Below are 53,798 nucleotides of genomic sequence, written 5' to 3' on the forward strand. Positions count from 1 at the left end.
ACATTTTCAGTGCACTTCTAGCCGCTGAATCCCGACTTCTGGTGGCCGCTACCGCTTACCGGCCTCGTCGCCCGCCTGCGACGCGGCCCTCAGCCGGGCGTACTCCTCGGCCATGGTCTGCACGGTCCAGTGGGCGTTGAGCCCGCTGGGGTTCGGCAGTGCCCACACTCGGGTCTCGCCGATCGTCCGCTCCTGCGGGCCGACAGACGCCTTCCGCTCACCGAAGGCCGTGCGGTACGCCGTGATGCCGACTACCGCGAGCCACTTCGGCCGGAGCAATTCGACCTTCTCCGTCAGGATCCGGCCGCCCTCGCGGAACTCCTCGTCGCTTATCTCGTCGGCCCGCGCGCTCGCCCTGGCCACCACATTGGTGATGCCGAGTCCATAGGAAAGGAGCTCGTCCTGCTCCGCCGGCTTCAACTGCCGGGGGGTGAAACCCGAGAGATGCAGTACCGGCCAGAAGCGGTTGCCGGGGCGGGCGAAGTGGTGGCCCGTAGCGGCTGACATCAACCCGGGGTTGATGCCGCAGAAGAGCACCCGCAGGCCGCCCGCGACCACGTCGGGGACGAGGCGGTCGCGCGCGGCCAGGAGTTCTTCGGGTGTCATGCCGTGCGGGTCAGAGGATCGATCCGGGGGCGTACGCCGCGGCGTCCGGATGCTGCTTGGCGATCTCCTCGATGCGGGAGACCACGGCGCCGACCTGCTGAGCCGCTGCCCCGGTGAAGGACAGCTTGTCGGCCATCAGCTCGTCCAGCTGGGCCCGGTCCAGCGGGATCCGCTCGTCGGCCGCGAGCTTGTCCAGCAGCTCGTTGCGCTCGGCGCCCTGTTCGCGCATCGCCAGGGCGGAGGCGACGGCGTTCTCCTTGATGGCCTCGTGCGCGACCTCGCGGCCGACCCCGGCCCGCACCGAAGCCATGAGCACCTTGGTCGTCGCGAGGAAGGGGAGGTAGCGGTCCAGCTCGCGGGCCACGACCGCCGGGAAGGCGCCGAACTCGTCGAGCACCGTGAGGAAGGTCTCCAGCAGGCCGTCGAAGGCGAAGAACGCGTCGGGCAGCGCGACCCGGCGTACCACCGAGCACGACACGTCGCCCTCGTTCCACTGGTCGCCCGCCAGCTCACCCGTCATCGAGGCGTAGCCGCGAAGGATCACCATGAGGCCGTTCACACGCTCGCAAGAGCGGGTGTTCATCTTGTGCGGCATCGCGGACGAGCCGACCTGGCCGGGCTTGAAGCCCTCGGTCACCAGCTCGTGCCCTGCCATCAGCCGGATGGTCTTTGCAACGGAGGAGGGAGCGCCCGCCAGCTGCACCAGCGCGGTGACGACCTCGTAGTCCAGCGAGCGCGGGTACACCTGGCCCACCGATGTGAAGGCCTGCGAGAAGCCGAGGTGTACGGCGATCCGCTGCTCCAGGTCCGCCAGCTTCTCGGCGTCCCCGCCCAGCAGGTCAAGCATGTCCTGCGCCGTACCGACCGGACCCTTGATCCCGCGCAGCGGGTAGCGGCCGAGCAGCTCCTCAAGGCGCCCGTACGCCACCAGCAGCTCGTCGGCCGCCGTCGCGAAGCGCTTGCCGAGCGTCGTGGCCTGGGCCGCGACGTTGTGCGAGCGGCCCGCCATGACGAGCTCCGCGTACTCACCGGACAGCTTGCCGAGGCGGGTCAGCACGGCGACCGTACGGTCGCGCATCAGCTCCAGCGAGAGCCGGATCTGAAGCTGCTCGACGTTCTCGGTCAGGTCGCGGGACGTCATGCCCTTGTGGACCTGCTCGTGGCCCGCGAGCGCGTTGAACTCCTCGATGCGCGCCTTCACGTCGTGGCGCGTGACCTTCTCGCGCTCGGCGATCGAGGCCAGGTCGACCTGGTCGAGCACGCGCTCGTAGTCGGAGAGGGCCTCGTCGGGCACCTCGATGCCGAGGTCCTTCTGAGCACGGAGCACGGCGAGCCACAGCTGGCGCTCCAGCTTCACCTTCTGCTCGGGGGACCACAGGACGGCGAGTTGCGCGGAGGCGTAGCGGCCGACCAGGACATTGGGGATGCGAGGCTTCGCAGGAGCAGCAGTCACGTGACCAGAGTTTACCCGGCGTCCATGTAGGTACTTACACGTCCACCGCACGCACGAAAGCGCAGGTCATTGACCATCCACCCGGCGTTGCGTGCACCCGCCTGCGATACGCGTGTGAGACGACCGTGGTAGCAACATACGAAGGCCACGCCGACCTCGGGGCTGGCCGTCTCTGTGCTCCGCCGCAGCCTTCCTCATTCGCCTTCGGTATCGGAAGCCGCCGTCACGATTCGCCTGACCTGCTGACGCGAATACCCGGTCGCCTCGCAGACGTCCTTCTGTAGCACGCCATCGGCGTCCGCCTGCCTGATCGCTGCGGCCAGCTCCTGTCGCAGGATCTCCATCCGGGATTCCGCCGCTCTGAACCTGCCGGCCAGCTGCTCCAGGGATCGCGTCGGACCACTCCAGCGACATGGAGACGCCGACGCACCCGGATGACATCTGGTGCCAGGCGGCGCCGCCCCGGCTCGCCCCGAGCTGTACATGGGGTTCGACATGGGTGACCAGTACGTGGAGCTGGACCCGGCGGGGGTCGACAGGCTCGCCGCGGCTCTCGTCGAGCACGCGGCGGTGCTCCGCTCGGCTGCCCGCCGTATGTCCGTGCTGAGGGGGCCGCCCAGTGAGCACCGCTCTGGTGCGCCGGCCGACCGAGGAGGCTGCGGTGAGCGCGGCTTCCTCGGTCGCCACGGCGGCTTCATCTGAGAGCTCGGTGGAAGTGTTCTGCCCGGTGGCGTTGGGCAGGTGCACCAGCATGGTGAAGCGGGTGGTCCGCTCGACCAGCGTGCCGATGGCGGAGCCGTGGTTGGCTCCGACGATGCATCGTCGGAGCCCTACCGGCGCTCCACAATCATCACGTGTGCCGGGCGCCGGTCCGAGCTCCGCGCCATTCGCTCAGCCCATCAGCCTGCCAAGTAGTTCTCCGACTGCGCCTTGGTCAGGATTCTCTGCGACCGGATTCTCGCTTTGGTCGGAAATGTCTCCGACTCGATTCACGCCTGTGTTGGGACTCTTCGCCTTTTGATAAGGCTGGTCATGCCCGGAAGCGGTTTGAATGATGGTGCCGCTCATCTCTTCGTCCTCGGCGGTGGCTGGGCCAATGCTGCCGAGGACTGCTGCGGCAGCCACGGCGGTTACGGCCAGGAGCTTGCGGATGCGCATGTGGGGCGTTCTCCGTTCGAGTGCGGAACATTGGACAGGTCTATATCATCCTCAATTATGAAATTGACGCCCAATTCGCCCATCTGTGGGCGAGGCGCCCCATAAAGCAAGTGGACCGCGGCGGGGCTCTTGGCGTTCAGCTGTCGCCGCGGCGCGCTCGGACCGCGTCCGTGTAATGCTCCGTCGTCAGGTCCGCCCCGGGGATGCCGAGCGCAGCGAGAACGGCCCGCACACTGTCGAGGGCTGTCTCAAGCTCGCTCTCCTCCTTCACCTGAGTCTCGAACTCGATGAACGTCCCGTCGACTTCCGGAACCTGGACGAGGGTGGCGAGCATGAGCCGCCGTGTGCCTCGAACTCGTAGTTCCTGCACCGCTTCTCGAACGCGATCGCCGGGTACGTACCGGAGGCCGCTCAGCATCGCGTGCACCGCCGGGCTCCATCGACGCGGGCCTCTTTGTACGTGAGGACTGAGCGGGTGTCGTCGGGGCCGTGCACGGTACGGACCCGCAGCTCCCGGTCCCCGGCTTCCAACTCGCCGTCCGGGGTGCCGAAGTAGGTGTCCTGGTACACCTCGGCGCGGCACGATCGCCTCGAACATGCGCCGGAACCCGCGGTACAGCGGGCCGTGCGGCGTCTCCGTCACCTTGTACGCCGCCGACTCGTGGCCTTCCCGTCCTGCGTCGAAGGCAGACACGAACATGTGGCGTCCAGGCAGCCGAGCCTCAGCCAGACGGACGCCGCCAGCGAGCGATTCGGCGGATTCCCCGATCTCTGCCGCCCTGGTCGTCAGGGCTGGCGCGTCCGGGTCGAGCAGCAGTACGCGGACGCGTGCCGGTGCCGCGTCGGGCGGGCGAGAGAGGCGCGCAGCGGCGAGTCATTCAGCCCGGTCAGGCCAAGCCCGCGCACGGCCGGCACATCCAACTCCATTGCTGTGCGGGCCCTCTGCTGGATTTCCTCAGCCGCGGACGCCTGCGAGGCGTACACGCGCACGACTTCAGGAAACCATCGAGTGCATACGCCCCGTCACAAGATCCTGAGCATGTGAGCAGCAGACCCGAACACCCCCTGTCCGGGTTTCCGTCCGCCGGTGGACTCCCGTACTGGCTCGTCCAGCCTGGCGCCGGAGCCGGATGGTCTCTGCCGCCCGTCTCCGGCATCCAAGTCCAGGGCGGCACCATGCATGTCGCCGGCCGGAGAAGTCGGCCGCGGGGTCCCTACGTCCGGCGAGCCACCCGAGGACGTCGCGCCAGGGCTTGAGAGCGCCCTCGCGGTTTTTGCCCATGAGGTCGAATACGGCTCGGGCGCGGGCGATGTGATCAGCGTGACGACAGAGGCGCTACGGCGAGGGAGCGTCGTACGGCAGGAGGCCGGGGCGCTTGGCCGGACGCCGGTCTCCGGAGGACCGCCCCGTGACGCGTCGCCCGATCCACGGCACCAAGTGTTCGCGCGCGAACCGCAGGTCACTCCCGCGCCGCGCCGCCCAGCCGGGCAGTACGCCCGGTGCCAGCGGCGCGCGCCAGTCGTCCTCGGCCGCGAGACCCAGCGCCTGCCACACCGCCTCGGCGACCCGCCGGTGCCCCTCCGGCGTCAGATGCAGCCGGTCCACATGCCACAGCCGGGGGTCGGCGAGCACGGGGGCGCCGTACAGATCGACCACCAGGGCGCCGTGCCGCGCCGCCAGCCCGTCGATGAACTCGAACAGCTCCTCCATACGCGGCCGGAAGCGCTCCATCACCGGACCGTTGCGGCCGGGGCTGCGCATCAGCACCAGCTGCTTGCAGGACGGCGCCAGCTTCCCGGCCGCCTCTTCAAGGAGCCCGCACACTCTGCCCATGTCGACCTTCGGCCGGAGCGTGTCGTTGAGCCCGCCCACCAGCGTCACGACGTCCGCCCGCATGGCGGCCGCGACGTCGACCTGCTCGGCGACGATCTGGCCGATCAGCTTTCCCCGTACGGCGAGATTCGCGTACTGGAAACCGGGCGTGCGCGCCGCGAGCCGCGCGGCGAGCAGATCCGCCCAGCCCCGGTACGTGCCGTCGGGCAGGAAGTCCGACATGCCTTCGGTGAACGAGTCGCCGACCGCGACAAGACTGGTGTATGTGGCATTCAGTTCCATGGCGGGAGCGATGCTATCCCGGCAATGGGGGGACGGTTCGTGCGCGGTCGGCCGACGCGCGAACGCGCGGACCCCCCGAAGGGACCGCGCACCTAGGACTGCCGCTGATCCGGCCGGCCCACCAGCTCCCGCAGCACGTCTTCCATCGTGACCAGCCCCGCCGGATTACCGTCGTCGCCCAGCACCGCCGCCAGGTGCGTCCGGCTGCGCCGCATCGCCGTCAGGACGTCGTCGAGCGGCGTGGCCGCCCGTACCCGGGCGATCGGCCGGAGCGCGGAGACCGGGAACGGCACGTTGCGCGGTGTGGCGTCCAGCGCGTCCTTCACATGCAGGTAACCCAGAATCCGCAGCCCCTCCAGCACCGGGAACCGGGAGAACCCCGACTCGGCCGACAGCCGCTCCAGGTCCTCCGGCGTCGTCCCCATCTGGGCGAACATCACGCGCTCCACCGGCATGACCACGTCCTGCACCGGGCGCCGGCCCAGCTCCAGGGCGTCGTGCAGCCGCTCGGCCGCGCGGTCGTCGAGCAGGCCGGCGTGGCCCGCGTCCGTGACCAGGCGCGCCAGTTCGTCGTCCGTGAACGTCGCGGACACCTCGCTCTTGGCCTCCACCCGCAGCAACTTGAGCAGCGCGTTGGCGAAGGCGTTGATCGCGAAGATCACCGGCCGCAGCGCACGCGCCAGCGCCACCAGCGGCGGCCCGAGCAGCAGCGCGGTCCTGACCGGCTCGGCCAGCGCGATGTTCTTCGGCACCATCTCGCCGAACAGCATGTGCAGGTACGTCGCCGCGGCGAGCGCGATGACGAACGAGATCGGGTGCGTCAGCCCGTCCGGCACACCGACGGCATGGAAGACCGGCTCCAGCAGATGCGCGATGGCCGGCTCGGCGACCACACCGAGCACCAGGGTGCACAGCGTGATGCCCAGCTGGGCAGCGGCGAGCAGCGCCGAGACGTGTTCGAGCCCCCAAAGGACGCTGTGCGCCCGCCGGTTCCCGCGTTCGGCGTCCGGTTCGATCTGGCTGCGGCGTACGGAGATCAGCGCGAACTCCGCGCCGACGAAGAAGGCGTTCACGACCAGCATGAGCAGGCCGATGAGCAGTTGGACCGCGGTCATCGCCCGGCCTCCTTTTCCCCGGAGCCGAAGGAGTCGGCGGAAGTGGCGCCGTCAGCGGACTCGCCCGGCAGGGGCGCGTGCAGCAGCACACGGGCCGCACGGCGGCCGGCTGCGTCGACCACGTCCAGCTGCCACCCGGCCAGTTCAATGCGGTCCCCCACGGCCGGGATGCGTCCCAGTTCGTTGGCGACCAGCCCGGCGAGCGTCTCGTACGGGCCTTCGTGCAGCCGCAGTCCGACCCGCTCCAGCTGGTCCGTCCTGGCCGCACCGTCCGCCGACCACAGCACCCGCCCGTCGGCGTCCTCGCCCGCCGGGGCGAGGTCCGGCGTCTCGTGCGGATCGTGCTCGTCGCGCACCTCGCCGACGACCTCCTCGACGATGTCCTCCAGCGTCACGACCCCGGCCGTGCCGCCGTACTCGTCGATGACGACGGCCATGGTGCGCTTGCCCGACAGCCGGTCGAGGAGCCGGTCCACGGTCAGCGACTCCGGTACGAGCAGGGGCTCACGCACCAGAGAGGAGACGGGGTACGACGGCCTGCGCTCGGCGGGCACGGTCAGTACGTCCTTGATGTGCGCGATGCCGACGACCGAGTCGAGGCTGCCCCGGTAGACGGGGAAGCGGGACAGGCCGGTCGCGCGGGTGGCGTTCGCGACGTCCTCCGCGGTGGCTTGCACGTCGAGTGCGGTGACCTGCACGCGCGGGGTCATCACGTTTTCCGCCGTCAGCTCAGCCAGATTGAGGGTACGTACGAAGAGCTCGGCGGTGTCGGCCTCCAGCGCGCCCTCCCGCGCGGAGTGCCGCGCCAGAGCGACGAGTTCCTGGGGGCTGCGGGCGGACGCCAGTTCCTCGGCCGGCTCCATGCCGAAGCGCCGCACGATGCGGTTCGCCGAGCCGTTGAGGTGGCTGATGAGCGGGCGGAAGGCCAGGCTGAACATCCGCTGCGGGGCCGCGACCACCTTGGCCACGCCCAGCGGCGACGAGATCGCCCAGTTCTTGGGCACCAGCTCGCCGACGACCATCAGGACGACGGTCGAAAGCGCCGTACCAATGACGAGAGCCACCGATGACGATGTCGAGCGGGAGAGGCCGACGTCTTCGAGCGGACCGCGAATCAGCTTGCCGACGGAAGGCTCGGCGAGCATGCCGACGAGGAGGTTGGTCACGGTGATGCCGAGCTGGGCGCCGGAGAGCTGGAACGTAAGGCTGCGTACGGCCTTGAGGGCGCTCGCCGCGCCCCGCTCGCCGCGCTCCACGGCGCGCTCGAGGTCTCCGCGCTCGATCGTGGTCAGCGAGAATTCCGCCGCGACAAAGGCTCCGCAGGCGAGGGAAAGCAGCACGGCCACGGCGAGCAGAAGCACTTCGGTCATCGGTTCACCTCCGTCCCATGATCGGGCAGGGCTGGGAGGAGTGCGCGATGTCGACTACTGGGAGGCTCGCCCATGGGCGGACGCTCACACCTTTCAAAAGGGGGTGAATGATCCGCCCATGGTAAAGGACGGGCAAATTGCGCGACACGCCGGTCGAGTCGCCCGAGTCGCCCGAGTCAGTCGCGTCGGTCGGATCAGTCGGCGAGTGGCTTGACCCACCGCCGCCACTGCGCCTGCGGGGCGTATCCCGCGGCACGCCAGGCGTGGTGCGCGCGCTCGTTCTCCGTCAGGACCATCGCGTCGCCGCGCCGCCCGCCCAGCTCCACGAAACGTTCCTCCGCCGCCGCGAGCAGAGCTGAGCCGATGCCGCGCCGCCGCCGGCCGGGGTGCACGGCCAGCCGGTACAGGTGACAGCGCCAGCCGTCGAAGCCCGCGATGACGGTGCCGACGAGCTCGCCGCCGAGCTCCGCGACGATCAGTGAATCGGGATCGCGGGTGACCAGCCGTTCGACGCCCGCGCGGTCGTCACTGATGCTCGTCCCCTCGGCGGCGTCCTTCCAGAAGGCCAGCACGGCGTCGAGGTCGCCCGGTGCCGCGGCTCGTATACGAAGATCATCCATGCTGGCATCCCACCATCCCGCCCGTCGCGGCGTCGACCATTTTTCTCACCCCCTGGCGCTGCCTCTTGCCGGTGCTAGCGCCGCCGCGCTAGCTTGGGGGTGTGGCAAAGACTCAGCTGAACGTACGGGTGGACGAGACCACCGCCGAGGCCGCGCGGCAGCGCGCCCTCCAGCGCGGGATGAGCGTGAACCGCTACATCGAGGAGCTGGTCCGACAGGACGCGGGCGAGGTGGGACGTACTTTCGTCGAGGCCGCGTCGGACTTTATGAAGCAGTACGAATCGGTCTTCGCGGAGGAATTCGGCTCGGAGCGCGAAGGCAAGCGTTGACTCTCAAGATCGACCTCGCCTGGCTCCTCATGATCGCCGAACACAAGACCCCGGGTGACCCTCAGGTGGTCGACTGGGGTGCGCTCGTCGCCGCCGTGGCCCGGCACGAGGCGGAGATATTCGGCATCCCCGTCTACAGCGATCCGGCCGCCCGCGCTGCCGCCCTGCTCCAGCTTCTGCTGCACGTGCCGGCGCTGGAGCGCTCGAACGCGATGTTCGCCTCGGCCGTCGCCTACGGCTATCTCGTCGCCTGCGGCCTGAAGGTCGTGACCTCGCCCGAGCAGGTGAGGGACTTGGCCAGGCTCGTAAAGGAGGGCAAGGCGGACGTGCGCGTGATCGCGGAAGAGCTGCGGCAGTGGAGCCTGTGAGGGTGCCGGCCTAAGCGACGCCTCCCGTGGGCTCGGTGGGTTCCGGCGGCCGGTGTGCCACCCCCAGCACGCAGGGCGACGACGGCAGCCTCGGGCCCTTCTCCGGTACGAACAGCCGCCGGTAGGTGCCGATCTCGAACCCCGCCGCCGCGATGCCCGCGAGCGGGTCGCGCGCGGTGTGGCACCCGCCGAAGAGCACCGGCCACACGGTGCGGTCCAGCACACGCTGCGCCGTCACCATGGCCCGTCCCTCGCCCCGGCCGTGCTCGAAGAAGCGAAGCTCCCCGCCGGGCCGCAGCACACGCTTGATCTCGGCGAGGGCGCGCGGTACGTCCCGTACGCTGCACAGCACCAGCGACACCACCGCCGCGTCGAACGCCTCGCTCTTGACCGGCAACGCCTCCGCCGCGCCCGGCACTACGTCCACCGGGACACCGGCGTCCAGGGCCGCTTTCACGGCCAACTGGCGCAGGCTGCGCTCCGGTTCGATCGCCACGACCTCGGAGACGGCCGACGGGTAGTGGGCGAAGTTCAGCCCGTTGCCGGCGCCGATCTCGATGACGCGGCCCGAGAGGCCGGACAGCAGCTCCGCGCGGTGCGCGGCCACCCCGCCTCTGAGGTCGGCCGCCGCGCTGAAGCGGGCGTAGAAGCGTGCGAAGAGCGGGTGGTGCACGGCGTTCCGGGGAACCTTGCTGCGGCGCTTCGGCATCGCGGACCTCCTCCGGCGGGCGTACGGTTACCGCGATTCTTACCCCGTCGTGCCGCTCACGCCGCTCACGAAGCAGAACTCGTTGCCTTCCGGATCCAGCAGCACCTGGAAGGCGCCTTGCTCGTCGGCGACGATGCCGCCGGTTCTGGTCGCCCCGAGGCGCTCCGCCTCCGCGCTCGCCGTGGCCAGGTCGCCCGCGTGCAGGTCGAGATGAAGGCGGTTCTTGACGGCCTTCCCCTCCGGTACGCGCTGGAACGCGACCCGGATCGAGTCCGGCGGGTCGACGTACGACCAGTCCGGACTCCGGTCGACCGGGTCGCCGCCCAGCAGGGCGGCCCAGAAGCGGACCAGTACGGCCGGCTCCGCGCAGTCGAAGACGATCTCGTCGATACGTGCTCGCATGGCGACGACCTTACGGGCGTTACGTGTGTACGGTCATGCGGGCGAGCGTTACGGGCGCCAGGTGCCGCCGAGCGGGGGCGCGAGCCAAGTCGTGGCGCGGGTACGGAATTCGGCGGGGGCCAGGGCTCCCGCGCCCTCGGGGACGGCGCCGAGCAGGGGGGCTCCTCCGGCTGCCTCGGGCAGGTCTGTGAGATTGCAGCGTTCGGCGAGGCCGGGGGCGCTGGGCCAGCTGCCGACGACGACTCCGAGCATCTCGATGCCGCGGGCGCGCAGGGCCTCGGCGGTCAGTGCCGTCGAATTCAGCGTGCCGAGGGCGGCCGGGGTGACGACGAGGACGGGGGCGCCGAGGAGGCGGGCGGCGTCGGCAAGGGTGGCGCCTTCGTCGTCGAAGCGGACGAGGAGGCCGCCGGCGCCTTCGACGAGTACGAGGTCGTACTCGGCGGCGAGCGTCGCTGCCGCCGTGGCGACGTCGTGCGGCCGTACGGGGGGCAGGCCGGCGCGGCGGGCGGCGGTCGCGGGCGCCAGTGGCTCGGGGAATCGGGCGAGTTCGACCGCCGCGACTCCGTCGCCCGCGAGACGCGCCACCTCATGGGCATCTCCCGGCTCTCCCGGGGCGAGTCCGGTCTGGGCGGGTTTGAGCACGGCGACGGTGCGGCCCTGGGTTCGGGCGACGGCTGCGAGTGCGGCCGTGACGACGGTCTTGCCGATCTCGGTTCCGGTGCCGCTGACGACGACGACAGCCATGCGGTGCGCTCCTGGTGGTTGTTTTTGTGGCTGGCGTGAGTGGGAGCTTTTCCCCCTACCCGCCCCTTCCCGGTTGTGACATTTGCGGCTCCGCCGCGTGGGGACTCCGCCCCAGACCCCGCTCCTCAAACGCCGGAGGGGCTGGAGGGGTGCGGGAGCGTATCCAGCCCGTCCGGCGTTTGAGGACAACGCCCACGGCCCGTCCCGGGACCGCTCACGCGCCCGCTGTTGCCGCCGCCGCCCGTACCGCCCCGCAGATGCGGGCCAGGTCCGTGTCGTTCGTGACGTACGGCGGCATCGTGTAGATCAGGTCACGGAACGGCCGTAGCCAGACGCCCTCCCGCACCACAGCTTCCGTCGCCGCCGACATGGCGGCTTCGTCAAGAGCACGGTCCAGTTGTACGACGCCGATCGCCCCCAGCACGCGTACGTCACGCACGCCCGGCAGTTCCGCCACCTCTGCCAGGCCGTCGCGCAGACCCGCTTCGATGCGCTTGACCTCGCCCTGCCAGTCCTGGCCGAGCAGCAGGTCGATCGAGGCGCAGGCCACCGCGGCCGCCAGCGGGTTGCCCATGAACGTCGGGCCGTGGGCCAGGACCGGAACCTCGCCGCGCGAGATCCCGTCGGCCACCTCGGACGTACACAGCGTCGCCGCCATCGTCAGATAACCACCGGTCAGCGCCTTGCCCAGACACAGCACATCGGGCGAGACCGACGCGTGCTCCGACGCGAAAAGCGTTCCCGTACGGCCGAACCCTGTCGCGATCTCGTCGAAGACCAGCAGCACGCCGTGCTCGTCGCACGCCTCCCGCAGCACCCGCAGGTACTCGGGGGAGTGGAAGCGCATCCCGCCCGCGCCCTGCACCACCGGCTCGACGATCACCGCGGCCAGTTCGTCCGCGTGGCGGGCGATCAGTGCGCGCAGGTGGTCGGCGTACGCCGTGTCGTACGTGTCGTACGACGCCGGCGGCGCGTCCGCGAAGAGCTGGCGCGGCAGCGCCCCCTGCCACAGCTCGTGCATCCCGCCCTTGGGGTCGCACACCGACATCGGCTGCCAGGTGTCCCCGTGGTATCCGCCGCGCCAGGTCAGCAACCGCTGCTTACCGGGGCGGCCGACCGAGCGCCAGTACTGGAGGCACATCTTGACCGCGACCTCGACCGACACCGACCCGGAGTCGGACAGGAACACGTGCCGCAGGGGCTCCGGCGTGATCTCCACCAGCTTCGCGGCCAGGCGAACGGCCGGCTCATGGGTGAGCCCGCCGAACATCACATGGCTCATCCGGTCGAGCTGACCGCGCGCCGCCTCGTTGAGGACGGGGTGGTTGTAGCCGTGGACGGCCGACCACCAGGACGACATGCCGTCGATCAACTCGTCCTGGCCGTGCGCGGGCTGAGCGAGTCGCAGCCGTACACCGGACGCGGACTCCACCAGCAGCGGCTCCGCCCGTCCCGGCATCGGACCGTACGGATGCCAGACGTGGTCGCGGTCCAGCTTGAGCAGCTCGGTGGGGGAGAGGGGGTCAGGCATTGGGCGCGAGGTCCGTTCCGGCACCGCGTCGGCGTACCGACACCAGGTCCGTACGGGCGGCCGGAATCTCCGGGGCCTCCGCTTCGGCCGCCGGCTCGCCGCATGCCGTCGGCTCACCGCACGCCGACGCGCAGCCGCCATCGCCCCGGTGCTCCGGCAACGTCGTCGTGTCCGTTCCCTCCACCTCGAAACCGGCGTCGGCGATCATCTCCAGGTCGGCCTGGCCGGCCTGGCCCTCACTCGTCAGGTAGTCGCCGAGGAAGATCGAGTTGACCAGGTGGAGGGCCAGCGGCTGCATCGTGCGCAGGTGCACCTCGCGCCCGCCCGCGAGCCGTACCTCCACGTCCGGGCAGACGAACCGCACCATCGCCAGAATCCGCAGCGCCCGCTGCGGCGTCAGGTTCCACTCCTTGGCGAGCGGCGTCCCCTCGAAGGGGATCAGGAAGTTCACCGGCACCGAGTCCGGGTCGAGCTCGCGCAGCGCGAAGACGACGTCCACCAGGTCGGCGTCCGTCTCACCCATGCCTGCGATCAGACCCGAGCACGCGGACATGCCCGCGGCCTGCGCCGCCTGGACGGTCTCGACGCGGTCGGCATAGGTGTGGGTGGTGGTGATGCCGCCGTACGTCGCCTCGGACGTGTTCAGGTTGTGGTTGTACGCGTCCGCACCCGCCGCCCGCAGCCGCTCCGCCTGCCCGTCAGACAACAGCCCGAGGCAGGCGCACACCTCGACGTCCTCGTTCTGGTCCTTGATCGCCTCAATCGTCTTAGAGACGCGGTCGACGTCCTTGTCCGTCGGCCCGCGCCCGCTCGCCACCAGGCACACCCGCTTCGCACCGCCCGCGACGCCCGCGGCCGCGGCCTTCGACGCCTCGTCGGGCTTCAGCCACGTGTACTTCAGGATCTCGGCCTTCGAGCCGAGCCGCTGCGAGCAGTAGGAACAGTCCTCAGGGCACAGGCCCGACTTGAGGTTGACGAGATAGTTCAGTTTCACCCGCCGTCCGAACCACTGGCGGCGTACCTTTCCGGCCGCGGCCACCACATCGAGCAGCTCGTCGTCGGAGGTCGCCAGCACGGCGAGCGCTTCTTCGCGGGTCGGCAGCTCGCGCCGCAGCCCCTTCTCCACCAGCGTGTTCAGCAGGTCCATGAAGCCGATCCTGGACTACGGCACCACCTGTGGCCAAGGAGGAACCGCACAAGAGCGGCCTCACGAGGTGTGGGTATTGCCACACCCTGACCTCGCGCGCGCCCGGCTAGTGTCTGTGGGCTGCCTACAAAAGAGCCTACAAAAGGGCCTACCAAGGGACTCCGCCATGCCCCAGGGACCGTTCGACCCGTTCGGCTGGATCGACGAGCAGGCGGCGCTGCGCGCCAGGGCCGGGCTCGTCAGGACCCTGCGCCCACGCCCCGCCGAGTCCCCCCTGCTCGACCTCGCGAGCAACGACTACCTCGGACTCACCCACCGCCCGGAGGTCACCTCCGCCGCCGCGGAGGCCGCCCGCCGCTGGGGCGGCGGCGCCACCGGCTCCCGGCTCGTCACCGGCAGCACCCAACTGCACGCCGAACTTGAGCGGGAATTGGCCGATTTCTGCGGGTTCGAGGCGGCCCTCGTCCTTTCCTCCGGTTACGCCGCCAACCTCGCCGCCCTCACCGCGCTCGGCGGTCACGGTTCGCTGATCGTCTCCGACGCCCTCAACCACGCCTCGATCGTCGACGGCTGCCGGCTCTCGCGCGCCACCACCTCGGTCGTGCCGCACGCCGACCCCGACGCCGTACGCAAGACGCTCGACGCGCACGACGGCCGCGCCCTCGCCGTCACCGACTCCGTCTTCTCGGTCGACGGCGACGCCGCGCCCCTGCCGGAACTGGCGGCCGCCTGCCGCGCGTACGGAGCCGCCCTCCTCGTCGATGACGCCCACGGCCTCGGGGTACTCGGCGACGGAGGCAGGGGCGCACTGAACGCGGCGGGCCTGGCGGGTACGGACGGCGTGGTCGCCACCCTCACGCTCTCCAAGTCTCTGGGCAGCCAGGGCGGAGCGGTCCTCGGCCCGGCCCGGGTCATCGACCACCTGGTCAACACGGCCCGTACGTTCATCTTCGACACCGGTCTTGCGCCGGCTGCCGCGGGTGCCGCGCTGGCGAGCGTACGGCTGCTGCGCCGGGAGCCGGAGCTGGCGGCGAGGGCCCGTGCCGTCGCGGTGTCGCTGCACCGGGGACTGACGGACGCGGGCCTGTCCGCCGTACGCCCGGACGCCGCCGTGGTGTCGGTTCTGGCGCCCTCGCCGGAGGCGGCGGTGCGGTGGGCCGCTGACTGCCGGGCGGCCGGTCTGGTGGTGGGCTGTTTCCGTCCGCCTTCGGTGCCGGACGGGATCTCCCGGCTCAGGCTGACCGCTCGGGCGGACCTGACCGACCAGCAGATCGAGGAAGCGGTGGCCACGGTCGTGCGGACCGCGCCCACCGCCGCCTTCTGACACTCACTGGGTCAACTTCCCGCGCCGAGCGCCTCGTCGCGCACCGCCGACAGGAAGCATGTCCACGTGTCCGCCGCGAAGAGCAGGGCGGGTCGTGTGACGTTCTTGGAATCGCGCACGGCCAGCAGGCCGTCGGCGAGGCGGGCCGCCTCGACGCAGTTGTTCATCCCGGTGCTGCGGCTGCTGCGCTGCCACTGGGGTCCGTGGGGGGAAGTGCTGGAAGGTACGTTCGCAAGGGGTGCGGACATGGTGCCTCCCTACCGGACATCGCCGATGCGGGCGATGAGAGCGGATGACTCCTGGGGTGAAAGGGCCTGTGCCTGAAGTGTGTTGAACGCGGCGTCGTACGCCTTGAGGTCTTCTTTCCGTTCGAGGTAGAGACTACTCGTCAAGTGGTCGATAACAACCACATTCAGATCAACTATGTTCGGAAAGGAGAAGATAATGAAAGGGCCCGTGAGTCCAATGTGCGCTCCGGACTCGAACGGCAGCACCTGTAAACGGACATGAGGCAATTCTGCCACCGCCAGTAACTTCCGTAACTGCTCTTTCATGATCTGCCGGCCGCCCACCGGCCGACGCAGAACCGCCTCGTCCAGCACCGCACTCAATTCCAGTGGCGCCGCCGCCCGCAGCACCTTCTGGCGGGCGATCCGCACCTCGACCAGCGAATCGACTTTCGTCGCCGGCAGGTGCGCCAGCGCGGCCCGTGTCACCGCCCGCGCGTAGTCCGGCGTCTGGAGCAGACCGGGCACCACCGTGGTCTCCAGCGTGCGCGCCGAACTCGCCTGCGACTCCAGGCTGATGAGGTCACGGTACTGGGGCGGCAGCAGGCCGCGGTACGCATGCCACCAGTGCCGGCCGCCCTCGTGGGCCGGCGGTCCGGTCAACGCGTCCACCAGTTCCATGAGTTGGGGATCCGTCACTCCGTACGCGTCGAGCAGCCGGGTCACGTCGGACGGCTTCACGGCGCTGCGCCCCGTCTCGATCCTGCTCACCTTGGACTGGTGCCACCCGACCAGGCGGGCGGCCTCGGGGCTGGTGAGCCCCGCCCTGTCGCGCAGTCTCCGCAGCTCCTCGCCGAGCTTGCGCCGACGTACCGCCGGACTGTGCCGCATTTCCGCCTCCCTCCAACGGGCGAGGATGCACGGGTACGAGCCCGAATACGGTCTCGCGTAGCAGAGTTCACCGCTTTGAGCGACAGATATATGCATATCTTGGGGGATCACCCCCTATCGCGGCACCATGAGTGGCACTCTGGCGCGAAGCACAATCCGAGGCCGTCCTCGAAGTTCATCCGCTACGAGTCGGAGTCCGGCCCCGGTGGGAAAGGGACAGCGTCGCCATGGCAGACCACCAGGAAGTATCCGTCACTCTGCCGAGCGAGCCAGCCTCGGTCTCCGCGGCGAGGAGATATGTCGCGGAGATTCTCGGCGAGTGGGGCATGCCCCCGGGATCCGACGCCGCCGATACGGTACGGCTGATCGTTTCGGAACTGGCCACCAATGCCGTTCAGCACACCTTCGGGCAGTCGCCCACTTTCACCGTGGACGTGCGGCTGGAGCGGGACGAGCAGCTTCGCATCGGCGTCACCGACAGCCACCCCCGCTGGCCGAAACGGCTTCCCGCGGCCGTCCAGCAGGACAACGGGCGCGGCATAGTGATCATCCGCTGGCTGACCGCCGAGTGTGGCGGGCGGGTCTCCGTCCGGCCCACCGAGGAGGGCGGCAAGACCGTGTGGATCGAGCTGCCGTGGACCGTCCCCGTCCAGCAGCCCGTCCAGCAGCCAGTGCAGCAGTAGGCCCTCCGTCCCGAGCAGCACGCCCCGGATCAGGCGGCGGAAGCCCGGCCGAAGGCGCCGCGCAACAGCGCGCGCAGCGTGTCCGCCGCCGGGCTCGCCTCGCCGGGCCGGTGCACCACCGAGATCGTGCGTCGCAGCCCGGCCGGCTCCAGTGCCCGTACGCCCAAGGGGGTCATCGCCATCGCGGCGACCATCTCGGGCACCACGGCCACCCCGAGCCCCGCGCTGACCAGCGCGCACACCAGGGCGTAACCCGGCGACTCGCACACCACCGCCGGGGTCGCCCCCGCCGCGGCCAGCGCCGCCTCCACGCCCTGCCGGGGCGGATGCGAGGGCGCACTGCTGATCAGCGGCTGCCCCGCGAGCTCGGCCACCGGCAGCCGCCCCGACCCGCCGGAGAGCGCGTGCCCGGGCGCCGTCACCAGTACGAGCTCCTCGTCCAGCAGTGGCTCCGCCGCCACTGTGGAGGGCAGCGGCACCGGGGGTGCGGGTTCGTACGCATGGGTCAGCGCCAGGTCGACCGCGCCCGAGGCCACCGCCGAGACACCGTGCGGCGGCTCGTAATCGGCGACGGCGAGCTCCACGTCGGGATGGGCGCGACGGAACGCACTGAGCACGGGCGGCAGCAGATGGATCCCGGCCGTGGTGAACGTACCGACGCGCAGGCGCCCACCGGACAGTCCCGCGAGCTGCGCGAGTTCGTGCCGCGCCTGGTCCATCTCGTCGAGTACGCGCCGGGCCCGCGCCGCCAGCAGTTCGCCCGCGGCCGTCAGACGGGCCCCGCGGTGGTGGCGTACCAGCAGGGCGGCGCCCGCCTCCCGCTCCAGCTTGGCGGGCTGCTGGGACAGGGCGGGCGCGGTGTAGCCGAGGCGCGCGGCGGCCCGGGTGATTGAACCGGCCTCGGCGACCGCCACCAGCGCGGCGAGCCGTGTCGGGTCGTACATCCGTCCGCTCCTTAAGCATCCCTTTAGGCAGACCCACAAGATTCCAAGTACATGCTAAAGGCTTGGACCGGCCAGGCTTGAGCGCATGGACGCACAACTCGTCGCCTTCACCGGCGTGGCCGCGGGCATGGTCGCCATGCCCGGCGCTGATTTCACCGTCGTCGTACGCAACGCACTGGCGTCACGCCGGGACGGGGTCGCGTGCGCGGTAGGGGTAGCGGGCGGGCTCGTGGTCCACACGGCGCTCGCCGTGGCCGGGCTCGCGGCCGTACTCGTCGCCGTACCGGCGCTCTTCCGCGCGATTCAGCTGCTCGGCGGCGCCTACATCCTCTACCTCGGCTACCGGGCCCTGCGGTCCGCGCTGCGTCGCCCGGCGCCGCAGCGGAACGGGACCGGGGCGGCCGCGGCCCGGGGCGTCGGCCGCAGTCTGCGCCAGGGCTTCCTCACCAACGCACTCAACCCCAAGGCGCCGGTGCTCTTTCTCAGCCTGCTGCCCCAGTTCGTGCCGGGGGAACAGCAGCCGCTGCCCAGGACACTGCTGCTCGCCGCGATCGTCGTCGTACTCGCGCTGCTGTGGTTCCCCGCCGTGGCCCTGCTGGTGGACGGGCTCGGCGGGTGGCTGCGGCGGCCGGGCGCGGCCCGCGCTGTGGAAGCGGTCAGCGGGGCCGCGCTCGTCGTGCTCGGGGTGGTCCTGCTGGCAGGCCCGGTTGCGGCGGCCACGTAACTCGGGCGCCGGCCCGTACTCAGGCGGGCCGTATCTCCTCCGCGCCGCGCTCCACGCAGAATTCGTTGCCCTCGGGGTCGGCCATGACCACCCAGCCGCGGCCGTCCTCGACGCGCCGGTCGCTGACGATCCGCGCACCGAGCGCGGCGAGCCGCTCCACCTCGGCATCCCGCGTGCCGTGCGCCGGCTGGATGTCGAGGTGGATGCGGTTCTTGACGGTCTTTCCCTCAGGTACCTGGATGAACAGAAGCCCGGGCACATTGGGTTGCTCCGGATCGATCAGGACTTCGTCGTCGCCCGGTTCGTCCAGCAGCTTGTAGCCGGTCAGGTGGGACCAGAACTCGGCGATGGCATACGGGTCGTGGGCGTCGAAGGTGATGTGACGTACCGGATTCAGAAAGGTCATGTCGGCGAACGTACCTGCGCGGACCGACAGTCGGCAGGGAATATTCAGCGCACCCGGCCGTACCGGACGCTCTTGGACCAGATCTTCTCCAGCCTCACCACGGCTCCCGACTTGGGGGAGTGCCAGATTTTACCGCTCCCCGCGTAGATGCCCACGTGGTACACACTCCCCCCGGAGTGGAAGAAGACCAGGTCACCGCGCTGTCGGCTGGAGGCGGAGATGTGCCGGGTCTTGTTGTACTGGGACTGGGCGGTGCGCGGCAGGGTCTTGCCGGCCTTCTTGTACGAATAGAGCGTCAACCCGGAGCAGTCGAACCGGCTCGGGCCCGTCGCCCCGTACTTGTACGGGGCGCCCTTCTTCGACGCGGCGACGTTGAGCGCCTTCGCGGAGAGCGATGCGGCGTGTGCCTCGGGGACGGCCCCCGGCGCCAGCATCGTGCCGCCGATCGCGGCGAGGGTGAGAGCCGAAGCGGCTCCGGCCCGGGACAGTACGGTCGGAAGATTCCTGTGCGCGGTCATGCGCAACCCTTCGTCAGCCGCCTGTGAAGGATGACCTGTCGGGTTCGGACAGGCGAAGATGCCCGGCCGCGTACTGCGGCTTCACCCCGAGGGACGACCGTCTCCGGTCACCCCGTACTGCCTGGGTCCTCCACTCCTGCCGATGCACTCCTGTCGACCAGTCATCCGGAACGGCGGCAGGACTCAGCGTCCGCCCGGACCGCCCCGCCGCGGTGGCGGGGGCTTGTCGTCCCAGGGATCTTGACTCATGAACCGCCGGATTTCCGAGCCGAAACGACGGTTTGTGAGGCTGCTCACCGATGACCCGTTCGGGTGGACAGGGGCATTTTCGGATCCGGGCGCAGGGGCCCGGCGACCGCTGTACCAGCACTGGAACGAGTCATTCCGCCCAGCGAGTAGGCGTGTTGCGCAAGTTGAGCCGTACCGCTGTTCAGGTATTTCCTACCCCGTTTGGATGAGCCCTTCTCGTACGCCAATGGGGTAAGCGGTCGCGCGTACTCAACTCGCGGACGCGGGCGGGAGGGTGACACGGCCCGCCCGCCGCTCGCCGTCGAGCACCCGCAAAGCCTGTGCGAGCGTGGCGGCATGCAGGCGCGTCTCACCCCGCTCGTGCATCAGTGCCAGGGCGTCCCGCAGACCGGCGGCCTTCCCGGCGAGGGTCTGGGCCGCCCGCAGCGCGCTGTAGGTATCGGCGCCGTGCGCGGGATTGATACGCCCCACCAGGTCGAGCACTTCGAGGTAGCGGTCGACGAAATCGCACTCCGCGCGTGTCAGTGCGGGCAGCGGCGGCAGTTCGGGCGGCAGCATGCGCGGATTCACCTCGCCGCGGACGAGACGAGCGTGGCCTTGCGGCTCGGCACGACATGGTCCACCAGGCCGTACGCCGCCGCCGCTTCGGCCGTGAACACCTTGTCGCGCTCGATGTCGTCGTCGACCCGCTCCACGCTCTGCCCGGTGTGCCGCGCGAGGAGTTGGGCGAGCATCTCCCGCATCCGCTCCAACTCCCGTGCCTCGATCTCCAGGTCGGAGGGCTGGCCGTGCACGGGCTCGGCGATGGAGGGCTGACTGAGCAGCACCCGGGCGCCCGGCAGCGCGAGGCGCTTGCCCGGTGTGCCGGCCGCGAGCAGCAGTGCGGCGGAGGAGGCGGCCTGGCCCAGACAGATCGTCTCGACGTCGCAGGAGACGAACTGGACCGTGTCGTAGATCGCGGACATGGCGGTGTGCGAGCCGCCGGGGGAGTTGATGTAGAGCGAGATGTCCCGGTCGGGGGCGGCGTGTTCGAGATGCATGAACTGTGCCATCACGTCATTGGCCGCGGTGTCGTCGACGGCCGTTCCCAGGAAGACGATCCGCTCTTCGAGCAGCTTCGAGTACGGATCGAGGGTGCGGCTCCCGGTGCTGGTGCGCTCCGTGAACTCCGGCAGTACGTAGCGCGCGCTGTGGGTGGTCGGTCGTCGGTACATGGCGGTGCCTCCGCAGGCTCTGTAAAAAATGTACAGGACGTACAGCTCGTACTATGGGGAGCATGGCCTACGAGATTCCGGTGACGCAAGCCCGGGCAGAGCTAGCCGAGCTGATCAATCGCGTCGTCTACGGCGGCGAAAGGGTGGTCGTGACCCGGCACGGGAAGCCGCTGGTGGCGCTGGTTTCGGCCGCTGACCTGGAACGACTCGAGGGTGGGCAGGAGGTGGCGGAGGAGTCGGTGATCAGTTCCGTCTCGACGATCGGCTCGGCGTCGTCCGCTCCGGGCGAACGGCGCCGCTTCGGCATCGCCGCCGAGCACCGCGGCGAAGCCCCCGACAGCTGAAAAGCGCGTACGAAAGGGCCGTGCGCCCGCGCCGGCGGGGACACGCGCGGCCGGCCCTTGTGCTGCCGTCAGCCCGCCGGGGCCCGATCGCGCCGACCGACTCGGGCGGCAGGTCGCCCCCTGGCGGGGTGACGGCCACGGCGCCGTATACGACGCGGTCCTCGATCGGGGGCGGGCGGCGGGCCGGGCGAAAGGCCCATGGCGCGAGGGCCACGACGGCGGGAACAAGGACGACCGCCGCGATCGCGCGGCGGCGGACGCTTTGGGCCCGGCGGCGTCAACTTGGGGACATCTCAGTTAACGCGTCCGAAACCCCGCGCAACTAGCCTGCCGCACCAGGCGCCGGAACGGACAGGAAGTCGCAGGAGGGGTGCCGGAATCCCACCTGCTAGATGCGTGATACATCTATGTCCGTCGCGGTAGCCGTGGCAGCCGGACCGGGCGGTCCGGTGCGAGGACTGTGAGGTGGGACGCGTGCAATTGACCCCGCACGAGCAGGAAAGACTGCTCATCCATGTGGCGGCCGATGTGGCGGAGAAGCGCCGCGCTCGCGGCGTGAGGCTCAATCACCCCGAATCGATCGCCCTCATCACGTCCCACATCCTCGAAGGCGCCCGCGACGGCCGCAGCGTCGCCGAGCTCATGTCGTCGGGCCGCAAGGTGCTCACCCGCGACGACGTGATGGAAGGCATCCCCGAGATGATCCACGACGTACAGGTCGAGGCGACCTTCCCGGACGGCACCAAGCTCGTCACCGTCCACGAACCGATCGCCTGACGGGGAGACGCGGCCGATGATCCCCGGAGAAATCCTGTACGCCGACGACCCGGTCCCCCTCAACGAGGGCCTGCCCGTCACCCGTATCACCGTCCTCAACGCGGCCGACCGGCCCGTCCAGGTCGGCTCCCACTACCACTTCGCCGAGGCCAACCCCGGCCTCGACTTCGACCGGGCCGCCGCCCGCGGCCTGCGGCTGAACATCGCCGCGGGCACCGCCGTGCGCTTCGAGCCCGGCATCCCCGTCGACGTCGAACTCGTCCCCGTCGGCGGCCGGCGCATCGTCGCCGGACTGCGTGGGACCACCGGAGGTGCCCTCGATGCCTGAGCTCGTACGCCCCGTGTACGCCGACCTGTTCGGCCCCACCACCGGCGACCGCATCCGCCTCGCCGACACGGACCTGCTCATCGAGATCGAGGAGGACCGCTGCGGCGGACCCGGGCGCGCCGGTGACGAGGCGGTGTTCGGCGGCGGCAAGGTCATCCGCGAGTCCATGGGCCAGGCGCGTACGACCCGCGCCGAGGGGGCTCCCGACACCGTCATCACGGGCGCGGTGATCCTCGACCACTGGGGCATCGTCAAGGCCGACATCGGCCTGCGGGACGGGCGGATCACCGGCATCGGCAAGGCCGGCAACCCCGACACCATGGACGGCGTACACCCCGACCTGGTCATCGGCCCCGAGACCGAGATCATCGCGGGCAACGGCAAGATCCTCACCGCCGGCACCATCGACGCGCACGTGCACTTCATCTCGCCGACCGTCGTCGACCAGGCGCTGTCCTGCGGCATCACCACGCTCGTCGGCGGCGGCACCGGACCCGCCGAGGGCACCAAGGCCACCACGGTCACGCCCGGTGGCTGGCACCTGGCCCGGATGTTCGAGGCGCTGGAGCACTACCCCGTCAACATCGGGCTGCTCGGCAAGGGCAACACGATGTCGCGCGACGCGATGCACGCCCAACTGCGGGGCGGCGCGCTCGGGTTCAAGATTCACGAGGACTGGGGCGCGACGCCCGCCGTCATCGACGCCTGCCTCGGCGTGTGCGAGGAGACGGGTGCTCAGCTCGCCATCCACACCGACACGTTGAACGAGGCCGGGTTCGTCGGCGACACCCTCGCCGCCATCGCCGGGCGCACCATCCACGCGTACCACACCGAGGGAGCGGGCGGCGGGCACGCACCGGACATCATCACGGTCGTCTCCGAGCCGTACGTCCTGCCCAGCTCCACCAACCCGACCCGGCCGCACACCGACAACACCATCGACGAACACCTCGACATGCTGATGGTCTGCCACCACCTCAACCCGGCCGTGCCGGAGGACCTGGCCTTCGCCGAGTCCCGGATCCGGCCCTCCACCATCGCGGCCGAGGACATCCTGCACGACCTCGGCGCGATCTCGATCATCTCCTCCGACTCGCAGGCGATGGGCCGCATCGGTGAGGTCGCGCTGCGCACCTGGCAGACCGCGCACGTGATGAAGAAGCGCCGGGGCGCGCTGCCGGGCGACGGCCGCGCCGACAACCACCGTGCGCGTCGCTATGTCGCCAAGTACACGATCAACCCGGCCGTCGCGCAGGGCCTCGACCACGAGATCGGTTCGGTCGAGAGCGGAAAGCTCGCCGACCTCGTGTTGTGGGAGCCCGCCTTCTTCGGCGTCAAGCCGCAGTTGGTCATCAAGGGCGGACAGATCGCGTACGCGCAGATGGGCGACGCCAACGCCTCCATCCCGACCCCCCAGCCGGTGATGCCACGGCCGATGTTCGGGGCGCTCGGCAGGGCTCCCGCCGCCAACTCCTTCAACTTCGTGGCACAGGCGGCGATCGAGGACGGGCTGCCCGAACGCCTCGGGCTCGGGAAGCGGTTCGTACCCATCAGGAACACGCGGCGGGTCACTAAGGCCGACATGCGCGAGAACGACGCCCTCCCGCGTGTCGAGGTCGACCCGGACACCTTCACGGTGACGATCGACGGCGACGCGGTCGAACCGGCGCCGGCGGCCGAACTGCCCATGGCCCAGCGCTACTTCCTGTTCTGACCATGGATATCTCCACTCGCGGCGAGTACCCGGCGCACGGATCACGGGCCGCCCTTCTCGTGCTCGCGGACGGGCGGTTCCCGGCCGGTGGCCACGCCCACTCCGGTGGCGCCGAGGCGGCCGTCAAGGCGGGGCGTATCCGCGATGCCACGGACCTCGCCGCCTTCTGCCGGGGCCGCCTGCACACCACCGGCCTCACCTCGGCGGCGCTCGCCGCCGCCGCGGCCCTCGGCGTGGACGCGCTCGAACTCGACGAGGCCGCCGACGCCCGTACGCCGTCACCCGCCCTGCGGGCGACGGCGCGCAAGCTCGGCCGGCAGCTGATGCGCGCCGCCCGCGCCACCTGGCCGTGCGACGCGCTCGACGCGCTGGCCGCCGCCCGCCCGCGCGGCGCGCACCAGCCCGTCGTGCTCGGCGTCACCGCCCGCGCGGCGGGGCTCGGACCGCAGGACGCCGCACACTGCGTCGCGTACGAGAGCGTCGGCGGGCCCGCCACCGCGGTGGTACGCCTCCTCGGCCTGGACCCCTTCGAGGCCACCGGCGTCCTCGCCCGCCTCGCACCCGAACTCGACCAGGTCGCGCGGCGCGCCGCCGAAGCGGCCCACCGCGCACGGGACGAAGGCACCGGCGCGCTGCCCGCCGCTTCGGCGCCGCTGCTCGACATCACGGCGGAGGCGCACGCGGCCTGGCCCGTACGCCTCTTCGCCTCGTAACACCGCTTAGGAGCCGCACACCATGCACCTCGACCACAGTCACGACAGGGCCATGGCCGTCAGCGCCGACGCCGCCCGCCCCGACGGTACGAAGCGCGCCCTGCGCATCGGACTCGGCGGCCCGGTCGGCTCCGGCAAGACCGCGACTGTCGCCGCCCTCTGCCGCGAGCTGCGCGAAGAGCTGTCGATCGCCGTCGTCACCAACGACATCTACACACGCGAGGACGCCGAATTCCTGCTCCGTAACGCCGTCTTGCCGCCCGAGCGCATCCAGGCCGTCGAGACCGGCGCCTGCCCCCACACCGCCATCCGTGATGACATCTCCGCCAACCTCGAAGCGGTCGAGGACCTGGAGGACGCGGTGGGACCGCTCGACCTGATCCTGGTCGAGTCGGGCGGCGACAACCTCACCGCGACCTTCTCCAGAGGGCTCGTCGACGCACAGGTCTTCGTCATCGACGTGGCGGGCGGTGACGACATCCCGCGCAAGGGCGGCCCGGGCGTCACGACAGCCGATCTGCTGGTCATCAACAAGACCGACCTCGCGCCGTACGTCGGCTCCGACCTCGGCCGCATGGCCCGCGACGCCGAGGCGCAGCGCGGCGAACTCCCCGTCGCCTTCACCTCGTTGACCTCGGCCGACGGCGTGAAGCCGGTGGCCGACTGGGTCCGCGCACAGCTCGCCGTCTGGTCCGCATGACCACCGTGGCGCCGACGGGCATCGCGGCGACTGCCAGGATCCGCGCTGTCCCCGACGGCCGGGGCGGCACCCGCCTGCCCGTCCTGGAGAGTGACGGGCCGCTCGCCCTGCGCCGCACGCGTGGCACCGGTGCGTACGCCCGTGTCACCGTCGTCGGCGCGATGAGCGCACCGCTGGGCGGTGACCGGCTGGCCGTCGAGGCACAGGTACGGGACGGCGCCGCGCTCGCCGTGGACTCGGCCGCCGCCACGGTGGCCCTGCCCGGCCGCGGCGGCCTGCCCGCGCGCTACGACGTGCGGCTGACGGCCGGAGCCGACGCCCACCTGCGCTGGCTGCCGGAACCGCTCATCTCGGCCCGCGGCAGCGACCTTCGCATGACCACCCGCGTCGAGCTCGCCGCATCCGCTCGTCTGGTCCTGCGCGAGGAGCAGATTCTCGGCCGGTACGGCGAGGAGTCCGGCACGCTCACCACCCGCCTCACCGTCATGCGGGCCGGCCGCCCGCTGCTTGACCAGGAACTGTCGTACGGTCCGGGGGCGCCTGGCGGCTGGGACGGGGGAGCGGTGCTCGGTGGGCACCGGGCGACCGGCCAACTCATCGTCGTAAACCCAGACTTTGAGCACAAACCACCAGAAACCACTCTTCTGGGCGACAGTGCGGTCCTCACCCCGCTCGCCGGGCCCGCCGTGCTGGTGACGGCGGTGGCGGTCGACGCGCTGCGGCTGCGGCGCGTACTGGACGGGGCACTTCAGACATTTGGGTGACCGCCATGTGCACCGCTCAGCGGGACACGGCTCTCCGGTTATGGGATTGGTAAAGAAACACGAGTACGGGCTGTTGCCAGGAGCCCTTCAGGCGACAGGATGCGCCCGTACATGATCTGACCCAATGACCATTGTCGTCAGGTACGGCACAACACTCACAGGGGGAGGCACCACTTGAGGCGTACAGCAGCGCTCGGCTCCGCCGGCACTCTCATAGCGGGCACCTTGATGGCCGGCGCGATGGCAGCGCCGGCCGTCGGCGCCGAGGGCCGCAGCACCAGCACGTCCGAGGCGCGCGGCGTACAGATCGCCGCCGACCGCGCCGCGAAGACGGGCATCGACTGGCGCGACTGCCCGGCCGACTGGGGCATCGACAAGCCCATCCAGTGCGGCTGGGTCACCGTCCCGGTCGACTACGCCAAGCCGAACGGCCGGAAGATAAAGATAGCCGTCGACCGCATCGGCAACACCGGCTCCCAGGAAGACCGCCAGGGCGCTCTCCTCTACAACCCCGGCGGCCCCGGCGGCTCGGGCATGAGGTTCCCCACGCGGGTCACCAAGAAGAACCCGATCTACACGAAGATGGCCAAGGCGTACGACTTCGTGGGCTTTGACCCGCGCGGTGTCGGGCACTCCTCGCCCATCTCCTGCGTCGACCCCGAGGAGTTCGTCAAGGCTCCGAAGCTCGACCCGGTGCCCGACAGCGAGGCCGACAAGCGCGCCCAGCGCAAGCTGGCCGCCGAGTATGCGGACGGCTGCCAGGAGCGCAGCGGCTGGCTGCTGCCGCACATGACCACGCCGAACACCGCACGCGACCTGGACGTCGTCCGCGCCGCGCTCGGTGAGAAGAAGCTGAACTTCCTCGGCGTCTCGTACGGCACGTACCTGGGCGCGGTCTACGGAACGCTGTTCCCGGACCACGTCCGCCGCATGGTCGTCGACAGCGTGGTCAACCCGTCGAAGGAGAAGATCTGGTACCAGGCCAACCTGGACCAGGACGTCGCCTTCCAGATGCGCTGGGACGACTGGAAGCAGTGGGTCGCCAAGAACGACGCGACCTACCACCTCGGGGACACCCCCGAGAAGGTCGAACAGCAGTGGGTGAAGCTGCGCGCCACCGCCAAGCAGAGCCCGATCGGCGGAGTCGTCGGCCCGGCCGAGCTCGTCGGTTTCTTCCAGAGTGCGCCGTACTACGACTCCGCCTGGGCGCACACCGCCGAGATCTGGAGCAAGTACGTCGCGGGTGACACGAAGGCGCTCGTCGACGAGATCGCGCCGGACATGTCGAACACCGCGGGCAACGCGGCCTCCGAGAACGGCAACGCCGTCTACACGGCCGTCGAGTGCGCGGACGCCAAGTGGCCCACCAGCTGGAAGACGTGGGACCGGGACAACACCAGGCTGCACCAGGACCACCCGTTCATGACGTGGGCCAACGCCTGGATGAACCTGCCCTGCGCCACGTGGTCGTCCAAGCAGCAGACCCCGCTGAACGTGAAGTCCGGCAAGGGGCTGCCGAAGGTGCTGATCGTGCAGGCCGAGCGTGACGCCGCCACTCCGTACGAGGGCGCCGTCGAGCTGCACAAGCGCTTCAAGGGCTCGCGCCTGATCACGGAGAAGGACGCCGGCTCGCACGGCGTCACCGGGATCGCGAACCCCTGCGTCAACGACCGGGTGGACACCTACCTGCTCACCGGAAAGACCGACAGCCGCGATGTGACGTGCGCCCCGCACGCCACACCGAAGCCGTAACGGTCTGAACGGGTGAGGGGGCGGCCGGAGAATCCCGGCCGCCCCCTCGTCGCGTCTACCGGCCGCCGGCGAGCCAGGCGTCCTCCGCCGCGTAGTCGAAGGGGCCGCCGCCGGGCCCGTACCTCTGCGACAGTTTCGGGAACGCCTCCCGCCAGTCCTGCGCGCGCAGCCGGTCCGCGAGCCAGTCCACGGTGGCCGGCAGCGACTCGGTGTACGTCGTCACCGGCCGGTATCCCAGCTCCCGCTCGGCGGCCGACATGTCGAAGACGATCGGGTGGTCGGGCCCCCAGGGCGTCTCCCCGAGGCCGTCCCGCGGCGGCGGCCCGTCCACGAGCACCAGCTCGCTCCGCACCCCCATGACCGCGTCGATCGCCGCACTGATCTCCGCGACCGTCGGCACATCGGGATCACCGGCGTTGAGAACCCGCGCGCCGGGCCGCGCCGCCGCCAGCCGGATCAGCTCCCCTACGTTGGAGACGTGAACCGGGTGGAACTGGCTGAGTCCGCCGTACGCCAGGATCCTGACCGGCCGCCCGTCCAGCGCCCGCTTGACGAAGTGAATCTCGCGCGGAGTCCGGCAGTACGGTCCGTGGACCGCACCCGCCCGCAGCAGGGTAACCGGCAGCCGGTCGGCGGCGGCCAGCAGATGCCGTTCGATCGCGACCTTCCTGGTCCCGTACGTCGCGTCACCCGGCGCCACGGTGGCGAGGCTCTCGCGGATCGGCACCGGGCACTGAGGGAACCCGTCGGGCTCGTCCTGGGTGTCGAAGCTGCGGCCCTTGTCGTCCTCGTAGACGGCGCCACTGGAGATGACGACCGCGGAACCGACGCGGTCCGCGAGTCCCGTCAGCTGTCGCGCGTGACGCTCTTCGAACGCGACCATGTCGACCAGTACGTCGCGGCCGTCGCCGAGCGCGCCGGCCAGCGCCGCGTCGTCCTCCCGGTCGACCGCTGCCACCCGTACCTCCTGCGGCCAGGTCTCGTCGCGGCCGCCGCCGCGCGATGCGGCGGTCACGTCCCAGCCGTCCTCGGCGAGCGCCCGTACGGCAGCCCGCCCGATCTGTCCTGTAGCTCCGATGACGAATGCGCTTCCCTTGGTCATACGAAGGACGCTATGCGCGCGGGAGGCGACGGCGGGGAAACGTTCGCCTTCCGCTGATTCGCCGTCAGCGCAGGAGCCGCGGGAACTTCTTCGCCTGCTCCGCCTTCATCTCGGCGGCGTACCGGTCGACGTACTCCTGCCCGGACAGTCCGAGGATCGCGTACATGATCTCGTCGGTGACCGCGCGGAGCGCCGCCTTCTCGTTCTCCAGGCCCGCGTAGCGCGAGAAGTCCAGCGGCTCACCGAACCGGATGGCGACGCGCCTGATGCGGGGCAGGACCTGTCCCGGCGGCTGGATCTCGAACGTACCCACCATCGCGCACGGCACGACGGGCACGCCCGCCTTGAGCGCCATCGCGGCCACTCCGACCTTGCCCTTGTAGAGCCGGCCGTCGTGGGAGCGGGTGCCCTCCGGGTAGATCCCCAGCAGCTCACCCTTGCTCAGTACGCCGAGCCCCTCCCGGATCGCGGCCTTCCCCGCCTCCTTGCCGGATCTGTCGACGGGGATCTGACCGGCGCTGCGGAAGAACGCGGCGGTCAGCCGGCCCTTGAGGCCGGGGCCCGTGAAGTACTCCGCCTTGGCGAGGAAGGTGATGCGCCGTCTGATGATCGCGGGCATCAGGAAGTGGTCGGAGAAGGACAGGTGATTGCCCGCCACGATCGCGGCGCCCTCGTCGGGGATGTGCTCGAGCCCCTCGATCCGGGGCCGGAAGAGCAGTCTCAGCAGTGGCCCCAGAAGGACATACTTGAGCACGTAATAGAACATGAGGCTGCTCCTCGTTCCGCCGGATCGGCTCCAGGGCTGCGTTCTGCCAGGTCACTGGGTATCGCGGGGGGACCGTCAGTGTATGGGCAGCCGTCGTCCCGCGTAACCGTGCCTTGCCGGGACAATGACGCCACATCAGCTGTGAGCTGATGCGGCGTCACGATGGTCGCGAGACCGGGCCTGTCAGAGCGAAGCCATGATCCGGCGCGGGGCGTCGAAGATGCGGCTGAATGCCTCGACGGCGGCCGGCGGCTGGCTCATCTCGTCCCGGCCGGAGGAGAGCGCGTACCAGACCTGCTCGATCGACGGCGGGCCCACGGCGAGGTTGCGCAGCGCGGCCTGCTTCGAGGTCGCTTCGCCGGTGTTCACCACATACGCGGCGGCGATCGAGCCGGTGCGTCCGACGCCGGCGCCGCAGTGGACGAATACCGGGCTGTCCGAGGACTTCACGGTCTTGAGGAAGGCGGTGACCTGGTCGTTGGTGGGCGTCTGCCCGTCCCGGATCGGCATGCGGACGACGTTCAGCCCCGCCTCCCGGGGTACGGCCAGCTCCTTGGCGGACAGCTTCTCCGCCCGAAGGTCCACGACCGTGTGTACGCCGCGGGCCGCGAGCTCGCGGTAGCCGGCCTCGCCCGGAGCGGAACCGCGCCACAGGCGATCGTCGACCGCCTTGAAGTGGTTGATCCCGGCCATCCGTACGCCGGACGACTCCTCCTGCGCGGCCATCGCGTGGGCGCCGATCATGCCCAGCGTGAAGGCGGCCCACAACGCGGCGTAACCGAGCAGGGCCGCGACGAGGATCTTCGCCGTCCTGCGGATGAGCGGCCTGGTACGGGCGAGAGGGGAGATCGGGGCAAGCATGGGGACAACACCTTGGGGGTGAGGAAATGTCTGGTATGCACCTAATCCATCCCGGGCGTCCCACGCCGGACGAACATTTGTGACATATTGCGCAAAAGGCGTGCACCTGCCAATCACCGGGTGGGGGATTGCCTGACCCTCGCCGAGGACCACGGCCTGCGCCCGGTTCGCGGTCGCGTCCATCAGGCAGCCGCGCAGCCGCAGCAGATCGCGGTTGTGCAGAGCCGGCCTGACCACACCCGCGTACACCCCCTCCTCCAGCTCGGTCAGCCGCGCCTGCTCGGGCGCCATCGAGGTCGCCCGGCGGCACGTCTCCCAGAAGTCGCGTGCCGCGAGGTCGCGGCCGAGTCCCTCGTCGACGTTGCGCACCTTGACGCTGAAGACGACGGTGCTTGCCGCCGAGTCCGGCACCGACGCCGGCCGGGTCTGGATCGCGTCGGCCAGGACGAAGGTGAGGAAGGTGAGCAGTACGGCGGCGACCAGTGTCGGCCAGTCCCCGGGTGGGGCGCCACCCCCAGGCGCGCTCCACCGCCGACGCGTCGGCGACTAGTTCGGGCACATCGCCGGGGCGGCGGGGCGCGATGTCGTACGGAACGGGCGCGCCGCACGCCGCGCTGAAGGCGGAGACGACTTCCAGGACCGAACGGCCGTTCCCCAGACCCAGGTTGTACGTGTGCATGCCCGGGCTGTCGGCGAGGTGGTCCAGCGCGACGCGGTGCGCGTCGACCGTGTCCATGACGTGGATGTAGTCGCGGATCGCGGTTCCGTCCGGGGTGGCGTAGTCGTTGCCGAAGACACGGAGCCGGTGCCGTCGGCCGACGGCCACCTGAGCCAGGTAGGGCATCAGATTGTCAGGAGTTCCGGAGGGATCCTCGCCGAGCAGACCGCTGGGGTGGGCGCCGACCGGGTTGAAGTGCCGCAGCGCGAGCATGGTGAACTCCGGGTGACGGTGGCATACATCGGTGAGGATCTGTTCGCAGAGCCACTTGGAGGCCGCGTACGGATTGGTCGGACGGGCGGGGGTGGCCTCGCTGAGCGGCCCGTGCCCGGCGTCTCCGTAGATGGAGGCGGTGGAGGAGAACACCAGCTGGTGCACTCCGTGTTCGTGCATCGCCCGCAGCAGGGAGGTGGTGCCGCCGATGTTGGTGTCGTAGTACTCGATGGGCATCCGTATCGACGGGCTCACGGCCTTGTGCGCGGCGAAGTGCACGACAGCGTCCACAGAGTGGCGGTCGAAGACGGCCGAGAGGGCGCGTCGATCACGGATGTCCAGTTCGTACACGGCGCCGACGAACCGGCCGGCGATCCTTTCCACGCGGGCGAAGACCTGCGGGGTGCTGTTGGAGTAGTTGTCGACGACGATCAGTTCGTAGCCGTGGTCGAGCAGCTCGACGCAGGCATGACTGCCGATGAAGCCGGCGCCGCCGGTGAGAAGGACAGTCAACGGTGGGCTCACGGGGCCCGCTCTCTCGCGTGCGAGCGATCCGTCGAGGGGCGCCCCATTCACCGGCTCGCTGTGCGTCATGGCAGACGCTCCTGATAGAACGCTGTACGCTGCTGATGTATGTTTACTCCGTATATGTCCGACTTTGCGACTGTCGTTACCCAATGTCAAGCGGTGTCCGGCGGCAAGATCATCAAAGTCGTCAATGCCGGAGCCACTGGACGAGCGCGGAGGCGGGCCATGCCGAAGGACACGGGGGACGGCCGCGGACGACGCGCCAGCGACCGGGGGCGTTACGGGCGGCTCAACAGGGAACGCGTGCTGGCCACGGCACTGGAAGTGGTCGACCGCGACGGCCTGTCCGGCCTGAGCATGCGCAAACTGGGCGCCGAGCTGGGTGTCGAGGCGATGGCCCTGTATCGCTACGCCCCGAGCAAGGACGCCTTGCTGGACGGGCTGGTCGAGGCCTTCTGGCAGGAATTGCACGAGGAACTGGACCAGGCACCGGCGGACACGACCGACCCGGCCCAGTGGCGCCGCGAACTGCACCGCATCGCGCTCGCCACCCACCGCGTCGCCCTGCGCCACCCGCACGTCGTGCCCCTGCTGGCCACCCGCATGCTGTCCACGCCGCTGGCCCGCAGGCCCCTTCTCGTACTGCGCGGCGACGAACGCGTCCTGGCGCTGCTGTACGACGCGGGGCTCGGCGAGCGCACGGCCGTGGAAATCCACCGGACCTTCACCGCCTGGCTACTCGGCTACCTCCTGGTCGAGCTGCGGGCCATGGACGACGAGCCCGGCGAACCGGACCCGGCCTTCCGGCTGGGTCTGCACCGCATGCCGGCGGCCGAGCTGCCACGGCTGCGGGCCACCGCCGTCGCGATGGCAGGCCGCGGTGGCCCCGAGGGCCTGGCCGCGGGCCTGGACGCCCTGCTGGGGTGACGTTCCGGTGGGCGCCCAGCCGGCGGTCCGGGCCGGGGGCCGGGTCCGCGCCCCCGTCCGCGCCTGGTTCTGCGCCGTACGGAGCAGTGCGCGTACTCGTGTGTGCGACGAGGGCGGCGCGGTCGCTTGCCGGTGGCCGTGGCGGGGGGTGGCCTGGCTCTCCCCGACACCCAGCCGCCAGGCAACCCGTCCCCGCCCCCAGGAGGTCCGGATGCGCTCCAAAGCCACCGTCACCGCAGTCGCCCTGCTCGCCCTCGCCGCTGCGGCCGTGCCGGCTCGGGCGGCGGCCGACACTGATGACCGGAAGGCGCCCAGCGGCTTCTTCCTCACCGTTTCGGGCTCGGGGAGCACCTGGATCCGGGGCGTCCTGCTGCAGTGCCCTCCCGGGCCTGCTGCGCCCCATCCGGACGCCACCGGCGCCTGCGCGGCGCTCGACAAGACGAAGGGTGACTTCGACACGCTGCCCGGGAACCCCCGCGCGTGCACCAAGCAGTACGAGCCGGTGACCGTCAGCGCCTCCGGCACCTGGCGCGGGGCGCCGACCTCATGGCGCAAGACCTACCCGAACGCATGCGTGCTCGACACCGCGACCGGGCCGGTCTTCCGCTTCTGACCACGCCGTGCCCGTGCGCGCGTCGCGCAGTGAAGTTTCGTTTCAGCGGCTACTCCCGCTGTCAGCTGCTCACCTGCTGCGCGACGCGGCCATCCCGACCGTGACCAGTCCGAGCACGACCCAGCCGAACCACAGCCAGCCGTTGCTGCCGAGTGTCGCCGTGTACGCCGAAATGACTATCAGCGTCCCGACGGTGAGCACCCCCATCGACTTAGCAGAACCGGGCATGCGCACCCCCTCCTTCTGATGGAGGGCCATCGTCACCCCTGAAGGGCTCCCGCGCTACTGTGCCGACGTTACCGGCCGGCTAGCGGCCGCGCGCCTGGAGCGAGGCGAGATAGGCGTTGTACGCCACCAGCTCCTGGTCGCCGTCGCGGTCCGCCGCCCGGTCCGAGCGCCGTGCGACCCGCTGCTCGGACCGGTACCACTGGAAGACCAGCGCGATCAGTACGAGCACCGAGGGGATCTCCGAGAACGCCCAGGCGATGCCGCCCGCCGCGTGCTGGTCGCTCAGCGCGTCGATGCCCAGCGACGCGGGCGGGTTCGCGTACGTACCGATCATCGGCTGGGTCGCCATCATCAGCGCGATGCCGAAGAACGCGTGGAACGGCATGCCGGCGAACAGCTCCAGCATCCGCATCACATAACCGGGGCGGTGCGGCCCCGGGTCGACGCCCATGATCGGCCAGAAGAAGACCAGGCCGACGGCGAGGAAGTGGACCATCATGCCGAGGTGGCCCGGCTTGCTCTCCATCAGGAAGTCGAAGACGGGCGTGAAGTAGAGCGCGTACAGGCTCGCGATGAACAGCGGGATCGTGAACGCCGGATGCGTGACGATCTTCATGTAGCGGCTGTGCAGCAGCATCAGCAGCACCTCGCGCGGCCCCTTGCGGTTCCCGCGCCCGGCCACCGGCAGCGCGCGCAGCGCCAGCGTCACCGGCGCGCCGAGCAGCAGGAGGATCGGCGAGAGCATGCTGATGACCATGTGCTGCACCATGTGCACGCTGAACATGACCATGCCGTAGTCATTGAGCTTGGTGCACATCACGAGCGCGACGCTCAGCACGCCGAGGACGAAGAAGACCGCCCGCCCGACCTGCCAGGCATCACCGCGCCTGCGCAGCCGCACCACGCCCCACCCGTACAGGGCGAGCACCATCAGGCACCCCACCAGGAAGAAGAGATCGGGGGAGAACTCCAGCCCCCGTCCCAGCGTGAACGGCGGCAGATCCATGTTCATGCCGCTGCCGTGCCCGCTGTGATCCATCTGCGTACTCCCGTGGGGGCGACCCAATAGTGCCGGTTGTCCGCTACAGACTAGAACTGCCCCCGGCCGCGTCTGCGGCCGGGGGCAGTTCGGTCAGCCCTGTACCAAGATCGTCACAGCACGCACTCGGCCTCGGCGTACCGCTCGGTAGGCACCGTCTTGAGCGTCTCCACGGCCTCGGCCAGCGGAACCATCACGATGTCCGTGCCGCGCAGCGCCGTCATCATCCCGAACTCACCGCGGTGCGCCGCCTCCACCGCGTGCCAGCCGAAGCGGGTCGCGAGGACGCGGTCGTACGCCGTCGGGGTGCCACCGCGCTGGACGTGGCCGAGGATGACGGGGCGCGCCTCCTTGCCGAGGCGCTCCTCCAGCTCGATGGACAGCTGCCTGGCGACGCCCGCGAAGCGCTCGTGCCCGTACATGTCCTTGCCGCCGATGTCGAACTCCATGGAGCCCTCGCGCGGCTTGGCGCCCTCGGCGACCACGACGATCGCGAACCGCTTGCCCGCCGAGAACCGCTTGCCGACCAGCTCGGTCAGCTCACCGATGTCGAAGGGCCGCTCCGGTACGACGATGGCGTGCGCGCCTGCCGCCATGCCGGAGTGCAGCGCGATCCAGCCGGTGTGCCGCCCCATGACCTCGACGATCAGCACGCGCTGGTGCGATTCGGCGGTGGTCTTGAGCCGGTCCAGGGCCTCGGTCGCGACGCCGACCGCCGTGTCGAACCCGAAGGTGACGTCCGTCGAGGCGATGTCGTTGTCGATGGTCTTCGGTACGCCGACGATCGGCAGCCCCGCCTCGGACAGCAGGTTCGCCGCCTTCAGCGTGCCTTCGCCGCCGATCGGGATGATCGCGTCGAGTCCGAGGTCCGCGACATGGCCGCGAGCCGTCTCGACGCCGTCGCGCAGATGCGCGGGCTGGACCCTGGAAGAGCCGAGGATCGTGCCGCCACGGGCCAGGATGCCGCCCACCGCGTCAAGGTCGAGCCGGCGGTAGTCGCCTTCCAGCAGACCCTTCCAGCCGTCGTGGAAGCCGATGACTTCATCACCGTGATCGACGACGGCGCGGTGCACGACGGAACGGATGACGGCGTTCAGGCCGGGGCAGTCGCCGCCGGAAGTGAGTACACCAATGCGCATGCCCGGAATACCTTTGCAACGTGGGCCGGAGACCGGACCACGTCGTCCGGTTGGATCCCCGTCACCCTACTCGCGCAGAGTGACGGGGCCGAACCGGCAGTCCGACTGCTGGACGTCGGACGGCCGTCAGGCGGGCTGCGTGGCCGACGCGATGCGCTCGGCGCGCAGCGCCTCGTACCACCGGTCGTCGGTGGGCGGCAGGGCGTTCACATCGAGGGCCAGCTTCAGCAGCAGGTCCGCGATGAGCGGGTTGCGGGCGAGCACGGGACCGTGCATGTACGTACCGAAGACGGTGTCGTTGTACGCGCCCTCCGTGCCGTCGCCGGTTCCGTTGCCCTTGCCGATCTGTACCCGGGCGAACGGCCGCGCCGTCGGGCCCAGATGGGTGATGCCCTGGTGGTTCTCGAACCCGGTCAGCTGCGGCAGGCCCAGCCGGTCGTCGATGTCCCCGAGGACGTCACCGACGCACCGCTCGCCCTCGCCGCGCGTGCTGACCACGTCGAGCAGCCCGAGGCCCTGCTCGCGCTCGCCGAGGTCGTTGATGAACTCGTGGCCGAGGATCTGGTACCCGGCGCAGACCGAGAAGACGATCGCGCCGTTGCTGACCGCGCGCTCCAGACCGCCGTCGCGGCGCAGCCGCTCCGCCGCCAGGCGCTGCGGCCGGTCCTCGCCGCCGCCGATCAGGTAGATGTCGCCCGAAGTGGGGATCGCCTGGTCGCTGCGTACGTCGACACGGTGCACGTCGAGACCGCGCTGACGGGCCCGGCGCTCCACGACGAGGGCGTTGCCCTGGTCGCCGTACGTGCTCAGCAGGTCCGGGTAGATCCACACCAGGCGCAGGCTGTTGTCGCTCATGCTTGCTTGTCCTTTTCCGGTGTACGCGGGCCTAGTTGCCGACGCGGCGGCGCAGGTCCTGGAACGCGGTGTAGTTGGCGATCGTCTCGATCAGCCCGGGCGGCGCCAACTGCACGGCCTCGTCGAGCGTCTCGCAGACCCGGAAGTCCAGGTTCGCGACTTCGAGGCGCACGGCGAGATCCAGCTTGCGGTCACCGAGCACGAAGATCGGGTGGCCTGCCAGCCGGGTGTAGTCGACGTCCCACAGCCAGGAGGTGTCCGTGCCGTCCGCGCCGCGCGCGTTGACGGCCAGAATCACCGGCGTGGGCGGCGGGTTGATGAGGGAAAACGTTTCGAGCCAGCCCGCCGGGTTCTTGGCCAGCAGCAGCCGCAGCTCGCGATCCTGGAACTGGACGACGTCGTACCGGCCTGCGACAGCCTGGACTTCGTACATCCGCTCCAGCGCCACCTGCGGCGGCACACCGAACACGGCCGCGACCGCGGCCGAGGTGGCGGCGTTCGCCTTGTTGGCGCGGCCGGGCAGCTGGAGGTGGATCGGCCAGGCCGAACCGTGCGGGTCGATGACGTGGTCGCCGCTCAGCACCCAGCCCGGGGCGGGGCGGCGGAAGCCGCACTCGCCGCAGAACCAGTCGTCGCCGGGGCGCTGCATCACGCCGCCGCAGGACGGGCAGGACCAGGCGTCGTCCTTCCACTCCTGGCCGGCCGCGACCCACACCACGTTGGGCGAGGAGGAGGCGGCCCAGACGATCAGCGGGTCGTCGGCGTTCGCGATGACGACGGCCTTCGTGCCGGACAGGCCCTCGCGCCACTTCTCGGCGAGCATCCGGGTCTCGGCGGCGCGGTCGAGCTGGTCGCGGGAGAGGTTGAGCAGTGCGATCGCCTTCGGCGTCACATCGCGGGCGACTCCGGCGAGGTACTTCTCGTCGACCTCGATCACGCCGTACTTCGCGTCCGAGCCGCCCGCCAGGGCGGAGGTGATGCCCGCCGGCATGTTGGCGCCGAGCGCGTTGGAAACGACCGGGCCGCTGGCCCGCAGAGCCTCGGCGATGAGCCGGGTCGTGGTCGTCTTGCCGTTCGTCGCGGAGACAAGCACGACGTCGAGATGCTGGGCGAGCCGCCCCAGCAGGTCGGGGTCGAGCTTGAGCGCCACCTTGCCGCCGATCACGGATCCGCTGCCGCGTCCCGCGGCGCGGGACACCGCCGCCGCGGCCTTGCCTGCCGTCACGGCCAGCTTGGCCCGCGGCGACAACGGCTCCGTGTTGCCTGCCATCGTCACTGATCCTCCTTGCATCCGGCGCCGCATTTGCCCCAGGTCCACCGGTCAACGTCGGGGCTCAGCCTATCGAGATCCAGCCGGGCCCCCGCACCCCGGCACCACCGGGGCGCTGTGGCCCCCGGTGGAACGTACGTTTGCCCGTACGCTTGCCGCCATGCGACACCGCCCGATTCCCGGCAGTTCCGGGCTCGTACGACCCATGACACTGCTCGGTGACCCGGCGCTGCACGCGCCCTGCGAGACGGTGACCGACTTCGGTCCCTCGCTGGTGCGGCTCGTCGAGGACATGTTCGCGACGATGTACGCCGCCGAGGGGGTTGGCCTCGCGGCCAATCAAGTCGGCGTATCGCTGCGTGTCTTCGTCTACGACTGTCCGGACGATGAAGATGTCCGGCATGTCGGTCACATCGTCAACCCACGCCTGGTCGAGGCCGACGGCATCACCGTACGCGGTCCCGAGGGGTGCCTTTCCCTGCCGGGTATCGAGGCGGGGACGGAACGCTTCGACCGGGCGGTGGTGGAGGGGGTTTCGGTGTCGGGCGATCCGGTGCGGGTCGAGGGCGCCGGGTTCTTCGCACGCTGCCTGCAGCACGAGTGCGACCACTTGGCCGGGCTGGTCTACACGGACCGGCTGACCGGCTGGCGCCGAGCGAAGGCCCTGAGGGCGGCGCGGCGGGCCTCGTGGGGTGGCCGGGGGGAGGTCGGGCGAAACCGGGGCGCTGCCCCAGACCCCGCTCCTCAAACTCCGGAGGGGCTGGATGGTGCGGCTGAATCCAGCCCGTCCGGCGTTTGAGGACACGCCCGGAGGGCGTCCGGGGCCGGGGCTAGAAGCCGGGGCCGTCCACGCGGTCGCCCGCGGCGGCCAGGCGGCCCCACAGCAGATCCGCCAGGCTGGACACCAACTGCTCGCGCGAGCACGGGCGTTCGCCCAGCCACCAGTCACCCGCGGCATGCATCATGCCGACGATGCCATGCCCCCACACCCGCGCCAGCTGCTCACTGTCAGGACCAAGGTCCACGCGCTCGGCGATCACCTTCGCCAGCTCCTCCCCGAGCCGCCGCAACAGCGGAGCCGAGTGGCGGCCGACGTCGAAGCCCTGCTCGGGCTGGTGGGCGTCCTCGGCGGGGTGCATCAGGAACCGGTACACCTCGGGCAGCGCCTCGATTGCCGCGAGGTAGGTGTTCAGCGTCGCCTCGACCCGCCGGCGCCGCTCGGCCGGCGCGTCCAGCGCCGCCCGCAGCGCCGAGAGCAGCGCGTCGGTGTGGCGCTTGGCGAGCGCGCGGTAGAGCCCGCCCTTGTCGCCGAAGTGCCGGTAGAGGATCGGTTTCGTGATCCCGGCCTCGGCGGCTATGGCGTTCATGGAAGCCTGCGGCCCGTCCCGCAGCACCACGCGGTCCGCCGCTTCGAGCAGCTCCCGACGACGCCGCGCGGCTGCCGAGCGCTGCTGCGCGTCCTGTTGTGTGGTTTCCATGGTGTGTCTCCCCGCCCAAAGCGATTCCGTGACGCCTGCGAAACGTAACACCATGGTCGTACGCCGCGCGGATCCGTACTACGCCGGTTGACATGGCTTACTTACCGGTAACAGACTTCTGTTACCGCAAGTAACGCCTGGAGGGGACGATGGCCGAGTTCACGCTCGAACTCAACGACGACCAGAAGCAGGTCCGCGACTGGATCCACGGGTTCGCCGCCGATGTGATGCGCCCGGCCGCCGCCGAATGGGACGAGCGCGAGGAGACGCCCTGGCCCGTCATTCAGGAGGCGGCCAAGATCGGTATCTACTCCCTCGACTTCTACGCGCAGCAGTTCTTCGACCCGACGGGCCTCGGCATCCCGATGGCGATGGAGGAGCTGTTCTGGGGCGACGCGGGCATCGCACTCTCCATCGTCGGTACGGGCCTCGCCGCCGTCGGCGTCCTGGCCAACGGCACCGAGGAGCAGATCGGCACCTGGATCCCGCAGATGTACGGCGACCCGGACGACGTCAAGGTCGCCGCCTTCTGCTCCTCCGAGCCCGACGCCGGCTCCGACGTATCGGCGATGCGCACCCGCGCCGTATACGACGAGGCCAAGGACGAGTGGGTGCTGAACGGCACCAAGACCTGGGCGACCAATGGCGGCATCGCCAACGTCCATGTCGTCGTCGCCCTCGTCGACCCCGAGCTCGGCTCCAAGGGCCACGCCTCCTTCATCGTCCCGCCGAATACGCCCGGCCTCTCCCAGGGGCAGAAGTTCAAGAAGCACGGCATCCGCGCCTCGCACACCGCCGAGGTCGTCCTCGAGAACGTCCGCGTCCCCGGCCACTGCCTACTCGGCGGAAAGGACAAGCTCGACGCGCGCCTCGCCCGGGCCCGCGAGCGCGTCCAGCAGGGCGGCGAGCGGGTGAAGAACGCCGCGATGGCCACCTTCGAGGCCTCGCGCCCGGCCGTCGGCGCGATGGCGGTGGGCACCGCCCGCGCCGCGTACGAGGTCGCACTCGACTACGCCAAGACGCGCGAGCAGTTCGGCCGGCCGATCATCGACAACCAGGGCGTCGCGTTCCAGCTCGCCGACATGCGCACCCAGATCGACGCGGCGCGGCTGCTGGTCTGGCGGGCCTCCTGGATGGCGAGCGCGGGCAAGCCGTTCACCTCGGCCGAGGGCTCGATGTCCAAGCTGTTCGCCAGCGAGACTGCCAAGAAGGTCACGGCGCAGGCCGTGCAGATCCTCGGCGGCAACGGATACACGCGCGAGTACCCGGTGGAGCGCATGCACCGCGACGCCGCGATCTACACGATCTTCGAAGGTACCAGTGAGATCCAGCGCCTGGTGATCGCCCGCACCCTGTCGGGCATGCCCATCCGCTAGCCCGTCGGCGTACGGCGAAGGCGCCGTCCCACCGCACAAGGGGGACGGCGCCTTCGCGCGCCCGCGCCGTCAGGCGGAGGGCAGCTGCGCCTCGATGGCCGCCACGACCTCGGGAGCCTCCGGCTCGACGCGCGGGCGGAACCGGCCGACGACCTCGCCCTTCGCGCTCACCAGGAACTTCTCGAAGTTCCACTGGACGTCCCCGGCCTCCCCGGCCTCGTCCTTCGCCGAGGTCAGTTCGACGTACAGCGGGTGCCGGTGATCACCGTTGACCTCGATCTTCTCCAGCAGCGGGAACGTCACGCCGTAGCTCGCCGAGCAGAAGGTACTGATCTCCTCCGCACTGCCCGGCTCCTGGCCCGCGAACTGGTTGCACGGCACACCGAGCACCGTGAAGCCCCGGTCCGCGTACGTCTGCTGGAGCCGCTCCAGGCCGGCGTACTGCGGGGTCAGGCCGCACTTGGACGCGACGTTCACCACCAGCACCGCCTTGCCCTCGTAGGCCGCCAGAGTGGTCGGCTCGCCGGTCAGGGTGCGCAGGGGAATGTCGAACAGGCTCATCGCCGTCTCCTATGGCTATGGGCGGCCGGTGCTCCCGGCCGTCGGTCACTGGTTCGTACTGTTTCAGACCGCTCCCCGCTCAAGGGCACCGAGGTTCCGGCCGAGGACGCTTACACCACCGTGTGGTGGTGCACGCACCACTCCTGGGAAGGAATCGCGCCATGACCGGCCCCAGCACCCCCGTACTCCTCCACAACGGACTGCTCATCAACGGCACCGGGGGCGAGCCGGTCGCGGACGGAGCGGTGCTCATCGAGGACGGGCTCATCCGCTGGGCGGGGCCGTCCGGGGAACTGCGCCTCCCCGCACTGCCCGCCCCGGCGCGGCGTATCGACGTACATGGGAATACCATCCTGCCCGGGTTCATCGACTGCCACGTGCACATGGCGGCGCCCGGCGGCGCCCTCAGTCACGCCGAGGTCGCCGCGATGCCGCTCTCGCTGCGGACCTTTCTCGCCGCGCCGCGTATGAAGCTCACCCTCGACGCGGGCGTGACCACCGCACGCGACCTCGGTGGCGCGGACGCCGGCCACCGGGAGGCCGTCGAGTCGGGGCTGCTCGCCGGGCCGCGCCTGCTCGTCGCTGTCGCCATGCTCACGCCCACCGGTGGCCACGGCGACTTCCGGGCGGCCACCGACAACGGCGAGAACGACCCCGTCATGGGCCGCCTCGCCGACGGGCCCGCCGAATGCCGCAGGGCCGTGCGGGAGGTGCTCCGCAAGGGCGCCGACTGTGTGAAGGTCGCGGCCACCGGCGGGGTGTGGAGCCCGACCGACCATCCGGACGACGACGGTTTCCTTGAGGACGAGATCCGTACGATCACCGAGATCGCGGCAGGTCACCGGGGCACGAAGGTGGCCGCGCACGCCCAGGGCCGCGGCGGCATTCTCAACGCCGTACGCGCCGGAGTCGCCAGCGTCGAACACGGCTACGCGATCGACGACGAGGCGATCGACCTGATGCTGGAGCGCGGCACGTTTCTCGTGCCGACGCTCACCACCGCCAACACCGACCCCGACCCGCAGAAGGTGGCGGCCTGGGCGTACGAGAAGAAGAGGCACTGGCAGGCCGTCGCCCGGCGGCACATCCCGCACGCGGTCGCGCGGGGTGTCCGCGTCGCCATGGGAACCGACTGCGGCATCGCGGAACACGGCACGAACCTGCGGGAGCTGGCGTACCTCGTCGACTGCGGGATGACGCCGATGGCCGCGATCCGCGCCGGGACGAGCGAGGCCGCCGAACTCCTCGGCCTGGCGCACGAGATCGGCACGCTGGAGGCAGGCAAGCGCGCCGACGTCGTCGTCGCACGGGGCAACCCGCTGACCGACATCGCGGCTCTCGGCACGCCCGCCAACATCCTGCTCGTCATGAAGGACGGCGTGACCTGCAAGGACCTCGGCAATCTCGGCAGTCTCGGCTGAACCGGACTCCGCTCAGGCGGCCGCCCCCGCCAGGATCACCGAGCGCGACAAATGGCGCGGGCGGTCCGGGTTCAGGCCGCGGCGGGCGGCGAGTTCCACGGCGAGGCGCTGGGCGCGGACCAGGGAGGCGACCGGGTCCAGTGCGTCGGCGGTGAACAGGGCCCCGGTGGCGGCCACTTCGTCCTCCAGACCGGCCGGGGGCTCGCCGAAGGACCACACCAGGCTCGCTTCGTCACTGATGCTGATCGGGCCGTGGCGGTACTCCATCGCGGCGTACGACTCGGTCCAGGCCCGCGCGGCCTCGCGCAGTTTCAGCGCGGCTTCGTCGGCGAGGCCGGCTGTCCAGCCGCTGCCGAGGAAGGTGAACTGCGTACGCTCGCGCCAGCCGCGCGGTAGCGGTTCGACGACGGCGAGTTCCCCGTCCGTGACGGAGTGCGTGAGGTCAGTGCCGAGGCCGGCGCGCAGCAACTGCAGGGCGGTGGTGGCGAACCGGGTCTGGACGACGGACTTCTCGTCGGCGAAGCCGAGGTCGACGACGGTGTCCGCGCGGCCGGCGACCCAGGAGCCGGCGACGCCGGTCAGGGCGAGCGTGGGGATGCGCCCGGCGACCTTGCCGAGGAGCGACAGCACCTCACTCGTCGTACCGGAGCGGCTGATCGCCACGATCCGGTCGTACGGTCGGCCGAGCGCCGCCTCGGAGGCCGGGAACGCGTCGGTCTCGCCGAGGCCTGCGGACTCCCGCAGCGCGGCGTAGGCCCGGGCCATGAAGTACGACGTACCGCAGCCGACGACCGCCACTCGCTCGCCGGGGAGCGGTAGCCGGTCGGCGGCGGACACTGCCAGCTCCGCCGCCCTGGTCCAGCACTCCGGCTGGCTCGCGATTTCCGCGGTGACGTGTGGTGCGGCGGCGGCGCTCATGGGTCCCCTTTTCTTTGGCTGTGGGGTGATGTTCTAGCCCCGTCCGCACACCACCGCAATGAGCGAGCAATCGCTGAAATTTTCCGTATCACTTCGGTGATTGCTTATTGATTGCGTGCTCCATCGGTCAGTAGACCTGCCGCTCAACAGGCAACGACGCACGGTGTTGAGGAGCAGGGCGATGAACAGACGGTGGATCCGGCGGACAGCGGCCATGAGCGCGGCCGGGGCGCTCGCTCTCGGGCCGGCCGGTTGCGGGAGCGCGGCAGGTGGCGGCGGCGTCGCCGGCAGTGGCAAGGAGCTCACGTACTGGTCCATGTGGAAGGAGGGCGAGCCGCAGCAGAAGGCCCTGTCCGCCGCCATCGAGGACTTCACCGCCGAGACCGGCATCAAGGTCAAGGTGCAGTGGCAGGGGCGCGACGTACTGAAGAAGCTCCAGCCGACGCTCCGGGGCGTCCCGGCCGCCGACCTCATCGACCGTAACCTTCCCCAGGTCAAGTCGATTATGGTGGCCACGAACTCGGCCGCCGACCTGGTGGACGTACTCAAGGAACCGGTCCCCGGCGAGAGCGGCAAGACCGTCGCTGACGTGGTGCCGGAGAAGTACCTCGAACTGGGCAGGGCCGCCGGCAAGCAGGTCGTCCTGCCGTACGCCGTCGTCGCCAACGGCCTCTGGTACGACGGGAAGTCCTTCCCCGCGCCCGGCAAGAAGACCCCGGGGAACTGGGACGCGTTCCGGGCGACGCTCGACGCCGAGAAGGAGGCGGGCCGCGCCCCGCTCGCCCTCGACGCCGACATCCCCGACTACAGCGCCTACTGGTACAGCAACTTCGTCGTGGCGGCGAAGGGTCCCGGCTCCTTCCACCGGGCCGCCGCCGACAAGACGGGCAAGCTCTGGAAGGAACCCGCCTACGTCAAGGCGGCGGAGCGTGTGTCGAGTCTCGCCAAGGGCGGGTACTTCGCCGACGGCTACGACGCCAGCAAGTTCCCCGCGATCCAGCAGAAGTGGGCGACGGGCAAGGCCGGATTTCTGCTGATGGGCTCATGGATCGCGGGCGAGACCAAGCCGTACGCCAAGTCCGGCTTCGACTACAAGATGCTGCCGTTCCCGACGGATGGGGCGCCGGGCGCCGGCACGCCCGTCGAGGCGACGACCTTCGGCTGGGTCGTCCCCACCAAGGCGAAGCAGGGCGAGGCGGCCCGTAAATTCGTGGCCTTCCTCTACAGCAAGCAGCAGATGCAGGCGTACGCCGACGAGGCGCAGGGCATCGTCGCCCGCGAGGACATCACGGTCGCCCCGGCCATGGCCGACGCGGCCAAGTCCCTGAAGGAGAACACCCCGTACCACACCTTCGACGGCGTCGACATGGACTTCGCCGAGTGGTGGACGAAGACCTTCCACCCGCTGCACACCAAGCTGGTGACCGGCAAGATCTCCGCGCAGGACTTCAGCGACCAGCTCGCCGCGCAGAGCGCCGGCCACTGGAAGCGGACCGGCTGATGAGCACTGTCGTCGCCGGCGACGGCACCCGCCCCACCGCCTCGGTCCGCCGCCGCAGGGACGGCAAGGCTGCGGCGGCCCGGGGCGCCGCGGGCCCGTTCGCCGCCCACCGCAAGCGCCTGTACCTCCCCTTCGTCCTCCCGGCCTTCCTCCTGTACGCCGCGTTCATGCTCGCACCGGTTGTCGCCACCGCCTGGATCAGCCTGCACAAGTGGGCAGGAGCGGGGCCCATGGAGTGGGTGGGCGCGGACAACTACACCCGGATGTTCCAGGACCCCGCCTTCCGGACGTCCTTCGGAAACACGCTGCTGCTGCTCTTCGGCGGCGGCGCCGTCACCTTCCTGCTCAGCTTCGTCCTGACGATGCTGCTTCGCGATCTGGCGGGGCGGTCCACCGCCCGCTCGGTGATCTTCTTCCCCAACATCGTGCCGGCGCTGGTGATCTCGATCCTCTGGGGATTTCTCTTTCAGGCGGACGGCCTGCTCAATGAAGCCCTGCGCTCCATCGGCGTCGCGCATCCGCCGGCCTGGCTCGCCGACGAGAACCAGTTCAAGATCATCATGCTGGGCATCATCTGGATGAGCACCGGCTACTACACCACGATCATCATGGCCGCGGTGGACCGCATCCCGCCGTACCTGTACGAGGACTGCGCCCTGGCCGGGGCCAACGCCTGGCAGCGATTCCGGCACGTCACGCTGCCGCTGTCCTGGGACGTCATCGGGATCTGCGCGGTGCTGTGGACCATCAACGCGATGAAGACCTTCGAGTTCATCCTCGCCATGGCCGGGTCGACCAGCTCCATGCCGTCCACCGCCACCTGGACCGCGTCGCTGTACGCCTACACCTCGGTCTTCGCGCCGACCGGCGTCCCGCAGTACGGCATCGCCGCGGCCTCCGCGATCGTCACGCTCGCGCTCGTCGGCGTCCTGGTGGTGCTGATCCGCCGGATGATGCGGCGCGAAGCGCTCGAATTCTGAACGGGGAACACCGTGAGCTCTGCTTCAACTCTCCGCGCCGGACGGGCCCAGCGCCTCTTCGGCGCCCCGCTGGTCTGGGCGTTCGTCGCCTTCAACGTCCTCGTGCTGGTGTGGATCCTGGCCTCCTCGGTCAAGGAGACCCGGGAGATCATCGCCTCGCCCTGGTCGGTGCCGGGCGCGCCGCACTGGGAAAACTTCGAACGCGCCTGGAACGCGGGCAACTTCGGCCCGGCCGCCCTCAACTCCCTCTTGCTGGTGGGTGGTACGGCGCTGGCGACCGCCCTCCTGGCCGCCCCCGCCTCGTACGCCCTGAGCCGGCTCGGGGCGCGGAGCGCTGGCGCCGGCACCTCCCTCTTCGCCATCGGCCTCGGCATCCCGGCGCACGCCGTGTTCCTGCCGCTGTACCAGGTCATGGCACCGCTGGGCCTGGTCAGCAACCTCTGGGGGCTGTGGCTGCTCTACACCGGGACCTCGATGCCGTTCGCGGTCTTCTTCCTGACCGGATTCTTCAGGTCGCTGCCCGCGGAGCTGGAGGAAGCGGCGGCCCTGGACGGCGCCTCGCCCTCGTACACCTTCTGGCGGATCATGCTGCCGCTGGCGCGCTCCGGGCTGACTACTCTGCTGCTGCTCAACGTCATCCAGCACTGGGGCGAGACATTCTTCGCTCTCGTCTTCATCCAGGAGCAGGAACTCCAGACACTGCCGCTGGCGCTGCTCGGTTTCATGCAGCAGATGCAGTACAACGGGGCCGACTGGGGCGGTCTGTTCGCGGGCATCGCGGTGGTCGTGCTGCCGCTGGTGGCGCTCTACGTCTGGCTCGGCCGCCGCATCATCGAGGGCATGACGCTCGGATCCGGCAAGTAGCCGGCAATGGAAAGGCAAACCGCACTGTGTCACCTTCACCGTCACCGTCATCTCGGCTTACGGCTCTCATCGCCATGCGCCCGGATGTGGCCGCGCTCGCCCTCCCCGACGGCGTACGGGCACGGCTGGCCGCCGGCTTCGACGTACCGGACCTGGTGGTCGACGACTTCGGGCGACCGGAGGCGCGCAAGGCGCTGGGCCGGGCGGATGTGCTGATCTCCGGGTGGGGGTGCCCGCTGATCGACGCGGGTGTGCTCGCGGACGCGCCGCGCGTCAGGGCCGTCATGCACGCGGCGGGTTCGGTCAAGCAGGTGCTCGCCCGCGAGGTCTGGGAGCGCGGCATCACCGTCTCGTCGGCGGCGCCCGCCAACGCGGGGCCGGTCGCCGACTACACGGTGGCGGCCATCCACCTGGCCGCCAAGCGGGCGTTCCGGATGGCGGGGGAGTACCGGGCGGGTCGGCCCCGGGATTTGACGGTGTCCCCGGCGACCGGATTCCTCGACCGTACGGTGGGGATCGTCGGGGCGTCGAAGATCGGGCGGCTGGTGCTGGGGCGGCTGGCCGGTACGGGGGTGCGGCTGCTGGTGCACGATCCGTACCTGGCAGGTGCGGAGGCGGCTGCGCTGGGCGGCGAACTCGTCGGCCTGGACGCCTTGCTGACGGCCTCGGACATCGTCTCGCTGCACGCGCCGCTGCTGCCGGGGACCCGGCAACTGATCGACGCGCGGGCGCTCGCGCTGCTGCGTGACGGCGCGATTCTCATCAACACCGCGCGGGGCGGCCTCGTCGACACGGAGGCGCTGGCCGCGCACTGCGCGGACGGGCGCATCGACGCCGTACTGGACGTCACCGACCCGGAACCGCTGCCGCCTGGGCACGTGCTGCTGGGGCTGCCCAATGTGCTGGTCACGCCGCACATCGCCGGGGCGATGGGTACGGAGGTGCGACTGCTGGGGGAGTTCGCGGTGGCGGAGGCGGAGCGGTTCGTGGCGGGTGAGCGGCTGCTGGGAGAGGTACGGGCGGAGGACCTGCCCCGCATCGCCTGACGCCCGGCTGCTACTCCTGGCCCAGGCCCAACGCGGACTCCGTGTCGCGGCCGCCCCAAGCGCCGTCCGGGGTGCGCCACAGGACGTGGACACCGAAGACATCGAGGATGGTCTCTGCCGACCAGTCCTCCGCGGGCGGTCCGGAGAGAACCAGATGGAGGCCGTCGGCGCGGTTGGGCAGGGTGTGGTTGATCTCAAGGAGGCGGGTCGCTCCGGAGCGGAGGTCCGCGTACGTGGAGCGGCCGGCCGTCAGGACCTCGTAGACGAACAGGCCGCCGTCCGTGACACAGCTGACGTCCACGACCTCGGAGTCGGCCGGCTGCAGGTCGGACCACAGGAGGGCGGACTTCAGCGCATGGCGCACCGACTCGTGCTTCCTGCACGTACGGTCGGCAGTCGCCGAGGCCTCCAGCGCGCGCAGAAGACCGTCCTTCGTGGTCACGGCCGGTGTGGCGGGGGCTTCTTCGACGGCGGTCACGGGCTCGGTTTCCTTCTGCTCGGGCTGGTGTGCGGCGGTGGTGGCTTCGTTCTCGGACTCCGGTTCGGCCTCAGCGGCAAGGCGGACCCGGAGAGTTTCCCGTGCTTCGGCCAGGGCATCGGCCCAGCCGGACTTCGCAAGCTCGTCCTGGAGGCGGCCGGCGTCCAGTGCGTTGTCCTTGAGTGCGCGGTTGGTGCCTGCCGCGAGGTCGCGCAGTACGCCCAGACGGTGCCGGTCCGGGGCACCGAGCAGGCGCCGTACCGCCACCCAGTCCGCCTGGTCGCGGCGCAGGATGCGGTTGGCCATGCCCTGGAGGTCGGAGAGACGGCCGCGGGCGTCCTGCGCAACGCTGCCGTCACCGCTGACCAGCTCGTCGAGAACGCCGAGTGCCGCCGCATAGCGTTGCGCCATCCTGGGCGAGATGGGCCGGCGGCCGCGCTGGTCGGCGGCGAGCACGCTGTGGGTCGTCTCGTTGGCGAAGACCCAGCAGTCCAGTTCCTCGCCCGGACGCGGGGGAGCGGAGCCGTGCCGGACGGTCAGGACCAGTGGGCGGTCGATTCCGGGGGAGAGGGCCTTGACCCGGTAGCGGCCGCCTGGTCCCGGGCCGACGACCCGGACCCGGATGTCGGTTCCGATCTCGGGAATCTCGGGAATACCGCCCGGTGCCGTACCGGATTCCGTTTCGTCGAGGGGCGGTTCGGTGGCGCGGTCGGTGTTCGTGAGGATCTCCGGGAGCGGGGACGTGTGCAGCACGGTCAGGCTCTGCGTGCTGCGGGTGAGGGCGATGTAGAGCTGGCGCAAGCCGGCCGGACCGCGGTCCGCGATGGTGGCGGGCTCGACGACCAGGACGTGGTCGTACTCCATGCCCTTGGCCTGGGCGGCCGCCAGGACGGACACAGCCTCCCGGCCCGGGCCGGTGATGCCGGCACTCTGATCGAGGTGGCGGCCGATCTCGTCGAGCCAGCCCGAGTCGTCGGGGACGATGACGGCAACGGAGCGCAGGGTGTGCCCGTCACTGGTGCCCACCAGGCGGGTCACCTGGGTGACGGTGTCGTCGAGGAGCCTCCAGGGCTCGGTCGACATGGTCCGTACGGCGTTCTCGCCTGCCTCGCGCACCGCCTGCGGGTAGGGCAGCTCGGGGGCGACGGCGCGGGCGAGGGGTGCGACGAACTCCATGATTTCCGCCGGTACGCGGTAGCTGGTGTTCAGCTCCGCGACGCGCCAGTCTCCGTGGTCGGAGAGGAGCGTGCCGAGGCGGTCCCAGCTGGTGTGGATGTGGGAGCCGGTGGCCTGGGCGAGGTCGCCGAGTACCGTCATGGAGCCGTTGGCCGCGCAGCGGCGGCGCAGGGCACGGGCCTGCATGGGGGTGAGGTCCTGTGCCTCGTCGACGACGATGTGTCCGTAGCGCCTGGGGGTCTCCCCGGTGATGAGGAAACGGAGTTCTTCGAGGCAGACGTGGTCGTCGAGGGTCCACGGGTCAGCGTCGGCGGTGGCGGCCCGGGAGCGGTGCAGGGCTGCCTGCTCGTCGTCGTCAAGGACATCGGCGGCGCAGGTGCGAAGGAGGTCGGGTGAGTCGTAGAGACTGCGCAGGGCCTCCCTGGCGCCCGGTGACGGCCAGATGCGTTCGACGAGCCGCTCGACCCGTCGGTTGCGTTCCAGATCGCGGCGGATCGTGCCGCCCTGGCCGCGACGCGGGGCGACTGCGGCGAGTTCCTGCAGGAGACGGTCGACGAGCAGGCTGCGGAAGCGTTCGCGGCGCTCCCGGTAGGCGCCTTCGGTTCCGCGCGCCTCGTCGAGGAAGGCGAGGACCTCGGACCGCGGGACGCGCAGGGTCGTGCTGCCGGCGGTGACGACGACCGCGGCCTCGTCGCCCTCGAAGGAGGGGGCGGTGGTGAGGTCGTCGAGTGCCTCGGGGCGGCACTCGGTCTCGACGCGGCGGCGCAGGACGGCCGCCATGCGCTCGTCGGACTTCACGTACCGCGCCCGCGGGGTGTCGGTGCCGAGGATCTCACCGTCCCACAGGCGGGTGAGCTGGACGGCGTTGACGTCGCGGGTACCGAGAGTGGGCAGGACCTGGCCGACGTACTCCAGGAACCGCTGGTGAGGGCCGATGACGAGGATGTCCTGGGCCTTGAAATGCTCGTTGTTGACCAGCCAGGTCACGCGGTGCAGGCCGACTGCGGACTTGCCGGTGCCCGGGCCGCCCTGCACGACGAGGATGTCGGAGGGGGTACCGGTGACCAGGTCCATCTGGTCGCGGCGGATGGTCTCGACGATGTCCCGCATGCGGCCGCTGCGCGAGCGGTGGAGTTCGCGCAGCAGGAAGTCGTCCGCGTGGAGGGGCTTGCGGCGCCGGCGGCGCGCGACGTCGCCGGGCGTGCGGGCGGCAGGGCGTTCATTCCTCCGCGCCGTGCCCGGTTCCGGCCGCGCTGCGGCGGGGGCCGTTGTCCCGGCGTCGTCCGAGGTGGCGTCGTCCGCCGCCGGACGCGGCTCCGGGACGGACGCGGGTACCGGGACGGAGGGGACGGGGACGGAGGGGACTGGGACCGCGGGGGCGATCTCGTCGATCTCGTCGAAGTAATCCTCAACCACACGCTGCACGCAGCGTAACTGCCGCCGCAGGACCACCTCCCCGGGCTCCTCGGGCCGTGCCTCGGACCACTTCTTCGCCAGTGGGCTGGTCCACAGCAGGACCACCGGTTCGTTCTCGGCGTCGCGCACTCCCCGTCGCCCGATGTACCACGGGCGGGGCTCACCGCCTGGCTCCTCCGGCGCGTCGACGCGGGAGAAGACCAGCGACTCGTTGACGAGTCCTCCGTACGCCGCGGCTCGTGCCTGCGCGTCGATCCGGTTGGCGATGCCGTCCTTGCCGCTGGCGGACGCAGTGGCGGCCGACGTGCCGCTCATCTCGTCCAGCCGCGCGGTGTAGCAGTCGTACGCGTGGTCCACCGCCTTCTGCTCGGCGGCGATGACCTCTTCGCGTGTGGTGGTGCTCATGTGCATCCCTCCCTGCGGCGCCCCGCAGGACCCCGCTACGGGCATGCGCCCGTACCCCGCTGAAACAACTATCAGAGAGTGGGCGGTGACGAACAGTCAAAACACCAGTTCCGGGGGCACGTCAGCCCGTGACTACGCTCCCGCCGGGCTCAGCCGCCTCCGCGCCCACCGCACGACGCCCGCACCACGAGATTCGGCCGCAACTGCACCTGATGCAGCGGCGACGCGTCGCCGTCCGCCAGCCGGCGCAGCAAGATCTGCGCAGCCAGCCGCCCCACTTGGAACTTCGGCGGGGACACCGCCGTCAGCGGGATCTCCGCCACGTCCGCGAACTCGTTGTCGTAGCTGACCATCGCCAGGTCCTCGGGTACGCGCAGCCCCGCCCGCCGAGCCGCCGACTGCACCAGCGCCGCCTCACGGTCCCCGAAGCACAGCGCCCCCGTGACCCCCGCGGCGGCGAACTTCGCCACCGCCGCGTCGGCCCGCTCCGGGCCCCAGGCGTCCATCGGCGCGCTGTCGTACACCGGCTCGGGCAGCGCGAAGTCCGCGACGGCGCGGGCGAACCCCGTCCCGATCGGCGCGGCGGTCGGGGCGTCGACGCGTACCACGAGCCCGAGCCGCTCGTGCCCGAGGGCGCGGAGGTGGCGTACCGCGTCGTACGCCCCGCCCTCGTGGTCCGTGCACACGTGCTCCGTGGGGTCCCCCGGCCCCGCCGCCGTCAGCCGCCGCTCCACCAGCACGGCCGGCACCGGCAGCCGCAGCAGCTCGTCCGTACGCCGGGCCGGATCGTCGGACGCGTGCAGGCCGGGCACCAGCAGCAGCCCGTGCACTCCCGCCGACAGCAGCTCGGCGATCGCCGCGTCCTCCGCCTTCGGGTCGTAGTGGGAACACGCCAGTACGAACTGGGCTCCGGCCTCGGCCAGTACCTCCTGGATGCCCTGGAGGACACGCGGGTAGTAGAGCGCGGTGTCCGGCACGAGTACGCCGACGATCCTGCGCCTGTCCGGTACGCGCGGCGCGAGGCCCAGCGCGAATGTGCCCGCGCCCTGCCGCCGCTCCACCAGGCCCTGGGTGACCAGGTCCTCGTACGCCCTGCGGACCGTGGTGACGGACAGGCCGGTCTCGGCGGCTAGCGCCCGCTCGGTGGGCAGCTTGCTGCCGGGCGGCCAGGTGCCGTCGTGGATGCCGCGCCGCAGATCGGCGGTGAGTTTGCGGAACTTGAGTTCTCGGGCCGACACGGTCCCCCCTGGGCACCCAAAGAAAGAAGCAATCCGCAGTTGCCGGCGGAATGCTCCTTGAATCCTATCCTCGAAGCTCCCTGACGTCCGCAGGCAATCCACTGTCCGTCGATGGAGTTGAGCCGAAGGTGCTGTGCCATGCCCTCCCCTTCGCTGGACGCGCTGGACTCACCGCACCCGATCGGGAGGCCGGACCTGGCCAGGCTCGCGCAGGCGGGGGGCTGTCACAATGCGCGATTCGCGAATGCGCCCCATAGCGGACGCCTATCCATCAGGCCATCAGGACGGAGGCAGTGGGCGGAACAGCCCCTCCTGCACCACCGACACCAGCAAGTTGCCCGCACGGTCGTAGATCCGGCCGCGCGCCAGCCCCCGTGCGCCCGTCGCGATGGGGGACTCCTGGTCGTACAGGAACCACTCGTCGGCCCGGAACGGCCGGTGGAACCACATCGCGTGGTCCAGCGACGCGATGTCGAAATTGCGCGGGCCCCAGAGGGGTTCGACCGGGATGCGGACCGCGTCGAGCAGCGTCATGTCGGACGCGTACGCGAGCGCGCAGGTGTGTACGAGCTGGTCGTCGCCCAGCGGTCCGACCGCCCGCATCCACACCGCGCTGCGCGGGTCCGCCTCCTTGATCTCCTGGGCGGTCCAGCGCAGCCGGTCGACGTACCGGATGTCGAAGGGCTGGCGGCGGGCCATCCGCTCCAGTGCCTCCGGCAGCTCCCCGAGGTGTTCGCGGAT

The 53,798-nt window shown here is 70.5% G+C and carries 59 protein-coding genes, 2 pseudogenes and 1 riboswitch (1 of these 62 running past the window's edge); of the genes and pseudogenes, 24 read left to right on the plus strand and 37 right to left on the minus strand.

Features of this window, described 5'->3' with window-relative positions:
* Positions 1 to 48 precede the first annotated feature (48 nt).
* From mug to J7E89_RS31710, 3 genes are all read right to left on the minus strand, one after another.
* On the minus strand, positions 49 to 606 hold the full coding sequence (gene mug, locus J7E89_RS31700; protein ID WP_214978300.1) for a G/U mismatch-specific DNA glycosylase: 558 nt from the start codon (positions 604 to 606) through the stop codon (positions 49 to 51).
* Positions 607 to 616: 10 nt separating this feature from the next.
* Positions 617 to 2,059 (minus strand): adenylosuccinate lyase, encoded by a 1,443-nt coding sequence (gene purB, locus J7E89_RS31705; RefSeq protein WP_214978307.1) that lies wholly within the window; start codon positions 2,057 to 2,059, stop codon positions 617 to 619.
* A gap of 194 nt (positions 2,060 to 2,253) precedes the next feature.
* Positions 2,254 to 2,403: a helix-turn-helix domain-containing protein gene (locus J7E89_RS31710; protein ID WP_214978309.1), complete on the minus strand. Its 150-nt coding sequence runs from the start codon at positions 2,401 to 2,403 to the stop codon at positions 2,254 to 2,256.
* 100 nt (positions 2,404 to 2,503) lie between these two features.
* On the opposite strand from J7E89_RS31710, the gene J7E89_RS31715 reads away from it, so the two are divergent.
* Positions 2,504 to 2,761: a hypothetical protein gene (locus J7E89_RS31715; protein ID WP_374196935.1), complete on the plus strand. Its 258-nt coding sequence runs from the start codon at positions 2,504 to 2,506 to the stop codon at positions 2,759 to 2,761.
* Positions 2,762 to 2,950: 189 nt separating this feature from the next.
* On the opposite strand, the gene J7E89_RS31720 is transcribed toward J7E89_RS31715, so the two are convergent.
* The 7 genes from J7E89_RS31720 to J7E89_RS31745 form a co-directional block, all read right to left on the minus strand.
* Positions 2,951 to 3,217 (minus strand): hypothetical protein, encoded by a 267-nt coding sequence (locus J7E89_RS31720; protein WP_214978313.1) that lies wholly within the window; start codon positions 3,215 to 3,217, stop codon positions 2,951 to 2,953.
* Positions 3,218 to 3,353: 136 nt separating this feature from the next.
* The gene (locus J7E89_RS41320) at positions 3,354 to 3,551 is read right to left on the minus strand and encodes a hypothetical protein (protein WP_251061373.1); all 198 of its coding nucleotides are present in this window, start codon (positions 3,549 to 3,551) and stop codon (positions 3,354 to 3,356) included.
* A gap of 77 nt (positions 3,552 to 3,628) precedes the next feature.
* Positions 3,629 to 3,787, minus strand: coding sequence for a CYTH domain-containing protein (locus tag J7E89_RS41325; protein ID WP_308315670.1), 159 nt, complete (start codon positions 3,785 to 3,787; stop codon positions 3,629 to 3,631).
* A gap of 766 nt (positions 3,788 to 4,553) precedes the next feature.
* Positions 4,554 to 5,333 carry an SGNH/GDSL hydrolase family protein gene (locus J7E89_RS31730; RefSeq protein ID WP_214978315.1) on the minus strand — a complete coding sequence of 260 codons (780 nt, stop codon included), beginning with the start codon at positions 5,331 to 5,333 and terminating at the stop codon, positions 4,554 to 4,556.
* Positions 5,334 to 5,425: 92 nt separating this feature from the next.
* Positions 5,426 to 6,448, minus strand: a complete 1,023-nt coding sequence (locus J7E89_RS31735) for a hemolysin family protein (RefSeq protein WP_214978317.1) — start codon at positions 6,446 to 6,448, stop codon at positions 5,426 to 5,428.
* Positions 6,445 to 7,818 (minus strand): hemolysin family protein, encoded by a 1,374-nt coding sequence (locus J7E89_RS31740; RefSeq protein ID WP_214978319.1) that lies wholly within the window; start codon positions 7,816 to 7,818, stop codon positions 6,445 to 6,447. Before J7E89_RS31740 ends, J7E89_RS31735 begins: the two co-directional genes overlap by 4 nt.
* 194 nt (positions 7,819 to 8,012) lie before the next feature.
* A complete protein-coding gene (locus tag J7E89_RS31745) occupies positions 8,013 to 8,438 on the minus strand; it encodes a GNAT family N-acetyltransferase (RefSeq protein WP_214978320.1) in 426 nt (141 codons plus the stop codon).
* Positions 8,439 to 8,539: 101 nt separating this feature from the next.
* Here J7E89_RS31745 and J7E89_RS31750 point away from each other — a divergent pair, with 101 nt between their 5' ends.
* Positions 8,540 to 8,767: an antitoxin gene (locus J7E89_RS31750; RefSeq protein WP_214978322.1), complete on the plus strand. Its 228-nt coding sequence runs from the start codon at positions 8,540 to 8,542 to the stop codon at positions 8,765 to 8,767.
* Positions 8,764 to 9,135 (plus strand): fic family toxin-antitoxin system, toxin component, encoded by a 372-nt coding sequence (locus tag J7E89_RS31755; RefSeq protein ID WP_214978323.1) that lies wholly within the window; start codon positions 8,764 to 8,766, stop codon positions 9,133 to 9,135. Before J7E89_RS31750 ends, J7E89_RS31755 begins: the two co-directional genes overlap by 4 nt.
* A gap of 10 nt (positions 9,136 to 9,145) precedes the next feature.
* Here the strand turns inward: J7E89_RS31755 and J7E89_RS31760 are convergent, their stop codons facing one another.
* The 5 genes from J7E89_RS31760 to bioB form a co-directional block, all read right to left on the minus strand.
* Positions 9,146 to 9,844: a class I SAM-dependent methyltransferase gene (locus J7E89_RS31760; protein WP_214978325.1), complete on the minus strand. Its 699-nt coding sequence runs from the start codon at positions 9,842 to 9,844 to the stop codon at positions 9,146 to 9,148.
* A 39-nt stretch (positions 9,845 to 9,883) separates the two neighbouring features.
* Positions 9,884 to 10,246 carry a VOC family protein gene (locus J7E89_RS31765; protein WP_214978327.1) on the minus strand — a complete coding sequence of 121 codons (363 nt, stop codon included), beginning with the start codon at positions 10,244 to 10,246 and terminating at the stop codon, positions 9,884 to 9,886.
* A gap of 48 nt (positions 10,247 to 10,294) precedes the next feature.
* On the minus strand, positions 10,295 to 10,990 hold the full coding sequence (gene bioD, locus J7E89_RS31770; protein ID WP_214978329.1) for a dethiobiotin synthase: 696 nt from the start codon (positions 10,988 to 10,990) through the stop codon (positions 10,295 to 10,297).
* A 214-nt stretch (positions 10,991 to 11,204) separates the two neighbouring features.
* Entirely contained in the window at positions 11,205 to 12,521 is a 1,317-nt protein-coding gene (locus J7E89_RS31775) for an adenosylmethionine--8-amino-7-oxononanoate transaminase (RefSeq protein WP_214978331.1), read from the minus strand.
* Complete coding sequence (bioB, locus tag J7E89_RS31780) at positions 12,514 to 13,668, minus strand: biotin synthase BioB (RefSeq protein ID WP_214978333.1); 1,155 nt, start codon at positions 13,666 to 13,668, stop codon at positions 12,514 to 12,516. Before bioB ends, J7E89_RS31775 begins: the two co-directional genes overlap by 8 nt.
* A 166-nt stretch (positions 13,669 to 13,834) precedes the next feature.
* Here bioB and J7E89_RS31785 point away from each other — a divergent pair, with 166 nt between their 5' ends.
* The gene (locus tag J7E89_RS31785) at positions 13,835 to 14,992 is read left to right on the plus strand and encodes an 8-amino-7-oxononanoate synthase (RefSeq protein WP_214978335.1); all 1,158 of its coding nucleotides are present in this window, start codon (positions 13,835 to 13,837) and stop codon (positions 14,990 to 14,992) included.
* 11 nt (positions 14,993 to 15,003) lie between these two features.
* Here the strand turns inward: J7E89_RS31785 and J7E89_RS31790 are convergent, their stop codons facing one another.
* Together J7E89_RS31790 and J7E89_RS31795 are read right to left on the minus strand one after the other, a co-directional pair.
* Positions 15,004 to 15,240, minus strand: a complete 237-nt coding sequence (locus J7E89_RS31790; protein ID WP_214978337.1) for a DUF397 domain-containing protein — start codon at positions 15,238 to 15,240, stop codon at positions 15,004 to 15,006.
* A 9-nt stretch (positions 15,241 to 15,249) separates the two neighbouring features.
* Positions 15,250 to 16,110 (minus strand): helix-turn-helix transcriptional regulator, encoded by an 861-nt coding sequence (locus J7E89_RS31795; RefSeq protein ID WP_214978339.1) that lies wholly within the window; start codon positions 16,108 to 16,110, stop codon positions 15,250 to 15,252.
* A gap of 227 nt (positions 16,111 to 16,337) precedes the next feature.
* On the opposite strand from J7E89_RS31795, the gene J7E89_RS31800 reads away from it, so the two are divergent.
* On the plus strand, positions 16,338 to 16,793 hold the full coding sequence (locus J7E89_RS31800; protein WP_214978341.1) for an ATP-binding protein: 456 nt from the start codon (positions 16,338 to 16,340) through the stop codon (positions 16,791 to 16,793).
* A gap of 29 nt (positions 16,794 to 16,822) precedes the next feature.
* Here J7E89_RS31800 and J7E89_RS31805 read toward each other — a convergent pair whose 3' ends face one another.
* A complete protein-coding gene (locus J7E89_RS31805) occupies positions 16,823 to 17,737 on the minus strand; it encodes a LysR family transcriptional regulator (protein ID WP_214978343.1) in 915 nt (304 codons plus the stop codon).
* An 85-nt stretch (positions 17,738 to 17,822) separates the two neighbouring features.
* Between J7E89_RS31805 and J7E89_RS31810 the strand changes: the two genes are divergently transcribed.
* Complete coding sequence (locus J7E89_RS31810) at positions 17,823 to 18,461, plus strand: LysE family translocator (RefSeq protein ID WP_214978345.1); 639 nt, start codon at positions 17,823 to 17,825, stop codon at positions 18,459 to 18,461.
* 19 nt (positions 18,462 to 18,480) lie between these two features.
* On the opposite strand, the gene J7E89_RS31815 is transcribed toward J7E89_RS31810, so the two are convergent.
* The 4 genes from J7E89_RS31815 to J7E89_RS31830 form a co-directional block, all read right to left on the minus strand.
* Positions 18,481 to 18,867 carry a VOC family protein gene (locus J7E89_RS31815; RefSeq protein ID WP_214978347.1) on the minus strand — a complete coding sequence of 129 codons (387 nt, stop codon included), beginning with the start codon at positions 18,865 to 18,867 and terminating at the stop codon, positions 18,481 to 18,483.
* A gap of 44 nt (positions 18,868 to 18,911) precedes the next feature.
* The gene (locus J7E89_RS31820; RefSeq protein ID WP_214978348.1) at positions 18,912 to 19,385 is read right to left on the minus strand and encodes a C40 family peptidase; all 474 of its coding nucleotides are present in this window, start codon (positions 19,383 to 19,385) and stop codon (positions 18,912 to 18,914) included.
* A gap of 2 nt (positions 19,386 to 19,387) precedes the next feature.
* A riboswitch (cyclic di-AMP (ydaO/yuaA leader) is annotated at positions 19,388 to 19,571 on the minus strand.
* A gap of 312 nt (positions 19,572 to 19,883) precedes the next feature.
* Positions 19,884 to 20,192, minus strand: coding sequence for a hypothetical protein (locus J7E89_RS31825; RefSeq protein ID WP_214978349.1), 309 nt, complete (start codon positions 20,190 to 20,192; stop codon positions 19,884 to 19,886).
* Positions 20,193 to 20,200: 8 nt separating this feature from the next.
* On the minus strand, positions 20,201 to 20,848 hold the full coding sequence (locus J7E89_RS31830) for an ATP-dependent Clp protease proteolytic subunit (RefSeq protein WP_214978350.1): 648 nt from the start codon (positions 20,846 to 20,848) through the stop codon (positions 20,201 to 20,203).
* A 62-nt stretch (positions 20,849 to 20,910) separates the two neighbouring features.
* Here J7E89_RS31830 and J7E89_RS31835 point away from each other — a divergent pair, with 62 nt between their 5' ends.
* From J7E89_RS31835 to J7E89_RS31870, 8 genes are all read left to right on the plus strand, one after another.
* Positions 20,911 to 21,192: a type II toxin-antitoxin system Phd/YefM family antitoxin gene (locus J7E89_RS31835; RefSeq protein WP_214978351.1), complete on the plus strand. Its 282-nt coding sequence runs from the start codon at positions 20,911 to 20,913 to the stop codon at positions 21,190 to 21,192.
* A gap of 474 nt (positions 21,193 to 21,666) precedes the next feature.
* Positions 21,667 to 21,969, plus strand: a complete 303-nt coding sequence (locus tag J7E89_RS31840; RefSeq protein WP_214978352.1) for an urease subunit gamma — start codon at positions 21,667 to 21,669, stop codon at positions 21,967 to 21,969.
* A 16-nt stretch (positions 21,970 to 21,985) separates the two neighbouring features.
* Positions 21,986 to 22,297 carry an urease subunit beta gene (locus J7E89_RS31845; protein ID WP_214978353.1) on the plus strand — a complete coding sequence of 104 codons (312 nt, stop codon included), beginning with the start codon at positions 21,986 to 21,988 and terminating at the stop codon, positions 22,295 to 22,297.
* Positions 22,290 to 24,011, plus strand: coding sequence for an urease subunit alpha (locus J7E89_RS31850; RefSeq protein WP_214978354.1), 1,722 nt, complete (start codon positions 22,290 to 22,292; stop codon positions 24,009 to 24,011). Before J7E89_RS31845 ends, J7E89_RS31850 begins: the two co-directional genes overlap by 8 nt.
* Positions 24,012 to 24,013: 2 nt before the next feature.
* Complete coding sequence (locus tag J7E89_RS31855; RefSeq protein WP_214978355.1) at positions 24,014 to 24,724, plus strand: urease accessory protein UreF; 711 nt, start codon at positions 24,014 to 24,016, stop codon at positions 24,722 to 24,724.
* A gap of 22 nt (positions 24,725 to 24,746) precedes the next feature.
* Complete coding sequence (ureG, locus tag J7E89_RS31860; protein WP_214978356.1) at positions 24,747 to 25,424, plus strand: urease accessory protein UreG; 678 nt, start codon at positions 24,747 to 24,749, stop codon at positions 25,422 to 25,424.
* On the plus strand, positions 25,421 to 26,188 hold the full coding sequence (locus J7E89_RS31865) for an urease accessory protein UreD (protein ID WP_214978358.1): 768 nt from the start codon (positions 25,421 to 25,423) through the stop codon (positions 26,186 to 26,188). The genes ureG and J7E89_RS31865 overlap by 4 nt, the downstream gene beginning before the upstream one ends.
* 228 nt (positions 26,189 to 26,416) lie before the next feature.
* Positions 26,417 to 27,940: an alpha/beta hydrolase gene (locus tag J7E89_RS31870; RefSeq protein ID WP_214978476.1), complete on the plus strand. Its 1,524-nt coding sequence runs from the start codon at positions 26,417 to 26,419 to the stop codon at positions 27,938 to 27,940.
* Between the two features lie 55 nt (positions 27,941 to 27,995).
* Here the strand turns inward: J7E89_RS31870 and J7E89_RS31875 are convergent, their stop codons facing one another.
* From J7E89_RS31875 to J7E89_RS42170, 3 genes are all read right to left on the minus strand, one after another.
* Positions 27,996 to 29,042, minus strand: a complete 1,047-nt coding sequence (locus J7E89_RS31875; protein WP_214978360.1) for an NAD(P)-dependent oxidoreductase — start codon at positions 29,040 to 29,042, stop codon at positions 27,996 to 27,998.
* A 64-nt stretch (positions 29,043 to 29,106) separates the two neighbouring features.
* A complete protein-coding gene (locus J7E89_RS31880) occupies positions 29,107 to 29,808 on the minus strand; it encodes a 1-acyl-sn-glycerol-3-phosphate acyltransferase (RefSeq protein WP_214978363.1) in 702 nt (233 codons plus the stop codon).
* A gap of 183 nt (positions 29,809 to 29,991) precedes the next feature.
* Positions 29,992 to 31,038: a dual specificity protein phosphatase family protein gene (locus J7E89_RS42170; RefSeq protein WP_308315671.1), complete on the minus strand. Its 1,047-nt coding sequence runs from the start codon at positions 31,036 to 31,038 to the stop codon at positions 29,992 to 29,994.
* A 1-nt stretch (position 31,039) separates the two neighbouring features.
* Between J7E89_RS42170 and J7E89_RS31890 the strand changes: the two genes are divergently transcribed.
* Positions 31,040 to 31,219: a hypothetical protein gene (locus J7E89_RS31890; protein WP_214978365.1), complete on the plus strand. Its 180-nt coding sequence runs from the start codon at positions 31,040 to 31,042 to the stop codon at positions 31,217 to 31,219.
* Here the strand turns inward: J7E89_RS31890 and galE are convergent.
* Positions 31,157 to 32,125, minus strand: a pseudogene (galE, locus tag J7E89_RS31895) (UDP-glucose 4-epimerase GalE); the annotation flags it as partial. The gene J7E89_RS31890 and the pseudogene galE overlap by 63 nt on opposite strands.
* 228 nt (positions 32,126 to 32,353) lie before the next feature.
* Here galE and J7E89_RS31900 point away from each other — a divergent pair.
* Entirely contained in the window at positions 32,354 to 33,055 is a 702-nt protein-coding gene (locus J7E89_RS31900) for a TetR/AcrR family transcriptional regulator (protein ID WP_214978367.1), read from the plus strand.
* 211 nt (positions 33,056 to 33,266) lie between these two features.
* Entirely contained in the window at positions 33,267 to 33,668 is a 402-nt protein-coding gene (locus tag J7E89_RS31905) for an SSI family serine proteinase inhibitor (protein ID WP_214978369.1), read from the plus strand.
* Between the two features lie 69 nt (positions 33,669 to 33,737).
* On the opposite strand, the gene J7E89_RS31910 is transcribed toward J7E89_RS31905, so the two are convergent.
* The 5 genes from J7E89_RS31910 to J7E89_RS31930 form a co-directional block, all read right to left on the minus strand.
* Positions 33,738 to 33,896, minus strand: a complete 159-nt coding sequence (locus J7E89_RS31910) for a hypothetical protein (protein WP_214978371.1) — start codon at positions 33,894 to 33,896, stop codon at positions 33,738 to 33,740.
* Between the two features lie 79 nt (positions 33,897 to 33,975).
* Positions 33,976 to 34,935 (minus strand): cytochrome c oxidase assembly protein, encoded by a 960-nt coding sequence (locus tag J7E89_RS31915; RefSeq protein WP_214978374.1) that lies wholly within the window; start codon positions 34,933 to 34,935, stop codon positions 33,976 to 33,978.
* A gap of 113 nt (positions 34,936 to 35,048) precedes the next feature.
* A complete protein-coding gene (locus tag J7E89_RS31920) occupies positions 35,049 to 36,074 on the minus strand; it encodes a 6-phosphofructokinase (RefSeq protein WP_214978376.1) in 1,026 nt (341 codons plus the stop codon).
* Between the two features lie 126 nt (positions 36,075 to 36,200).
* A complete protein-coding gene (locus J7E89_RS31925) occupies positions 36,201 to 36,929 on the minus strand; it encodes a type 1 glutamine amidotransferase (protein ID WP_214978378.1) in 729 nt (242 codons plus the stop codon).
* Positions 36,930 to 36,960: 31 nt separating this feature from the next.
* Complete coding sequence (locus J7E89_RS31930) at positions 36,961 to 38,199, minus strand: MurT ligase domain-containing protein (RefSeq protein WP_214978380.1); 1,239 nt, start codon at positions 38,197 to 38,199, stop codon at positions 36,961 to 36,963.
* A 160-nt stretch (positions 38,200 to 38,359) separates the two neighbouring features.
* Between J7E89_RS31930 and def the strand changes: the two are divergent.
* Positions 38,360 to 38,902 (plus strand): annotated as a pseudogene (gene def / locus J7E89_RS31935) (peptide deformylase); the annotation flags it as partial.
* A 127-nt stretch (positions 38,903 to 39,029) separates the two neighbouring features.
* On the opposite strand, the gene J7E89_RS31940 reads toward def, so the two are convergent.
* Positions 39,030 to 39,677, minus strand: coding sequence for a TetR family transcriptional regulator (locus J7E89_RS31940; protein ID WP_214978384.1), 648 nt, complete (start codon positions 39,675 to 39,677; stop codon positions 39,030 to 39,032).
* A 149-nt stretch (positions 39,678 to 39,826) separates the two neighbouring features.
* Between J7E89_RS31940 and J7E89_RS31945 the strand changes: the two genes are divergently transcribed.
* Positions 39,827 to 41,053, plus strand: coding sequence for an acyl-CoA dehydrogenase family protein (locus tag J7E89_RS31945; protein WP_214978386.1), 1,227 nt, complete (start codon positions 39,827 to 39,829; stop codon positions 41,051 to 41,053).
* 69 nt (positions 41,054 to 41,122) lie between these two features.
* Here the strand turns inward: J7E89_RS31945 and J7E89_RS31950 are convergent, their stop codons facing one another.
* A complete protein-coding gene (locus J7E89_RS31950) occupies positions 41,123 to 41,614 on the minus strand; it encodes a glutathione peroxidase (RefSeq protein ID WP_214978389.1) in 492 nt (163 codons plus the stop codon).
* Positions 41,615 to 41,775: 161 nt separating this feature from the next.
* Here J7E89_RS31950 and J7E89_RS31955 point away from each other — a divergent pair, with 161 nt between their 5' ends.
* On the plus strand, positions 41,776 to 43,035 hold the full coding sequence (locus J7E89_RS31955; protein ID WP_214978391.1) for an amidohydrolase family protein: 1,260 nt from the start codon (positions 41,776 to 41,778) through the stop codon (positions 43,033 to 43,035).
* A 12-nt stretch (positions 43,036 to 43,047) separates the two neighbouring features.
* Here J7E89_RS31955 and J7E89_RS31960 read toward each other — a convergent pair whose 3' ends face one another.
* Complete coding sequence (locus tag J7E89_RS31960; RefSeq protein ID WP_214978393.1) at positions 43,048 to 43,953, minus strand: SIS domain-containing protein; 906 nt, start codon at positions 43,951 to 43,953, stop codon at positions 43,048 to 43,050.
* 181 nt (positions 43,954 to 44,134) lie between these two features.
* On the opposite strand from J7E89_RS31960, the gene J7E89_RS31965 reads away from it, so the two are divergent.
* From J7E89_RS31965 to J7E89_RS31980, 4 genes are all read left to right on the plus strand, one after another.
* Entirely contained in the window at positions 44,135 to 45,454 is a 1,320-nt protein-coding gene (locus J7E89_RS31965) for an ABC transporter substrate-binding protein (protein ID WP_214978395.1), read from the plus strand.
* On the plus strand, positions 45,454 to 46,434 hold the full coding sequence (locus J7E89_RS31970; RefSeq protein WP_214978397.1) for a carbohydrate ABC transporter permease: 981 nt from the start codon (positions 45,454 to 45,456) through the stop codon (positions 46,432 to 46,434). The genes J7E89_RS31965 and J7E89_RS31970 overlap by 1 nt, the downstream gene beginning before the upstream one ends.
* 12 nt (positions 46,435 to 46,446) lie before the next feature.
* On the plus strand, positions 46,447 to 47,298 hold the full coding sequence (locus J7E89_RS31975; RefSeq protein WP_214978399.1) for a carbohydrate ABC transporter permease: 852 nt from the start codon (positions 46,447 to 46,449) through the stop codon (positions 47,296 to 47,298).
* A 74-nt stretch (positions 47,299 to 47,372) separates the two neighbouring features.
* A complete protein-coding gene (locus J7E89_RS31980; RefSeq protein WP_214978401.1) occupies positions 47,373 to 48,344 on the plus strand; it encodes a hydroxyacid dehydrogenase in 972 nt (323 codons plus the stop codon).
* Positions 48,345 to 48,354: 10 nt separating this feature from the next.
* Here the strand turns inward: J7E89_RS31980 and J7E89_RS31985 are convergent, their stop codons facing one another.
* From J7E89_RS31985 to J7E89_RS31995, 3 genes are all read right to left on the minus strand, one after another.
* On the minus strand, positions 48,355 to 51,819 hold the full coding sequence (locus J7E89_RS31985; RefSeq protein ID WP_214978402.1) for an AAA family ATPase: 3,465 nt from the start codon (positions 51,817 to 51,819) through the stop codon (positions 48,355 to 48,357).
* Between the two features lie 149 nt (positions 51,820 to 51,968).
* The gene (locus J7E89_RS31990) at positions 51,969 to 53,057 is read right to left on the minus strand and encodes a substrate-binding domain-containing protein (RefSeq protein WP_308315672.1); all 1,089 of its coding nucleotides are present in this window, start codon (positions 53,055 to 53,057) and stop codon (positions 51,969 to 51,971) included.
* 279 nt (positions 53,058 to 53,336) lie between these two features.
* Positions 53,337 to 53,798: the 3' portion of an acyl-CoA thioesterase II gene (locus J7E89_RS31995; protein ID WP_214978404.1), read on the minus strand. The gene runs 417 nt beyond the window's last position; the window shows 462 of its 879 coding nt (coding positions 418-879); the start codon falls outside the window, past its right edge — the gene reads right to left on this strand; it ends in the stop codon at positions 53,337 to 53,339.

It is taken from the genome of Streptomyces sp. ISL-100, from assembly GCF_018614615.1.
Lineage (GTDB): Bacteria > Actinomycetota > Actinomycetes > Streptomycetales > Streptomycetaceae > Streptomyces.

What these genes read in the sequence shown, in the direction of transcription:
- J7E89_RS31830 (WP_214978350.1), bottom strand. Translation starts at nt 20,848, where the DNA reads ATGTACCGACGACCGACCACCCACAGCGCGCGCTACGTACTGCCGGAG.
- J7E89_RS31835 (WP_214978351.1), top strand. Translation starts at nt 20,911, where the DNA reads ATGGCCTACGAGATTCCGGTGACGCAAGCCCGGGCAGAGCTAGCCGAG.
- J7E89_RS31720 (WP_214978313.1), bottom strand. Translation starts at nt 3,217, where the DNA reads ATGCGCATCCGCAAGCTCCTGGCCGTAACCGCCGTGGCTGCCGCAGCA.
- ureG (WP_214978356.1), top strand. Translation starts at nt 24,747, where the DNA reads ATGCACCTCGACCACAGTCACGACAGGGCCATGGCCGTCAGCGCCGAC.
- J7E89_RS31815 (WP_214978347.1), bottom strand. Translation starts at nt 18,867, where the DNA reads ATGACCTTTCTGAATCCGGTACGTCACATCACCTTCGACGCCCACGAC.
- J7E89_RS31910 (WP_214978371.1), bottom strand. Translation starts at nt 33,896, where the DNA reads ATGCCCGGTTCTGCTAAGTCGATGGGGGTGCTCACCGTCGGGACGCTG.
- bioB (WP_214978333.1), bottom strand. Translation starts at nt 13,668, where the DNA reads ATGGACCTGCTGAACACGCTGGTGGAGAAGGGGCTGCGGCGCGAGCTG.
- J7E89_RS31810 (WP_214978345.1), top strand. Translation starts at nt 17,823, where the DNA reads ATGGACGCACAACTCGTCGCCTTCACCGGCGTGGCCGCGGGCATGGTC.
- J7E89_RS31855 (WP_214978355.1), top strand. Translation starts at nt 24,014, where the DNA reads ATGGATATCTCCACTCGCGGCGAGTACCCGGCGCACGGATCACGGGCC.
- J7E89_RS31940 (WP_214978384.1), bottom strand. Translation starts at nt 39,677, where the DNA reads ATGGAAACCACACAACAGGACGCGCAGCAGCGCTCGGCAGCCGCGCGG.
- J7E89_RS41320 (WP_251061373.1), bottom strand. Translation starts at nt 3,551, where the DNA reads ATGCTCGCCACCCTCGTCCAGGTTCCGGAAGTCGACGGGACGTTCATC.
- J7E89_RS31950 (WP_214978389.1), bottom strand. Translation starts at nt 41,614, where the DNA reads ATGAGCCTGTTCGACATTCCCCTGCGCACCCTGACCGGCGAGCCGACC.
- J7E89_RS31875 (WP_214978360.1), bottom strand. Translation starts at nt 29,042, where the DNA reads ATGACCAAGGGAAGCGCATTCGTCATCGGAGCTACAGGACAGATCGGG.
- J7E89_RS31710 (WP_214978309.1), bottom strand. Translation starts at nt 2,403, where the DNA reads ATGGAGATCCTGCGACAGGAGCTGGCCGCAGCGATCAGGCAGGCGGAC.
- J7E89_RS31865 (WP_214978358.1), top strand. Translation starts at nt 25,421, where the DNA reads ATGACCACCGTGGCGCCGACGGGCATCGCGGCGACTGCCAGGATCCGC.
- J7E89_RS31785 (WP_214978335.1), top strand. Translation starts at nt 13,835, where the DNA reads ATGCCCCAGGGACCGTTCGACCCGTTCGGCTGGATCGACGAGCAGGCG.
- J7E89_RS31775 (WP_214978331.1), bottom strand. Translation starts at nt 12,521, where the DNA reads ATGCCTGACCCCCTCTCCCCCACCGAGCTGCTCAAGCTGGACCGCGAC.
- J7E89_RS31765 (WP_214978327.1), bottom strand. Translation starts at nt 10,246, where the DNA reads ATGCGAGCACGTATCGACGAGATCGTCTTCGACTGCGCGGAGCCGGCC.
- J7E89_RS31880 (WP_214978363.1), bottom strand. Translation starts at nt 29,808, where the DNA reads ATGTTCTATTACGTGCTCAAGTATGTCCTTCTGGGGCCACTGCTGAGA.
- J7E89_RS31960 (WP_214978393.1), bottom strand. Translation starts at nt 43,953, where the DNA reads ATGAGCGCCGCCGCCGCACCACACGTCACCGCGGAAATCGCGAGCCAG.
- J7E89_RS31915 (WP_214978374.1), bottom strand. Translation starts at nt 34,935, where the DNA reads ATGGATCACAGCGGGCACGGCAGCGGCATGAACATGGATCTGCCGCCG.
- J7E89_RS31790 (WP_214978337.1), bottom strand. Translation starts at nt 15,240, where the DNA reads ATGTCCGCACCCCTTGCGAACGTACCTTCCAGCACTTCCCCCCACGGA.
- J7E89_RS31920 (WP_214978376.1), bottom strand. Translation starts at nt 36,074, where the DNA reads ATGCGCATTGGTGTACTCACTTCCGGCGGCGACTGCCCCGGCCTGAAC.
- J7E89_RS31825 (WP_214978349.1), bottom strand. Translation starts at nt 20,192, where the DNA reads ATGCTGCCGCCCGAACTGCCGCCGCTGCCCGCACTGACACGCGCGGAG.
- J7E89_RS31925 (WP_214978378.1), bottom strand. Translation starts at nt 36,929, where the DNA reads ATGAGCGACAACAGCCTGCGCCTGGTGTGGATCTACCCGGACCTGCTG.
- J7E89_RS31800 (WP_214978341.1), top strand. Translation starts at nt 16,338, where the DNA reads ATGGCAGACCACCAGGAAGTATCCGTCACTCTGCCGAGCGAGCCAGCC.
- mug (WP_214978300.1), bottom strand. Translation starts at nt 606, where the DNA reads ATGACACCCGAAGAACTCCTGGCCGCGCGCGACCGCCTCGTCCCCGAC.
- J7E89_RS31795 (WP_214978339.1), bottom strand. Translation starts at nt 16,110, where the DNA reads ATGCGGCACAGTCCGGCGGTACGTCGGCGCAAGCTCGGCGAGGAGCTG.
- J7E89_RS31980 (WP_214978401.1), top strand. Translation starts at nt 47,373, where the DNA reads ATGCGCCCGGATGTGGCCGCGCTCGCCCTCCCCGACGGCGTACGGGCA.
- J7E89_RS31760 (WP_214978325.1), bottom strand. Translation starts at nt 9,844, where the DNA reads ATGCCGAAGCGCCGCAGCAAGGTTCCCCGGAACGCCGTGCACCACCCG.
- J7E89_RS31930 (WP_214978380.1), bottom strand. Translation starts at nt 38,199, where the DNA reads ATGGCAGGCAACACGGAGCCGTTGTCGCCGCGGGCCAAGCTGGCCGTG.
- J7E89_RS31955 (WP_214978391.1), top strand. Translation starts at nt 41,776, where the DNA reads ATGACCGGCCCCAGCACCCCCGTACTCCTCCACAACGGACTGCTCATC.
- J7E89_RS31905 (WP_214978369.1), top strand. Translation starts at nt 33,267, where the DNA reads ATGCGCTCCAAAGCCACCGTCACCGCAGTCGCCCTGCTCGCCCTCGCC.
- J7E89_RS31870 (WP_214978476.1), top strand. Translation starts at nt 26,417, where the DNA reads ATGGCCGGCGCGATGGCAGCGCCGGCCGTCGGCGCCGAGGGCCGCAGC.
- J7E89_RS31820 (WP_214978348.1), bottom strand. Translation starts at nt 19,385, where the DNA reads ATGACCGCGCACAGGAATCTTCCGACCGTACTGTCCCGGGCCGGAGCC.
- J7E89_RS31735 (WP_214978317.1), bottom strand. Translation starts at nt 6,448, where the DNA reads ATGACCGCGGTCCAACTGCTCATCGGCCTGCTCATGCTGGTCGTGAAC.
- J7E89_RS31730 (WP_214978315.1), bottom strand. Translation starts at nt 5,333, where the DNA reads ATGGAACTGAATGCCACATACACCAGTCTTGTCGCGGTCGGCGACTCG.
- bioD (WP_214978329.1), bottom strand. Translation starts at nt 10,990, where the DNA reads ATGGCTGTCGTCGTCGTCAGCGGCACCGGAACCGAGATCGGCAAGACC.
- J7E89_RS31945 (WP_214978386.1), top strand. Translation starts at nt 39,827, where the DNA reads ATGGCCGAGTTCACGCTCGAACTCAACGACGACCAGAAGCAGGTCCGC.
- J7E89_RS31740 (WP_214978319.1), bottom strand. Translation starts at nt 7,818, where the DNA reads ATGACCGAAGTGCTTCTGCTCGCCGTGGCCGTGCTGCTTTCCCTCGCC.
- J7E89_RS31850 (WP_214978354.1), top strand. Translation starts at nt 22,290, where the DNA reads ATGCCTGAGCTCGTACGCCCCGTGTACGCCGACCTGTTCGGCCCCACC.
- J7E89_RS31970 (WP_214978397.1), top strand. Translation starts at nt 45,454, where the DNA reads ATGAGCACTGTCGTCGCCGGCGACGGCACCCGCCCCACCGCCTCGGTC.
- J7E89_RS31745 (WP_214978320.1), bottom strand. Translation starts at nt 8,438, where the DNA reads ATGGATGATCTTCGTATACGAGCCGCGGCACCGGGCGACCTCGACGCC.
- J7E89_RS31985 (WP_214978402.1), bottom strand. Translation starts at nt 51,819, where the DNA reads ATGAGCACCACCACACGCGAAGAGGTCATCGCCGCCGAGCAGAAGGCG.
- J7E89_RS31965 (WP_214978395.1), top strand. Translation starts at nt 44,135, where the DNA reads ATGAACAGACGGTGGATCCGGCGGACAGCGGCCATGAGCGCGGCCGGG.
- J7E89_RS31805 (WP_214978343.1), bottom strand. Translation starts at nt 17,737, where the DNA reads ATGTACGACCCGACACGGCTCGCCGCGCTGGTGGCGGTCGCCGAGGCC.
- J7E89_RS31900 (WP_214978367.1), top strand. Translation starts at nt 32,354, where the DNA reads ATGCCGAAGGACACGGGGGACGGCCGCGGACGACGCGCCAGCGACCGG.
- J7E89_RS31845 (WP_214978353.1), top strand. Translation starts at nt 21,986, where the DNA reads ATGATCCCCGGAGAAATCCTGTACGCCGACGACCCGGTCCCCCTCAAC.